Annotated in this window: 52 protein-coding genes (2 of these 52 only partly in view); 4 read left to right on the top strand and 48 right to left on the bottom strand. The window is 44.1% G+C overall.

The window, feature by feature from the left end; all coding sequences use genetic code 11:
• The 12 genes from HMPREF9429_RS06425 to ppk1 form a co-directional block, all read right to left on the bottom strand.
• Nucleotides 1-215: the beginning of a hypothetical protein gene (locus tag HMPREF9429_RS06425; RefSeq protein ID WP_006942513.1), read on the bottom strand. It extends 1,081 nt beyond the left edge of the window; 215 of the gene's 1,296 nt are visible here — the first part of the coding sequence; its start codon is at nucleotides 213-215; its stop codon lies off the left edge, out of view.
• A 101-nt stretch (nucleotides 216-316) separates the two neighbouring features.
• Nucleotides 317-1,375: a flavodoxin-dependent (E)-4-hydroxy-3-methylbut-2-enyl-diphosphate synthase gene (gene ispG / locus HMPREF9429_RS06420; RefSeq protein WP_006942512.1), complete on the bottom strand. Its 1,059-nt coding sequence runs from the start codon at nucleotides 1,373-1,375 to the stop codon at nucleotides 317-319.
• 8 nt (nucleotides 1,376-1,383) lie between these two features.
• Nucleotides 1,384-2,406, bottom strand: coding sequence for an RIP metalloprotease RseP (gene rseP, locus HMPREF9429_RS06415; RefSeq protein ID WP_006942511.1), 1,023 nt, complete (start codon nucleotides 2,404-2,406; stop codon nucleotides 1,384-1,386).
• A 20-nt stretch (nucleotides 2,407-2,426) separates the two neighbouring features.
• Nucleotides 2,427-3,254, bottom strand: a complete 828-nt coding sequence (locus HMPREF9429_RS06410; RefSeq protein ID WP_006942510.1) for a phosphatidate cytidylyltransferase — start codon at nucleotides 3,252-3,254, stop codon at nucleotides 2,427-2,429.
• A gap of 3 nt (nucleotides 3,255-3,257) precedes the next feature.
• Nucleotides 3,258-4,037, bottom strand: coding sequence for an isoprenyl transferase (locus tag HMPREF9429_RS06405; protein WP_006942509.1), 780 nt, complete (start codon nucleotides 4,035-4,037; stop codon nucleotides 3,258-3,260).
• A 12-nt stretch (nucleotides 4,038-4,049) separates the two neighbouring features.
• Complete coding sequence (locus tag HMPREF9429_RS06400; protein WP_006942508.1) at nucleotides 4,050-4,283, bottom strand: hypothetical protein; 234 nt, start codon at nucleotides 4,281-4,283, stop codon at nucleotides 4,050-4,052.
• Nucleotides 4,283-4,843, bottom strand: a complete 561-nt coding sequence (gene frr, locus HMPREF9429_RS06395; RefSeq protein WP_006942507.1) for a ribosome recycling factor — start codon at nucleotides 4,841-4,843, stop codon at nucleotides 4,283-4,285. The genes HMPREF9429_RS06400 and frr overlap by 1 nt, the downstream gene beginning before the upstream one ends.
• Nucleotides 4,844-4,890: 47 nt before the next feature.
• Complete coding sequence (pyrH, locus tag HMPREF9429_RS06390) at nucleotides 4,891-5,613, bottom strand: UMP kinase (RefSeq protein ID WP_040774025.1); 723 nt, start codon at nucleotides 5,611-5,613, stop codon at nucleotides 4,891-4,893.
• A gap of 73 nt (nucleotides 5,614-5,686) precedes the next feature.
• Nucleotides 5,687-6,334, bottom strand: coding sequence for a translation elongation factor Ts (tsf, locus tag HMPREF9429_RS06385; protein ID WP_006942505.1), 648 nt, complete (start codon nucleotides 6,332-6,334; stop codon nucleotides 5,687-5,689).
• 40 nt (nucleotides 6,335-6,374) lie between these two features.
• On the bottom strand, nucleotides 6,375-7,193 hold the full coding sequence (gene rpsB, locus HMPREF9429_RS06380; RefSeq protein ID WP_232216654.1) for a 30S ribosomal protein S2: 819 nt from the start codon (nucleotides 7,191-7,193) through the stop codon (nucleotides 6,375-6,377).
• 171 nt (nucleotides 7,194-7,364) lie between these two features.
• Nucleotides 7,365-8,339: a 3D domain-containing protein gene (locus HMPREF9429_RS06375; RefSeq protein ID WP_006942503.1), complete on the bottom strand. Its 975-nt coding sequence runs from the start codon at nucleotides 8,337-8,339 to the stop codon at nucleotides 7,365-7,367.
• A 53-nt stretch (nucleotides 8,340-8,392) separates the two neighbouring features.
• Entirely contained in the window at nucleotides 8,393-10,468 is a 2,076-nt protein-coding gene (ppk1, locus tag HMPREF9429_RS06370; RefSeq protein ID WP_006942501.1) for a polyphosphate kinase 1, read from the bottom strand.
• A 187-nt stretch (nucleotides 10,469-10,655) separates the two neighbouring features.
• On the opposite strand from ppk1, the gene HMPREF9429_RS06365 reads away from it, so the two are divergent.
• Nucleotides 10,656-12,185, top strand: a complete 1,530-nt coding sequence (locus HMPREF9429_RS06365) for a Ppx/GppA phosphatase family protein (protein ID WP_006942499.1) — start codon at nucleotides 10,656-10,658, stop codon at nucleotides 12,183-12,185.
• 180 nt (nucleotides 12,186-12,365) lie between these two features.
• The gene (locus HMPREF9429_RS06360) at nucleotides 12,366-13,448 is read left to right on the top strand and encodes an inverse autotransporter beta domain-containing protein (protein WP_040774021.1); all 1,083 of its coding nucleotides are present in this window, start codon (nucleotides 12,366-12,368) and stop codon (nucleotides 13,446-13,448) included.
• A 55-nt stretch (nucleotides 13,449-13,503) separates the two neighbouring features.
• Here the strand turns inward: HMPREF9429_RS06360 and HMPREF9429_RS06355 are convergent, their stop codons facing one another.
• The 4 genes from HMPREF9429_RS06355 to HMPREF9429_RS06340 form a co-directional block, all read right to left on the bottom strand.
• The gene (locus tag HMPREF9429_RS06355; RefSeq protein WP_006942495.1) at nucleotides 13,504-14,682 is read right to left on the bottom strand and encodes a M20 metallopeptidase family protein; all 1,179 of its coding nucleotides are present in this window, start codon (nucleotides 14,680-14,682) and stop codon (nucleotides 13,504-13,506) included.
• A 25-nt stretch (nucleotides 14,683-14,707) separates the two neighbouring features.
• Nucleotides 14,708-15,964: a hypothetical protein gene (locus HMPREF9429_RS06350; protein WP_006942493.1), complete on the bottom strand. Its 1,257-nt coding sequence runs from the start codon at nucleotides 15,962-15,964 to the stop codon at nucleotides 14,708-14,710.
• A gap of 78 nt (nucleotides 15,965-16,042) precedes the next feature.
• Nucleotides 16,043-17,245 (bottom strand): alanine racemase, encoded by a 1,203-nt coding sequence (alr, locus tag HMPREF9429_RS06345; protein ID WP_040774319.1) that lies wholly within the window; start codon nucleotides 17,243-17,245, stop codon nucleotides 16,043-16,045.
• A 340-nt stretch (nucleotides 17,246-17,585) separates the two neighbouring features.
• Nucleotides 17,586-18,854, bottom strand: coding sequence for a glycosyltransferase family 4 protein (locus HMPREF9429_RS06340; protein ID WP_040774018.1), 1,269 nt, complete (start codon nucleotides 18,852-18,854; stop codon nucleotides 17,586-17,588).
• 180 nt (nucleotides 18,855-19,034) lie between these two features.
• On the opposite strand from HMPREF9429_RS06340, the gene HMPREF9429_RS06335 reads away from it, so the two are divergent.
• Nucleotides 19,035-20,636 carry a peptide chain release factor 3 gene (locus tag HMPREF9429_RS06335; RefSeq protein WP_006942488.1) on the top strand — a complete coding sequence of 534 codons (1,602 nt, stop codon included), beginning with the start codon at nucleotides 19,035-19,037 and terminating at the stop codon, nucleotides 20,634-20,636.
• A 56-nt stretch (nucleotides 20,637-20,692) separates the two neighbouring features.
• On the opposite strand, the gene HMPREF9429_RS06330 is transcribed toward HMPREF9429_RS06335, so the two are convergent.
• From HMPREF9429_RS06330 to secA, 18 genes are all read right to left on the bottom strand, one after another.
• Nucleotides 20,693-21,556 (bottom strand): DMT family transporter, encoded by an 864-nt coding sequence (locus HMPREF9429_RS06330; protein ID WP_006942487.1) that lies wholly within the window; start codon nucleotides 21,554-21,556, stop codon nucleotides 20,693-20,695.
• Between the two features lie 14 nt (nucleotides 21,557-21,570).
• Entirely contained in the window at nucleotides 21,571-23,067 is a 1,497-nt protein-coding gene (gene thrC / locus HMPREF9429_RS06325) for a threonine synthase (protein WP_006942486.1), read from the bottom strand.
• Between the two features lie 18 nt (nucleotides 23,068-23,085).
• Nucleotides 23,086-23,952 carry a CvfB family protein gene (locus HMPREF9429_RS06320; RefSeq protein WP_006942485.1) on the bottom strand — a complete coding sequence of 289 codons (867 nt, stop codon included), beginning with the start codon at nucleotides 23,950-23,952 and terminating at the stop codon, nucleotides 23,086-23,088.
• 1 nt (nucleotide 23,953) lies between these two features.
• Nucleotides 23,954-24,304 carry a ribosome silencing factor gene (rsfS, locus tag HMPREF9429_RS06315; RefSeq protein WP_006942484.1) on the bottom strand — a complete coding sequence of 117 codons (351 nt, stop codon included), beginning with the start codon at nucleotides 24,302-24,304 and terminating at the stop codon, nucleotides 23,954-23,956.
• Nucleotides 24,305-24,315: 11 nt separating this feature from the next.
• Nucleotides 24,316-25,437, bottom strand: coding sequence for an LCP family protein (locus tag HMPREF9429_RS06310; RefSeq protein WP_006942483.1), 1,122 nt, complete (start codon nucleotides 25,435-25,437; stop codon nucleotides 24,316-24,318).
• 2 nt (nucleotides 25,438-25,439) lie between these two features.
• On the bottom strand, nucleotides 25,440-26,033 hold the full coding sequence (gene yqeK, locus HMPREF9429_RS06305; protein ID WP_006942482.1) for a bis(5'-nucleosyl)-tetraphosphatase (symmetrical) YqeK: 594 nt from the start codon (nucleotides 26,031-26,033) through the stop codon (nucleotides 25,440-25,442).
• Nucleotides 26,026-26,634: a nicotinate-nucleotide adenylyltransferase gene (gene nadD / locus HMPREF9429_RS06300; protein ID WP_006942481.1), complete on the bottom strand. Its 609-nt coding sequence runs from the start codon at nucleotides 26,632-26,634 to the stop codon at nucleotides 26,026-26,028. The genes yqeK and nadD overlap by 8 nt, the downstream gene beginning before the upstream one ends.
• Before the next feature lie 157 nt (nucleotides 26,635-26,791).
• A complete protein-coding gene (locus HMPREF9429_RS06295; RefSeq protein WP_040774313.1) occupies nucleotides 26,792-27,085 on the bottom strand; it encodes a YhbY family RNA-binding protein in 294 nt (97 codons plus the stop codon).
• 13 nt (nucleotides 27,086-27,098) lie between these two features.
• Nucleotides 27,099-28,373, bottom strand: a complete 1,275-nt coding sequence (obgE, locus tag HMPREF9429_RS06290) for a GTPase ObgE (protein WP_006942479.1) — start codon at nucleotides 28,371-28,373, stop codon at nucleotides 27,099-27,101.
• Nucleotides 28,374-28,423: 50 nt separating this feature from the next.
• Nucleotides 28,424-29,575, bottom strand: coding sequence for a S41 family peptidase (locus tag HMPREF9429_RS06285; RefSeq protein ID WP_006942478.1), 1,152 nt, complete (start codon nucleotides 29,573-29,575; stop codon nucleotides 28,424-28,426).
• Nucleotides 29,576-29,587: 12 nt separating this feature from the next.
• Complete coding sequence (locus HMPREF9429_RS06280) at nucleotides 29,588-30,766, bottom strand: murein hydrolase activator EnvC family protein (protein ID WP_006942477.1); 1,179 nt, start codon at nucleotides 30,764-30,766, stop codon at nucleotides 29,588-29,590.
• Between the two features lie 4 nt (nucleotides 30,767-30,770).
• Entirely contained in the window at nucleotides 30,771-31,658 is an 888-nt protein-coding gene (gene ftsX, locus HMPREF9429_RS06275) for a permease-like cell division protein FtsX (protein WP_006942476.1), read from the bottom strand.
• The gene (gene ftsE, locus HMPREF9429_RS06270; RefSeq protein ID WP_006942475.1) at nucleotides 31,648-32,334 is read right to left on the bottom strand and encodes a cell division ATP-binding protein FtsE; all 687 of its coding nucleotides are present in this window, start codon (nucleotides 32,332-32,334) and stop codon (nucleotides 31,648-31,650) included. Before ftsE ends, ftsX begins: the two co-directional genes overlap by 11 nt.
• A gap of 36 nt (nucleotides 32,335-32,370) precedes the next feature.
• On the bottom strand, nucleotides 32,371-33,471 hold the full coding sequence (gene csaB / locus HMPREF9429_RS06265; protein WP_006942474.1) for a polysaccharide pyruvyl transferase CsaB: 1,101 nt from the start codon (nucleotides 33,469-33,471) through the stop codon (nucleotides 32,371-32,373).
• On the bottom strand, nucleotides 33,461-35,518 hold the full coding sequence (locus HMPREF9429_RS06260; protein WP_232216653.1) for a DUF5693 family protein: 2,058 nt from the start codon (nucleotides 35,516-35,518) through the stop codon (nucleotides 33,461-33,463). The genes csaB and HMPREF9429_RS06260 overlap by 11 nt, the downstream gene beginning before the upstream one ends.
• A gap of 6 nt (nucleotides 35,519-35,524) precedes the next feature.
• The gene (locus HMPREF9429_RS06255) at nucleotides 35,525-36,205 is read right to left on the bottom strand and encodes an LmeA family phospholipid-binding protein (RefSeq protein WP_006942472.1); all 681 of its coding nucleotides are present in this window, start codon (nucleotides 36,203-36,205) and stop codon (nucleotides 35,525-35,527) included.
• Nucleotides 36,205-37,318, bottom strand: a protein-coding gene (prfB, locus tag HMPREF9429_RS06250; RefSeq protein ID WP_407080990.1) for a peptide chain release factor 2 whose coding sequence is annotated in 2 segments (ribosomal slippage) — nucleotides 36,205-37,260 and nucleotides 37,262-37,318 — 1,113 coding nt in all. Because the reading frame shifts where the segments join, the coding sequence is not laid out codon by codon here. The genes HMPREF9429_RS06255 and prfB overlap by 1 nt, the downstream gene beginning before the upstream one ends.
• Before the next feature lie 65 nt (nucleotides 37,319-37,383).
• A complete protein-coding gene (gene secA, locus HMPREF9429_RS06245; RefSeq protein WP_040774011.1) occupies nucleotides 37,384-39,879 on the bottom strand; it encodes a preprotein translocase subunit SecA in 2,496 nt (831 codons plus the stop codon).
• A gap of 379 nt (nucleotides 39,880-40,258) precedes the next feature.
• On the opposite strand from secA, the gene HMPREF9429_RS06240 reads away from it, so the two are divergent.
• Nucleotides 40,259-41,815, top strand: a complete 1,557-nt coding sequence (locus tag HMPREF9429_RS06240; protein WP_040774008.1) for a DEAD/DEAH box helicase — start codon at nucleotides 40,259-40,261, stop codon at nucleotides 41,813-41,815.
• Nucleotides 41,816-41,872: 57 nt separating this feature from the next.
• On the opposite strand, the gene HMPREF9429_RS06235 is transcribed toward HMPREF9429_RS06240, so the two are convergent.
• The 14 genes from HMPREF9429_RS06235 to HMPREF9429_RS06170 all read right to left on the bottom strand — a co-directional run.
• Nucleotides 41,873-42,841: a P1 family peptidase gene (locus HMPREF9429_RS06235; RefSeq protein ID WP_006942468.1), complete on the bottom strand. Its 969-nt coding sequence runs from the start codon at nucleotides 42,839-42,841 to the stop codon at nucleotides 41,873-41,875.
• The gene (dcd, locus tag HMPREF9429_RS06230) at nucleotides 42,841-43,362 is read right to left on the bottom strand and encodes a dCTP deaminase (protein ID WP_006942467.1); all 522 of its coding nucleotides are present in this window, start codon (nucleotides 43,360-43,362) and stop codon (nucleotides 42,841-42,843) included. Before dcd ends, HMPREF9429_RS06235 begins: the two co-directional genes overlap by 1 nt.
• A 180-nt stretch (nucleotides 43,363-43,542) precedes the next feature.
• Nucleotides 43,543-43,878: a helix-turn-helix domain-containing protein gene (locus HMPREF9429_RS06225; protein ID WP_006942466.1), complete on the bottom strand. Its 336-nt coding sequence runs from the start codon at nucleotides 43,876-43,878 to the stop codon at nucleotides 43,543-43,545.
• A gap of 85 nt (nucleotides 43,879-43,963) precedes the next feature.
• Nucleotides 43,964-44,821, bottom strand: a complete 858-nt coding sequence (locus HMPREF9429_RS06220; protein WP_040774005.1) for a 3-hydroxybutyryl-CoA dehydrogenase — start codon at nucleotides 44,819-44,821, stop codon at nucleotides 43,964-43,966.
• 284 nt (nucleotides 44,822-45,105) lie between these two features.
• Nucleotides 45,106-45,669 (bottom strand): hypothetical protein, encoded by a 564-nt coding sequence (locus HMPREF9429_RS06215; RefSeq protein ID WP_006942464.1) that lies wholly within the window; start codon nucleotides 45,667-45,669, stop codon nucleotides 45,106-45,108.
• The gene (mscL, locus tag HMPREF9429_RS06210; protein ID WP_006942463.1) at nucleotides 45,670-46,107 is read right to left on the bottom strand and encodes a large-conductance mechanosensitive channel protein MscL; all 438 of its coding nucleotides are present in this window, start codon (nucleotides 46,105-46,107) and stop codon (nucleotides 45,670-45,672) included.
• 26 nt (nucleotides 46,108-46,133) lie between these two features.
• On the bottom strand, nucleotides 46,134-46,448 hold the full coding sequence (locus tag HMPREF9429_RS06205; protein ID WP_006942462.1) for a YerC/YecD family TrpR-related protein: 315 nt from the start codon (nucleotides 46,446-46,448) through the stop codon (nucleotides 46,134-46,136).
• A gap of 31 nt (nucleotides 46,449-46,479) precedes the next feature.
• Nucleotides 46,480-50,088, bottom strand: a complete 3,609-nt coding sequence (locus HMPREF9429_RS06200) for a PolC-type DNA polymerase III (protein ID WP_006942461.1) — start codon at nucleotides 50,086-50,088, stop codon at nucleotides 46,480-46,482.
• A 72-nt stretch (nucleotides 50,089-50,160) separates the two neighbouring features.
• On the bottom strand, nucleotides 50,161-51,186 hold the full coding sequence (holA, locus tag HMPREF9429_RS06195) for a DNA polymerase III subunit delta (RefSeq protein WP_006942460.1): 1,026 nt from the start codon (nucleotides 51,184-51,186) through the stop codon (nucleotides 50,161-50,163).
• Nucleotides 51,173-53,110 (bottom strand): ComEC/Rec2 family competence protein, encoded by a 1,938-nt coding sequence (locus HMPREF9429_RS08900; RefSeq protein ID WP_050777772.1) that lies wholly within the window; start codon nucleotides 53,108-53,110, stop codon nucleotides 51,173-51,175. The genes holA and HMPREF9429_RS08900 overlap by 14 nt, the downstream gene beginning before the upstream one ends.
• A complete protein-coding gene (locus tag HMPREF9429_RS06185) occupies nucleotides 53,107-53,643 on the bottom strand; it encodes a ComEA family DNA-binding protein (protein WP_040774002.1) in 537 nt (178 codons plus the stop codon). The genes HMPREF9429_RS08900 and HMPREF9429_RS06185 overlap by 4 nt, the downstream gene beginning before the upstream one ends.
• Nucleotides 53,644-53,759: 116 nt before the next feature.
• Nucleotides 53,760-55,211: a TrkH family potassium uptake protein gene (locus HMPREF9429_RS06180; RefSeq protein WP_006942456.1), complete on the bottom strand. Its 1,452-nt coding sequence runs from the start codon at nucleotides 55,209-55,211 to the stop codon at nucleotides 53,760-53,762.
• A gap of 23 nt (nucleotides 55,212-55,234) precedes the next feature.
• On the bottom strand, nucleotides 55,235-56,689 hold the full coding sequence (locus HMPREF9429_RS06175; protein WP_006942454.1) for a TrkH family potassium uptake protein: 1,455 nt from the start codon (nucleotides 56,687-56,689) through the stop codon (nucleotides 55,235-55,237).
• An 11-nt stretch (nucleotides 56,690-56,700) separates the two neighbouring features.
• A protein-coding gene (locus HMPREF9429_RS06170) for a TrkH family potassium uptake protein (protein WP_006942453.1) crosses the window boundary here: on the bottom strand, nucleotides 56,701-57,671 show its 3' portion. It continues 460 nt past the right edge of the window; 971 of the gene's 1,431 nt are visible here — the last part of the coding sequence; its start codon lies beyond the right edge, outside the window; it ends in the stop codon at nucleotides 56,701-56,703.

Raw genomic sequence — 57,671 nt, 5'->3', positions numbered from 1 at the left:
ATGATATAACGGCTTTCCCCTTTTTCTTTAAGTCTTAAAAACAGAGATTCACTCAAGACAAGATATTTCTTTCGTTCTGAACTCTTTTTTAACGCATGTACATAGGCCTTACTGAGCGTATACAAATCTTTATCCGCTAAAGTCTCAGGAATTTTTTCTTCCGCGCCTAAACGACGTACGGCTTCTTCCCAACAAAATTCATGTTCGCCAGCCACAGCATATCGCCTCCTTTAACCTCAGTATGAAGTAGTATTATTAAAACAGGCGAATATAATGAATTAAATTTACATAAGAAAAGACGCCCTACAAAGGGCGTCTATGAAAGTGATTTATTAATTTCTTCCAATAAGCCTGTAACGAGATCTTTCTCCGAAACCGTGCGTAAAATCTCGCCGTGCGAAAAAATAATACCGCTACCGGCACCTCCGGCTATGCCGAAATCCGCTTCACGAGCCTCTCCGGGACCGTTCACTACACACCCCATAACTGCAACTTTTAAGGGTGCATCAATATCGGCCAAAGCCGTCTCCACCTCTTTAGCCAAATGAATCAGTTCTACCTGAGTACGTCCGCACGTAGGACATGAGATGATTGTCGGTCCGAAATGCCTTAGTCCCAATGCGGATAAGATGCTTCTACCGGTCTTTACTTCCTCAGCCGGATCATCTGTAAGAGAAACGCGAATAGTATCCCCTATACCGGCATACAATAAACTGCCGATACCGATAGCCGACTTCACCGTTCCGTCTCGCAAAAGACCGGCTTCAGTAACCCCTAAATGAAAGGGGTAATCCACTTTTTCAGCTAACAGGCTATAAGCCTCTATCATTAAAGGTACATCCGAGGCCTTTAATGATATGACCAAATTTTTATAATCCAGGTGCTCACAAATCCGAATATGGCGTAATGCCCCTTCAACCATACCTTCAGCTGTAGGATGACCATTGTAAGTCGCTAAAATATCAGATGGTAAGGACCCGGCATTGATACCGATGCGAATAGGTATGTTACGTTTTTTAACAGCATCTACTACGGCGCCTACACGGTCATCGGAACCGATGTTTCCCGGATTGATTCGTAATGCGTCTACCCCACTTGAAACGGACTCCAACGCCAGTCTATAGTCAAAATGTATATCCGCTACAATGGGCACGGGAGAGTCCTTCACAATATGTGATAACCCCTTGGCCGCTCTCATATCGGGAACGGCAAAACGAATGATTTCAGCTCCGTATGCCGCCAATCGTCCGGCATCTGCACTGCCCTTCACATAGTCGGCAGGATTGACGGTTGACATAGTCTGGACCGAAATAGGGGCCGAGCCGCCGATAACAGTTTGTCGAAGCTTAACTTCACGACACTTTCTTCTCTTCATAAAGTCCTCTAAAATCTGCTGATGTCCTGCACAAGAGCAAAAATAAACATGGCTCCTAAAATGATGACACCTGCCATTTGAATATAGTACAAGGCCTTCTTCGGCATTTTCCTACGCGTAATGCCTTCTAATAAGATCAATATAATATATCCGCCATCCAACATGGGAATAGGTAAGAGATTTAAAATCCCCAAATTAAGACTTAAAAAAGCCGTAAAGGTTAACAAGTTTACGAAACCCACAGATGCCGCCTGACCGGCTAATTGAGCAACACCGATGGGGCCGGCTAACTCCGCTTTTTCCGTACCGGAAACCATCCTATATAATCCGGTAAGCATCATTCCGCCTAAGTCGACAAGGCGATTTACTGCAAAACCTGCCGCCTCGCCTACCCCAACATATTTCGTTTGGATAGAAGGCATAACTCCCAGCAGAGTTCGTCCTGTCTTTTCGTCTGTCTTAGGAATGGTGTCGACCGTAATTCTACTGCCGTCTCGTTCGTACACGACAGGCACTACTTCTCTTTGATGAGCCTCGATGGCTTCGGGTATATCTATCCAGCGATTGACGGGCGTATTCCCGACGGATATAATTCGATCTCCCGGCTCAATCCCCGCCTCTGCCGCAGCGGAGTTCTTAATAATCCCGCCTACGATAGGGTCAGGCAACACACTGGAAATACCGGTACTGAAAACAATTCCCCATAAAAGCAAAAAAGCCAACAAAAAATTCATTAAAGCACCGGCGCTGATAACAAGCAGTCTGGAGCGAACGGGCTTGTTTAAAAACGATCTCTCGTTAAGCTCTTCCTCATCCGACATACCGGCAATTTTATTAAATCCGCCTAAGGGAATAATTCGCAATGAATATACGGTCTCACCATACTTACGGCTGTATAATTTCGGCCCGAAGCCGATAGCAAATTCATCGACTTGCATGCCCGTTAATTTGGCTGTAATAAAATGCCCCGCCTCATGAACAAAAACAATTAAGCTGAACACAAAGACGGTAGCTGCCAAGGTAATACCCACGCTAAACTCCTTTCCCGAACCTAAGCCGCCAATACAAGGTAGGCATATACCAACGGTGCCGCAAGCAACAAGCTGTCAAAGCGATCTAAAATTCCGCCGTGACCGGGTATAACATGTCCCGAATCCTTAATTCCGTAGGTTCTCTTCAACACAGATTCCACCAAATCTCCCAAGGGTGCCGCGATACCGATGACAACTCCTATGATCAAGGCATGGAGAACGGAAAAATGAAAACATAAGGAAAAGATAATAGAGGTAATAATCGTACCGATAAATCCGCCTAAAGCCCCTTCAACGGTCTTACCGGGACTGATAGTAGGACAAAGTTTATTTTTTCCCAAGGCCCGTCCCGTAAAATAAGCAAATGTATCGCTTGCCCATGTACAAAAAAGGAGGAGAAACATAAAAAAGCGTCCCGGCTCAAGCATTACCGCTGCAAAATCATTGACATAGTAGGACCCGATAGTACCGCTACGCAATGCTAAAACCGAAAAAAATCCGAGAGCAATATAAGCGGCTCCGTAAAGAGTCCGTGCGCTATCTGCCAAGGATATGTTTTTATGACGAATAACCGTACGTACCCAAATGCCGACAGGCAACAGAACAGCGGCTAAAGTCATCAACTTTACACTGTCAAAGGCAAAGGCGGCCAACAAAAACAGAAGCCAACATGTAACGGCTCTTTCGGGTATACCCTTACCTTCAGTTCCCGTCATCTTTACATACTCAAACCAACCGCCTACGGCGAGTAAAGCAATAAGGGCGAAAAAAGGCCAACCGCCTTCATAAATTATAAAAATTACGGCTGCACCGCCAATCAGGCCGGACGCCACACGTGTACTCAACATTTCTTACTCCTCATGCAAACCGCCAAAGCGACGATCTCTTCCCTGATAAGATTTGATAGCTTCTATAAGCGTGTCTTTTGTGAAATCGGGCCAACACAGGTCGGTGTACCAAAATTCGGCATAAGCGATTTGCCATAATAAATAATTACTGATACGTAAATCCGCCCCCGGGCGAATTAATAAATCCACTTCATTTTCAGGTGCTGTATACAAATAAGTGCTTATCAACTCTTCCGAAATCTGTGAAGCATCTATTTTTTTATTCTCCACATCTTTTACAATCGACTTTACAGCTGTCGCAATTTCCCCGCGACCACCGTAGTTGACAGCCACATTGACAATAAGCCCCGAATTCTTGTGCATAGAAGTTTCCGCCGTATTAAACAGCTCTTGCAGATCTTTTGACAAGCGGGTTCTGTCCCCGATAAATCTCAATTGTACGTTTTTAGCATCCAAATCGGCAAGATTTTTCTTTAAATACGTAAGCATGAGATTCATAATATACGAAACTTCTTCTTCCGGTCTCTTCCAGTTTTCCGTGGAAAAGGCATAGACCGTAAGCACCTTGACTCCCAGTTCATCAGCAGCTACAATAATCTGCTTCAAGGTATCCGCTCCGGCTTTATGCCCCGCACGCCGAGGCATGCCGCGGCGTTTGGCCCAACGGCCGTTACCGTCCATAATAATGGCTACATGGTGAGGAACTCGTGTCATATCTAAGGTCAAATCATCATGTTGAACCTCTATATTCGATTTCTCTTTGGAAAATAAATTTCCGAGCATACCCTAATTCTCCTATTTATGCAGTAGCTTCTTTACAGTTTCGCCGGCTTCCATTCGGGGATTGGCTACCAATTCGACGGTACCATTTGCCTCTTGCCGGACTCTTACTACATATAAGCGATCCAAATCAGCATGAAAGAAACGGCTTGTCGACTCTGTCAGGACAACTGTATAATTTATATTCTCTCGCTCTAATGAAGATTTGGCATACCCTAAGGGCATGCCAAATAAACTGTATATATCCATTATACTTCCATTACTTCTTTTTCTTTTTTATCTTTAATTTCATCTATTTGCTTTATCTTCGCATCCGTAATCTTTTGGATTTTCGTCTGTGCTTCCTTGCTGTCATCTTCCGTAATTTCTTTCTTCTTTTCACTCTTCTTTACGGCATCGTTCGAATCACGTCGGATATTGCGTACGGCAACTTTAGCATCTTCCGCCTCTTTGCCGACTTTTTTGCTTAATTCCTTACGACGCTCTTCCGTAAGTTGAGGAATTTCAAGACGAATAATCGTACCGTCGTTATTGGGATTTAAACCCAGGTCGGACTTCAAAATAGCCTTTTCAATTTCACCGAGCATAGTACGTTCCCACGGAGAAATAGTAATTAAACGAGGTTCCGGAGCCGATACGTTAGCCACTTGATTAACCGGTGTCGGTGTTCCGTAATAGTCGACGGATACACGATCTAACAAGGAGGTGCTTGCCCGACCGGTCCGAATGGAAGATAAGTTACGTTTAAAATTCTCAATCGTTTTATCCGCTTTAGCCTCACACTCATTTAATAATTCTTGAATTTCCATTGCCGTCACTTCCTTATCGCAAATATATTAACTATATGATACCGTTTTTATTCCCCTTTGTCGACTATCGTACCTACTTCTTTCCCTGATGCGGCGTCTACAATGTTACCGGGAATATCAATGGAAAATACGAGGATGGGAATATCGTTGGTCATACATAATGTCGTAGCCGTGGCATCCATAACTCCCAGTTCTTTTTTGATAACATCCAAATACGTCAATCTGTCAAATTTCTTAGCGTCGGGATTCAGTTTCGGATCGCTGTCATAAACTCCGTCAACGAACTTTTTAGCCATTAAGATAGCATCGGCTTCAATTTCGGCGGCACGCAATGCTGCCGTTGTATCCGTCGAGAAGTAAGGATTGCCCGTGCCGGCTCCGAAGATAACAACGCGACCTTTTTCCATATGACGAATAGCACGACGACGAATATAAGGTTCCGCCACCTGTTGCATATTAATAGCTGTCTGAACGCGTGTAGCTACACCGAGCTTTTCCAAAGCATCCTGAAGGGCCAGAGAATTCATAACTGTTGCCAACATGCCCATATAATCGGCCGAGACTCGATCCATACCTTCGGCACTGCCTGAAAGACCGCGCCAAATATTACCTCCGCCCACAACAATGGCCACTTGAATTCCCTGCTTCGTTACCGTTGCAATATCACGGGCAATGAGGTCAACCGTCTTGGGGTCAATACCGTATCCCTGTTTTCCCGCCAAGGCTTCACCGCTTAATTTCAAGACGATTCGTTTAAAGTTTCTGTCCATCTCTGTTCCTCCCGAAAGCATTTGATTAGAAAATAAGAGAACACGGTTGGGTGTTCTCTTATGGGTATCTCTTTTATTTAGCTTGTGCCATTACTTCCGCTACGAAATCATCGTTACGTTTTTCAAGACCTTCGCCCAATTCATAACGAACATAACGGCGAACATCGATTTTTTCACCGATCTTAGCAACAGCTTCCGTAATAACCTGTCCTACAGACTTGTCGGAATCTTTAATAAATTCCTGATCAAGCAGGCAGTTTTCTTTATAGTATTTTTCAATACGTCCGACAATCATCTTTTCAACGATCTTTTCAGGTTTTCCTTCATTCAAAGCTTGCTGACGAAGTACTTCTTTTTCATGTTCAATAACATCTTCGGGTACTTCTTCGCGCTTCAAATATGCCGGTTTGGCAGCTGCAATCTGCATGGCAACGTCTTTGCACAATTCTTTAAACCCTTCAGTTTGTGCAACGAAGTCCGTTTCGCAGTTTACTTCAACCAAAACACCGATACGGCCATTGCCGTGAATATATGAATATACGAGGCCTTCAGCAGCAACGCGGTCAGCTTTCTTAGCCGCTGCCGCCAACCCTTTTTCACGTAAGAAGTCGATAGCTTTTTCTTTATCTCCGTCTGTAGCCACAAGAGCTTTTTTGGCATCCATCATGCCGGCACCGGTAATTTCACGCAACTCTTTTACCAAAGCAGCTGTAATCTCCATGTCTTTACCTCCGATATTGTTATGTATATTTATCTGACAATTAGCCCGAATAACCGTCTTTTACTGCTTGATGAGCATCTTCCTGCCAAGATTCAAAATGTTCTTTCGCATCTTTACCGATCTGAGCATCATTATTATAATCACCCAATTCGGTTTGTTCTTCGCCATCCATCGATTCGCCCTGACGACCTTCCATAATAGCGTCGGCAATCTTTCCGGTTAACAATTTAACGGCACGAATAGCATCATCGTTTGCCGGAATGGGGTAATCGATAAGATCGGGATCGCAGTTCGTGTCTACCGTTGCGATAATGGGAATATTCAATTTACGAGCTTCGGCGATAGCGATTTCTTCTTTTTTCGGATCGATAACGAAGAGCGCATCGGGAACCTTCTTCATTTCTTTAATGCCGCCCAAATACTTTTGGAGTTTTTCCATTTCATGTTTGAGAAGCGTTACTTCTTTCTTGGGAAGAACGTCGAAAGTGCCGTCTTCAGCTTGTTTTTCAAGAGTTTTTAAGCGTTTTACGCGTTTTTCAATGGTCTGGAAGTTGGTCAACATGCCGCCGAGCCAACGTTCGTTGACAAAGAACATGCCGCAACGTTCAGCTTCGTTCTTAATGGATTCTTGAGCCTGCTTCTTCGTTCCTACAAAAAGGACCTTGCCGCCTTCGGATGCCAAGTCACGAGCAAAATTATACGCTTCGTCCAATTTCTTAACGGTTTTCTGCAAGTCGATAATATAGATACCGTTGCGTTCCGTAAAGATAAAGCGCGACATCTTAGGGTTCCAACGACGGGTCTGGTGACCGAAATGAACGCCTGCTTCCAATAATTGTTTCATTGATACTACTGCCATAATATGTTTCCTCCTGTTTCTCCTCCGCTCGGTCATCACTTGTCGCTACCGTAAAAACGGCACAGTAACAAGCTCGACGATGCGTGTGTATTTAAACCTTAATGATTATATCATAAAGAAAGTCGGGTAGCAAGGATTTGAAAAGCAATAAAAAAGGGCTTACGCCCCTTTTTACTCGAGAATATACACTTGTACGGTACGACGACCGAAAGCCATGCACGAATCATAACTTTCCATACATAAATCAATACGGTTGCCCAAAATATCACCGCCCGTATCTTCCGCTACGGCAATGCCGTAACCGGGAATAAAAACCTTAGTTCCCAGAGGAATGACACGCGGATCGACGGCAATTTCGCCGTATCGTGCACGAGTGCCCGTATAGGTAATACCGCGACCGTCTCCGTCAGTCGGCAAGTACGCTGTCGCCACCATGGTCAATACTTCCTTATATTTGGAAATATCACCCGTATTGATTTCTACTGTTTCCTTAGTACCTATTTTACGAATAAGGGGCTTCATTTCGGAGATGAGTTCCGTCTTTATGTGCTCCTTACCGACAACCTGTCCGTCCAGACTGACAATATTATTCGTTACTCGCTTACGCCCGTTAACACCTTCCTGGACAATTTCTTCACGTCCCTGACCGATAGATTCGTCGGGAATACTTTCAATAACATATTGAACTACATCGTCTTCCGATACGGTTTTCCGCGACAAATTACCGATTCGAACGGTCATGTCCTTTTCTACGGGAGCTTCCGGATTCCCGTACGGTCTGTAGTTTTCACGATCATACCCGTATTGAGCCGCTACCTCTCCTACCGTCTTTTTGCCTGACGAGACCGTAACGGTCTGTCCTTTATAATCCAGCGTTACGGGAACGGCCCGACGAACAGTGGCCACAGACCCGTCCGTAAGCTTCGGTGTCGAAAGATAGACTTCGTCCTTAGACGCCGGTGTAATCCCCAGCTCTCGCGTTAAGGCATCTTTATTTAAAGAGCGCGTGTATACTTCCCGGCTCTTACCGTCTTCAATAACAGTAACCGTTTTTCCCTTATCGATAAATCCTGTCAGAGACACGAGAATCAACAAAGCAACCAAAACGGAATAGGTCCGTGTAATCGATTCTTTCCATTTTCTCATGCAATCCCTCCAATTATGACCAATTGTAACAAAGGAGGTATGGCGTGTCAATTTCAGCCGTTTTCAGGCCCCGAAGCAGCTTGCTCCGCAAGTTGCTGAAAGGTCTCCTGAGCATTGACGGCAGGACCCGTTCTATTATCTGTCAGATAGGTATACTCTCCGTTTTGATCCATAATATGACCGTTTACATTATCTTCATAATTGAGTCGGAGAATTTCTTTGATTCTTTCTTTATGAGGCCCGTATTCTACAGGTACAAGCAGTTCGATACGTTCATTTAAATTTCGGGGCATCCAATCAGCGGAAGAAATAAATACATCCTCCGCACCGTCATTGTAAAAATAAAAGAGACGGCTATGTTCCAAAAACCTTCCGACAATGCTGTGTACACTGATATTCTCACTAAGTCCCGTCACTCCCGGACGGAGTACGCAGATACCGCGAACAATAAGACGTACAATCACTCCGGCCTGAGAGGCTTCATACAACCGGTCAATAACGTGTCGATCTAAAAGGGAGTTCATCTTGGCAATAATAACGGCCTTCTTACCCGCTTTAGCCACAGAGATTTCTCTGTCAATGGACGAATACAGTTGTTCTCGTAAGTCATAGGGAGCTACCGCCAGTTTTTTCCAAGCCGGACTTTCAAAATAGCCGGACAAAAGGTTGAAAAAAGCCGATGCATCTTCCCCCATAGCCCGATCCGCCGTCAGAATGCCGACATCCGTATAAATACGGGCCGTTTTTCCGTTATAATTTCCTGTAGCCAAGTGTACATAACGGCGAATACCGTCACTCTCCCGTCGTACGACGAGGGTAATCTTCGAATGGGTTTTTAACCCGGCTACCCCGTAAATGACATGACATCCCGCTTCTTCCAATTTGCGTGCCTTATGAATATTATTTTCTTCATCAAACCGCGCCTTTACTTCCATGAGGACCGTTACTTCTTTACCGTTTTCGGCAGCCGCCGCCAAAGCATCGATAATAGCCGATTGCGTACCGACACGATATAAGGTTTGTTTAATAGCTAAAACGTCCGGATCTTTGGCTGCCAAATAGATAAAATCGTCTACGGCTGCAAAGGTTTCATAAGGATGATGCATCATAATATTATGTTTTTTAACGACAGACCATAATTCTTCTTTCCTATACGGCAACAGTTCCCATACGGGTTGTGGAGAAGCCGCGGGAAATCTCAAACGATCATATTCGGGCAAGGCCGTGATTTCAAAGAGTCCCGTTAAATCCACAGGCCCGTCTATTTCATAAATATCAGCTTCTTCCACGTCTGCCACGGTCTTTAAAAAGCGTCGCATAGCCGGACTGATACGACAGTCCGTTTCCAAGCGAACAGGAGCCCCTTTTTTTCGTTTTTTCAGCGATTTTTTTACTTCCGCCAACAAGTCTGCGGCATCCTTACTGATTTCCAAGTCGGCATCGCGAGTCAATCTAAAGGGTCTGATCTCCGTAATTATATAACTCGGGAAAAACAGATGACCGTAAGCCGCCAGCAGGTCCTCGCAAAAGACGAAGGTATGGCCCCCCCTTTTCTGCGGTATTTCAATGAGTCTCGGCACGGTCTTTAACGGAACGGGAAGTACGGCCGCCTTCATCAGGCCGCCGCCTTCACGTTGCAAAAATACGGCTAAGTTTAAAGATAAGCTCGCCAAAAAAGGAACAAAGTGAGCCGTATCGACAGCCAAGGGTGTAACTACAGGGTAGATTTCTTCCTTTACGTATTTTTCCAAATAAAGTTTTTCTTCTTCATTGGCCTCATCAAAGGAAATAATATGAATCCCCTCTGCCGACAATCGCTTTTTAACGTCTCTATAAATTTTATATTGACGGCGACACTGAGAATGTTCCATCAATTGAATGGCTTCAAACTGCTCCTTTGGGGTCAAGCCGGCAATATCCTTACGAGTTATCTGTTCTGCCAATAAATGCTTAATACCGGCTACGCGAATCATAAAAAATTCGTCGTTGTTAGAGGCACTGATAGATAGAAAGTTAACTCGTTCCAATAAAGGAATAGATGAAATCGCAGCCTCGTTAACCACTCGCTCATTAAAGTTTATCCACGTACATTCACGGTTTAAATATCTGTTTTCCTTTGCATGAATCATCAATATTACCGTCCTTTACAGGTCAAAGCACCTTCATTTCATATATATTATAGTACACACATAAAAACTTTTCATATATTCATTAAAGAACTGATGACAAAAAGATTTGTTCTTCATCCCTTTATCTTTCGCCCTTTTATCTGTACAATAAATAAAAAGACACCGTCACTACGGAAATGAGGTTACTATGGAACATATAGCCATTATCGACATGGGATCAAACTCCATTCGCTTCGTCATTGCTCAAATTAAGGACAACAAAGCCTATTCTTTTGTCTATCAGGATAAGGAAACCATTCGTCTGGGTCAGGGCTTATCACGTACAGGTTCTCTTACGGAAGAAGGCATGGCTAAGGCTTTAAAAAGTCTTCATGTGTATAAACACATTATGGATATTAAGGGAATCAAAACTTGCCTTGCCGTCGCTACGGCGGCGGTTCGCAATGCCGATAACGGTATGCTCTTTCTGGAAAGAATCAAGAAAGAAACGGGTATTTCCATGTCCGTCATTGCCGGTGAACGCGAAGCTTATTTAGGTTACTTAGGCGCCATTAACACCATTGATATTCAAGATTTTATCCTATTCGACTTAGGGGGTGCCAGCGTCGAATTAACGCTGGTTAAAGATCGCAATATCGTTCATGCCGTATCCGTTCCCGTCGGTGCCGTTACTATTACGGAACGATTCGACACGTCCGGGGCCGTCTCGGAGGATCGCTTACACACATGTTTGAAGTTTTTACGCAAAACCTTAGCCGAGGTGTCGTGGCTAAAAGACGTGTCACTCCCCCTTGTCGGTATCGGCGGCACGGCCCGCAACTTTGCTAAAATGGATCAACGAGCTCGCAACTATGAGTTGCCGACCATTCATAATTACCTCTTATTACATGAAGAATTCGAAAAAATTTTCCGGACGCTTGTTGAAAAAACGCCGGCAGCCCGCAAGAAGGTGCCCGGTTTGTCAAGCGAACGGAGCGATGTTATTATTGCCGGCGGTGCCGTCATTAAAACCATATTTGATTTAGTGGGTGCCCACGAACTAATCGTCAGCGGGTGCGGTTTGCGTGAAGGCCTTTTCTTTGAGTATTATGCGAAAATGTATAAAATGAAAAGTCCCCGTCTCGACAATATTCTGGCCTTCAGTATTAATAACTACTTGGGAAATATTGCCGACTTGAATCGGCCGCACTTAAATCAAGTAGCCAAGGTATCGGCCATGCTCTTTGACGGACTGAAACCCTTACATAAATGCAACGACCGAATTCGCGAGTTACTTGTCACGGCAGCTCTCTTGCATGACATCGGTAAGCGCGTAAACTTTTACAATCATGCCCGTCACTCGGCCTTCATTATCGGCCATGCTCCCCTATACGGTATGACCCAAAGAGAACAAATGATGACGGCCTTTATTGCAGGCTTTCACCACGGCATCAGTCGAAAAATCCAAAGAGCCTATAAATATGCCAATATTCCCTCTGATGACGAGTGGGCCGTTATTCGCAAAATGTCCGTACTTCTGGCTTTGGCCGAAGCCTCGGACCATACGTATGAAAATATTGTGGAAAGAATGGATGTGGAAATTAAAGACGACGTAGTCATCATTATTCTCCATGCCAAAGACGGGGCTCCCTATGAAAGCGCCGATTACGCCATGCAGGAATTTACGAAATCTTTCAAAAAGGAATTCGGCTTTCCTCTCGTCCTTATTTGGAAATAATCAATATGTTATCTATCGAATCTTATTCATGCTTAAGTCGACACTCTTGTCGACTTAAGCATGAATATTTTATAAAGAACATATTTCTTTATAACAAAATATTATCAGTTACTTGTATTTTTCAGGATGCTTATATATAATTCAATATAAGCATAGAAAAAATTATAAGGAGTTTTATACGTGAATAATAAGTTTAATGTTAAAGGGGCCGTACTCTCCTGTCTTCTTATCTGTAGCGTAGGTTCATCCGCTTATGCGACAGGTACCGAAACACTTTCAACTGGAAAGGAAATGCCCTTAACCCACAATTGGCTCGATCGAACGGACATAAAAGCCAAATTTCAGACAAATCACGAGCCTCAGTATGCAGTAGAAACCTTACAACCTTTAAGCCACTACGATGAAAAAACGTCGAAAGACCTCGTGTTCATTCAAGGCAGTGTTTCTTCCAATTTCGGTGACGTCTTTACTTATGACGAATACCTAAACGAGCCCGTTCCGGGGTCCGGCACTGTCATCTATGAAGAGCGTCATGTCAACCGCTACGATCGCATCGGTACGACGGGCAGTATCGGCTTGGGCTATCGCCACTTAAGCCGCAGCGAAAACGCCTACGTAGGAGCCAATGCCTTCTACGACTATTCTTTTAAGGATAACTACAGACGTGCCGGTGTGGGAGCCGAATATGTAGTAGGCGAAAATAAGTTTTATGCCAATTTCTATAAACACTTAGGAAGCGGAGATTTCTTCTATTCGGAGAGCACAATAGATGAACCCTATCCGGCTCCTTACAATACACCTGATACGGGCGTATCCTTAGTCCACACAAGTCGCTCTATGACGGCTTCGGGATATGATATCGGTTATTCCCGAACTTTTAAAAACGCTCGTTATCTGCGTCCTTATATTAATCGATATCACTGGAATATCCACAGGGATGTCCGCGGTCTATACGGCATGTTGCTCCATACTTTCAATACCTATAAAGACGGCTATAAAGTAGGTACGGAAATTAATCTTACACCCCATATTGCCGTCGATACGGGCTATAACAAGCCCTCGGGGCACTCCGGCGAGTTCTATATTCAGGTTATGTACACCTTGGGTAAAACCGATTTTGCACTCTTTGGCGGTAAACACGGTAACTCGGATGATACAACAACGGCTCGTTCCCAAATGTTTGATAAAGTACGCCGTCATGATATGACAGCTACTAAATACAAGGGAGAGTTTCATATACATTATCCTCACGACCACTTATAGGATTACAGAAACCGACAAAAAAAAGAGGACTGCTATGCAGTCCTCTTTTTTTGTCTTACGAATGTTTTTCCAAGTATGAAGCGGCAATTTGTGCGTATACCGCTGCGCCTCCCGTAAGAACCTCTTCGTCGGATGTGAAATGATTACTGTGATTAGACCAAACGGTACCTTTTTCTTCATTATAGTTGCCTACAAAGAAATACGCACCAGGCTTCTTTTCCTGGAAGAAGGAAAAATCTTCACTGCCCATATTTTTTTCACATTCAAAGAGTGCGTCCCTGCCGAGTACATCCGTTACAGCCTCTTCAACAACGACAGTACATGCTTCGTCGTTAACCGTAGGAGGAACCGTCGAATGATATTCGAGTTCCGCCGTACCGCCATAAGCCCGGGCTGTAGATTCTGCAATCAGCCGAATAGAGTTCTCTACCTTTTTGCTGATTTCATTGTTGAAATGTCGAACCGTTCCTTCTAATACAGCCTCGCCGGCCACAATATTCCAACGGTCACCGCCATGAATCGTACCGACCGTCACGACTACCGAATCGAGAGGGCTGATCTGTCTTGCCACAATTCCTTGAAGGTTCATGACCGTAGCCGAGGCGATGAGAACCGCATCGACTCCGAGTTGGGGTTGGGATCCGTGAGACTGTTTTCCCTTAATGCGAATCGTGAACTGTTCCGTAGCCGCCATTTCTTCGCCTTTGCGAACACCGACTTTACCTGCCGGGAAGGTGCCCCAAATATGGGCTCCGAAGATAGCCCCGCTTTTTTCAAACCAATCGCCGAAGTTCATCATATACGGAGCTCCGACGCCGATTTCTTCAGCCGGCTGGAAAACAAGATATACCGTGCCGGGCAATTCGCTTTGTACGTCTTTAAGCATCTTAGCGGCGCCCAGCAACATAGCAATATGATTATCATGACCGCAAGCATGCATGACGCCTTCATGTTCCGACGCAAAGTCGAGACCCGTATCTTCCGTTACGGGCAAGGCATCGATATCAGCTCTTAAAGCTACTGCCGGACCGGGCTTATCACCCTTAATAACCCCGATAAGACCCGTGTTTTTTTCCGTATTGATTTCAAAGGGAATATTTAACTCCTGCAATTTTTCACCGATACGTTTCGTCGTTTCATGTTCGGCAAAACTCAGTTCGGGAATACGGTGAAACTCGCGTCTCATAGCAATGACATAGTCATGATAAGACGCCATTTTATCTTTAAAATTCATACCAAGTCCCCCTTATATATAACTCTTACGGTTGTAAGAGCGGAATGAAAAGAGATGCGATAATAACGGACGTAATCGTTACGGTAACGAAACCGCCGACAATCATTTGCGGCAACATTTCGTCCATTAGCATTTTCTTTTCTTCCTTTGTTTTGGCTAAAGCCGTCGTGCATTCATCGGTCAATACATAGTTAGGCGGAAATCCGTAAAGTGCCGTAAGGCTTGTAGCAATAGCCATATACGGGCTCATCTTCAAGAACTTCGATACAAAATAAGCCAAAATAACCATGCCGATTACACCGACTACAATAATAAGCACCATAGGTCCGAGAATTTCTGCCAACAATTCAGGTGTAGCACTGCTAAGTCCCCCGAAAATAAAGACCATCAAGATGAACATGATGAAATTAAAGCAACCGTTTTTAACGAGAATATTGGGACGAAGGAAACCCAATTCCGTGGCAATAATACCGAAAATAAGAGCCAATACTGCCGGATTGATTGCATAAGCCCCCATAAACGATTTGGTCCAACTGCCGACAACAAGGCATAAGGTACCTATAATGGCAAGGGTTGCTAAGGAGTAGCTGACTGAATAGTATTTATCCGGAACCTGCGGAAAGAGGGTTTTTCTCGGCGCTTCTTCGGCTGTAAATTTACCGTTTTCCGCGTCAATATCACCTACCGCCGCATCGTCTTTGCGCTTACCTTCGCGGTATTCTTTCAAAAGTTTGTTACCTTCCTTTTTCAGCATAATAGCCGTTAAAGGATACCCTGCAAAACCCTGACATACGTACATGCAAATAGCCAGAATAGCCACCTTTTCGAGACCCAGTTCGGCAGCTGCCGTCTGCATCATCGTCGCAGCAATGATACCGCCGGTCAAAGGAGGTAAGCCTGCAACAATGTAGTTGAAGTCGATGACATTAAAGAGTCCCAGAATCAGGCAAAATACAACCATGCCGAAAAGACCTGCCAAGCAAACAACAATGACCTTCCATTGTTTTGACAGCTCCTTAAGACTAATAGCCGTACCCATGTGAGTAATGGCCAACATGATTGCAATAATCCCGCCTAAAGGCGCTCCTAAACCGCCCATCTTAACGATGTCTTTCGGTAAGAATGTCCAGTATCCGACAAGAAACAAAATAGCAATAATGAATACGGACGGAATCCATGCCTTCGTATACGTACCGATAAATTCACCGATGGCATACAGAGCACATAAGATGAAAAAGGCAAATACGGGTGTGGACGCCAAAAAAGCTTGAAATTCCTGCATAACTTTCTCTCCTTTGTTTTATATTTGTTATATAAAACGGCAGCCTCTATGAAGAGACTGCCGATATAACCTGACATATTATGATTGAGTCAAGTATTCCAATCGTTGTACAATCTTTCCGTTTTGTACGTAAACACGCGGTACACGCCGATTAATGTTACACGTAATTTCATGAATAATCGTATGACACGTATCGGCAATTTCATCGGCACTTACGCATTCGCTTCCTTGTTCTCCGAAAAGAACGACTTCATCGCCGACTTTCACATCGGGAATATGACTTACGTCGATCATACATTGATCCATGCAAATATTCCCTACTTGGTGAGCTCTGACTCCGTGTACGATAACATCGATTTTCGATGAAAGAGCCCGATTGTATCCGTCGGCATAACCGATAGGAAGCGTTGCAATCTTCGTAGGCCCCTTTGCCGTAAAGTGGCGGCCGTAGCCCACGCAATCGCCTTCATATATAGTTTTGAGATGGGTAATACAACAGCGAAGAGACATGACGGGTTTAATCTTCGTACCCGTCACAAGTACCTCTTTGGAGGCATCATACCCGTATTGAATAATACCGGGTCGAATCATTTCTCTATGGAAATCGGGAAGTTCCAATGTTCCGGCACTATTACAACAATGATGAATATTAAAAGTAACGCCTGCCCCTTTCAATGCATCGATAAAAGCCGAAAAACGACTGTGTTGTTCGTGAGCCCATTCTTTGTCCGCAATATCGGCTTCACTAAAGTGTGTAAAAATTCCTTGCATGGTAATTCCCGGCAAGGCGGCAATTTTTTTGACTTCTTCTATCGCCTCGGGAGAGGGGACATACCCGATACGACACATTCCCGTATCGGCTGCAATATGAATTTTGACTTCACGCCCCGTTTCTACTGCTTTACGAGAAAACATTTCCGCATCGCGGTAAGAAAAAACAGCCGGTTCAATATCATTATCCAACAATTCTTCGGCCCGTTCTCCTGCCGTATGCCCTAAAATAAGGATAGGCGCCGTGATTTTTGCCCGCCGCAGTTCCGTTCCTTCATCAAGACTGGATACGGCTAAGCGATCCGCTCCGTTTTGTAAGAACACTTTGGACAACATGACGGCACCGTGTCCGTATGCATCCGCTTTAACAACGGCTGTCACTAAGCGGTCCTTCCCGGTAATACGGCGAATTTCACGCATATTTTCGGCGGCTCTGTCCAAGTCGATTTCCGCCCAAACGGGACGTTTCGTATAATTTTCCGTAATTTCCGTTACTGTCGGTCGAGCCATATCCATCATCCTCCTTAGGTTTATACTAACCCTGAATACATGAATAATAACCTCTTACTACGATAAATTATACGGTATTTAAATTCTCGTGTAAATCCTCAACATACATGTATACACATAAAACCACATAAATCCGAGTTAAGCCGTTATTTCTTTTTATCCTGCCAAAAGGAAACGGCAACCAAGGGTCTGAAACAAATAAATGGCTCATACGGCAAATCAATAAAATAAATTTACGAGCCCAAATGGATTCTTGATGAGCTACATCCTCACCTCACTACGTCTGAATATATGCTCCTATTGTATTATTGAATAGACGTAATGGAAATCAAATACCTACTTATGTTCGCTTATACTTATGAATTAATGCCATCAAACGTGCTTCCATTTCCGCTATAAGATGATGCCATGAGTGACTTTCCACGGCTTCTCGCACGTGAGGAGGCATTACCTCTCCTGTAGCCCACTTTTCAAATTGGCGTAATAAGGCCTCAGTCAATCTTTCTATATATGCCGGGATGTCTTCCTCAACCGGTTTGTCTACATCATATAAACGCGGCAGATCTACATACTCGATAAAGCCTGACTCATTTACGATAGGCCCCAATAATTCCATAAGACCGATGATCTTCGTCGTAATAACCGGCAAATTACAAGCCATGGCTTCGACAGCCGTTAAGGCTATGCCTTCATAATAAGACGGTAAGGTATAAAAATCGGCTTGCCTTAAAAGAGCCGCTAAATCGGGCTGTGCCATGGCCGGCAAAAATCGGATCCGCTCGTTATATCCACTGAGACGCTTCAACTCTTCAATTTGCTCGTCCGTACCGTTACCTATATATATTAATTCGGCCGGAGGAGAATTATGCCGTCTTTGAAATTCAACTTGAGCCTTTACAAAGGCTTGTATAAATTCAAAAATCCCTTTTGAACGGGAAATTTTTCCGGCATAGACCACTTGCGGTGACAATTGCCGACGACGTTCTTTTTTGGCTTCATCGGCATCTTCAGCATAAAAGATCGTATCCTTAAATCCGCCACCCGTCACTTCTATGCACTCCCGTTTCAAGCCGAAAAGATCGGTCAGGCAGTTTTTATCATTCTCCCCCAGAGCCCAATAGGCATCTAAATGTTTAGCCCCTTCCATAAAGGACAGAAATCGTTCGTGTTTGCGTACTTGGCGCAAATCCGTCCCGTGACTGATACCCACCACGGGAATATCCGAAAACACTTCACGTACAATGGCCGTCATCAAAAATATATGATGAGAAATGACAACTTGAGGTTTGAATATTCTTTTCGCCTCTTCCAACCGTTTACGAAAAACTTTTATGTACAACTGTAAGTCCTCATCACTCATAGCACCGAATACCGTAGAGTCGTACGGCATTTCATCACTCATACCGGCTATGGGAAAAGGTAAGACATCAGAATTAAACACGACAGGAAAGGTTTCCGTACAGGGAAGATCCGGATCAAAAGGGGCCTGTACACCGTATAAAGCCGCATTTTCATGACCTCTCTCGTCCATGTAACGCAGTACCGTATCAAAATATACACCGCTTCCCGTTTTCATAGGAAGTTGTGCTAAACAATGAAGAATTCTCATTTCACACCTCACACATTATAATACTCAGTATTATAGCATAGTATAAGGTCTTCTAATCCACTTATTTAAAAATTATATAAGCATGAGACAACAAGGAATAACTCGCCTTTTCTTGCCCGTCAAAGAAAAAACTTATATAATATTTATTACTGTTACTATACAAAACGAACGAGGTGTACCATGTCTTTACAAGAAGAAGTCAATAAGAGGAGAACCTTTGCCATCATCTCTCATCCCGATGCCGGAAAAACAACCTTAACGGAAAAACTCCTGCTCTACGGAGGAGCCATTCATTTAGCCGGATCTGTAAAAGCCCGGAAAACGTCAAAACATGCGGTTTCGGACTGGATGGAAATTGAAAAACAGCGCGGTATTTCCGTTACCAGCTCGGTTTTACAATTTGACTATGAAGGCCACCGCATTAATATTCTCGATACGCCGGGCCATCAAGATTTCAGTGAAGACACGTATCGGACCTTAATGGCTGCCGACAGTGCAGTCATGCTTATCGATGTAGCTAAAGGCGTCGAAGCGCAAACAAAAAAACTTTTTAAAGTTTGCCGTGAACGCGGCATCCCCATTTTTACATTCGTCAATAAAATCGACCACTTCGGTCGTAACCCTTTCGACATTATGGATGAAATAGAAACGGTCCTCGGTATCAGAGCTTACCCTATGAATTGGCCCTTAGGCGTTAACGGCAGTTATGAAGGTATCTATGACCGTACGGCCTCTTCTATAGAATTATTTGAAAAGGACACGAACCATGGCCAACGTAAATTGGCCTCTACTAAAGGTAGCGCCGATGATCCGGCATTTAAAGAACTCTTATCTGATGAAGTTCATCAATCGTTAATCGACGATATTGAACTCTTGGATGCTGCCGGTGATGCTTTTGACATGGAGAAAGTCAAAAACGGAACTTTGACACCCATGTTCTTCGGCTCGGCAATGACCAACTTCGGCGTCAAACCCTTCTTGGAAAAATTTCTTGAACTGGCTCCCAAGCCGCAACCGCGTAAAACTAAAGAAGGCTCCGTAGACCCCATGTCCGAGCAGTTTACGTCCTTTATTTTCAAAATTCAGGCCAACATGAATCCGCAGCACCATGACCGCATTGTCTTTATGAGAATTTGTTCGGGAAAATTCGAAAAAGGTATGACTGTCACACACAGACAATCGGGTAAACAAGTTCGGCTCATGCAACCCCAACAATTTCTCGCTACAGAACGAACTCTGGTAGAAGATGCGTGGCCCGGTGACATTATCGGCGTCTTTGACAGCTCATCCTTAGGCGTAGGCGATACGCTCTATAGCGGCAAACTCCCCGTCACCTTTGCCGATTTTCCCACCTTCCCGGCTGAACTCTTTGCCCGCATTCGTGCCAAAGATTCGATGAAGCGCAAGCAGTTCCTAAAAGGTATGACTCAGTTGGCTCAAGAAGGAGCTGTGCAGATTTATGAAAATCCCGGTTCTATGGAAAGTTATATTGTCGGAGCTGTCGGTCAATTACAGTTCGAAGTTCTCGAATACAGACTTCTTCACGAATACGGTGTAACCTTGGAAATGAATCGTCTCCCCTACTCCGTAGCCAAATGGATTTATTCGCAAGACCGCGATTATCGTGACTTAAAGAATATTGACAGCGCCATGATTGTAAAAGATCATAAACAACGAATTGTCCTGCTCATCACCAATGAGTGGCAAGCCGATTGGATTATAGAACGTAATCCCGATTTTCTTTTTTGTTCTACACCGGATGAATTGCCTCTTGATTCTTAATTGTACCGAATATGAAAAAGCACCTCTTTCAGAGATCTCTGAAAGAGGTGCTTTTTTTAGGCGGCCTTACTTTTTAAACGTTCATGTTTCATTTTTGTTAAATACATAGAACCGCCGATAATCAAAATTCCTCCAATCAAAGTCATGGACGTCATGACTTCGTCAAAGAAAACAAATCCCCAGAGGGAATTGAAAAATACGGCAATATACGCTACAAAACTTACAATGACAGCGTTTCCGTACATGTAAGAGCGGGTCATCCAGATTTGAGCCAACACAGAATTAATACCTAAAATAAGACAAAAAATCCATTCATGAAAATCGGGCCAATGAAAATCCGCCCCCATCAACACTGCACCTGCTACAGCCGCACAAACAAGAAAATACAAAACGATTTCATATTGATGATGTTTTCCCGAAGCGGTCAGCTTACTGACCGTCGTATAGGCAGCAGCTGCTAAAACCGCCTGTGCCAAGACAAAGAGCGAATAGACGTTAAAAGCATCAAAATGCCACGGTCTGACAACCAGCGATGCTCCTCCGATAATAAAAATAAGCGGCAGAACAGCTTTTTTAGGAATGACTTCTTTCAGAAAAATCGCTGCAAAGAGCATGACAAAAAACGCCGACAGTTGTGATAATATGGATGCATCGCCCAAGGGCACTCCCCTCAGTCCGTAAAACATACAAACCATGCCGACACCACCCAAAACGCCTCGTAGTGCCAGTGTGGGGCGGTCTTCATGGGAAAGATGAATTCCCTGTAGTTTCATAAGAGCCACAATAATAACGGCACTTACTGTTCCTCTGAAAAATGCAATTTCTCCGGTACCCATAGATACGGATAAATCTTTGACGATAACATTCTGAAAGCTAAATGCCAAGGCGGCTAAAACCGAATAAATAACTCCTTTGTTCATTATAACTACTCTTTCTACCTGGTAGCATCATCAATAAACTTCGTAACGGTCCTCTTCATCTCACTCTTATCTACGGTTTCCGTAAATCTTAAAGGTAAGTCTTGCAACCTTTTTAAGGAGTAAGGTATGCCAATTCCCGACAGTGCTGTCAACCGTTCCAAAGAATCAAAGGGATTTTCATCGACAGGTAACCCCAAAGCTCGACACATGGCAGGCGGGAATTTATAGGGGTGAGCCGTCGACATGATAACGGTATGACGACCTGACACAAGACCCTGACGTTTTCTTTTTAAATACACACCATAAGCTACGGCTGTATGAGGATCCATGAGGTACGTTTCATCATTATATGCATAATTAATGACGTTTTTTGTTTCTTCATCATCAATCCAATCGCCGGCAAAGGTCAGATCGATTTTTTTCAAAAGTGCTTCGGGTACGGACATTTTCCCGGTTTCCTGAAGCTCCTTTTCCCAGACTTTAACGGCATCTACATCACCGTTTGTCAAATAGTATAAAAAGCGTTCGAAATTACTGGATAATAAAATATCCATAGACGGGCTGGTCGTTACATAAAAGTCCCGATTCATATCATACACGCCTGTAGCAAAAAAGTCGGCCAAAACCTTGTTACGGTTGGAAGCACAAATTAGAGTGCCCACGGGAATACCCATTTTTTTTGCCAAATAAGCGGCCAAAATATTACCGAAATTACCTGTCGGTACGACAACATCAAAGGATTCTTTTTCACCGATGACGCCGTCATCAACCAAAGATGCATACGTAAACACGTAATAGATAATCTGCGGTAACAAGCGTCCTATATTAATAGAATTGGCACTGGAAAATACGGCACCCTTTTCGGCTACATAGTCATTAATTTCCTTATCCGTAAAAATCCGTTTCAACATCGACTGAGCGTCATCGAAATTGCCGTCAATAGCCGTAACGGAAATATTCTGTCCTTCTTGTGTCTGCATTTGCAGCTTTTGCATGGGGCTGACTCCGTCTTCAGGATAAAAAACGGCTATATTAGTACCTTCTACGTCTTTAAATCCTTCCAAGGCCGCTTTGCCCGTATCACCGCTCGTAGCCGTAAGGATTAAAATCTGGCCGACTTCCTTTTCTTTTTCCTTGGCGGCTGTCAATAAATACGGAAACAGGGAAAGGGCCAAGTCTTTAAACGCAGCTGTACGACCGTGGAAAAGCTCGGCTACAGATACGTCCGTATCCAAAGAACGCAAGGGCACAATCCGTTCGTCATCAAAGGTAGTCGAATTATATGCCTTTTCAACCATCTTACGAATATCGGAACGATTAAAGTCTGTAAAGAATTTTTCCAAAACAATGCATGCCGTATCAATATATGATTTACCTTTAATATCGTCATATACAAGCGTGTTTTCCGGAAAGGTTTCAGGCACATATAACCCCCCGTCGGCAGCTAACCCGTGCAATAGTGCATATGTTGATGTTACCCTTTCATCGGAACGTGTACTTCTGTATTTCATAACTTTTCCTCCCAAGGCCTACTCGTCATGAGAAACGACATAGGTCCATCCGTCGTCTTGGCGTACTCGGCCTTCTTTCATGAGTCTTCCCAACGCTCTTTTAAATGCGGCCTTACTAAGACCGAATTTACTTTTAATAACCAAAGGATCCGTTTTATCCCCATAGGGCATCTTACCGTTACGAGCGTCTAAAAGAGACATTATTTTTTCACTATCCTCGTCCATAGCCGCTTCTTTAACTTTACGCAAGGATATATTAATACGCCCGTCATCCCGTATAAATGCGATGCGTCCTTTAATCATCTGACCGATTAAGACAGGTGTAGTCCATTCGCTACGATGCAGAAAGGCAATCCAACGTTCACGGGTCATTAAATAGGCTCCGTTTTCCGTTATATTGTAAACAGCTCCTTCTACCCAGTCTCCGATTTTTGCATCTTTTGCCGCTACGGAAGCTCGGCGCATTTCATCTTCCACTTCCATCGTAACTGCTAAGCGATGCGACTTATCTTCATATAACTTAACCCATACGTATTCTCCTTCTTTCGGGCGACCCTTCATTTCCGCAAAGGGCATAAAAATGCCGCGTTCCGTACCTACGTCGACAAAGGCTCCGAAACGGGTCGTATTGATGACCGGAGCATATCCGATCTGTCCGATCTTGATTTTCGGCAGCCGCATACTGGCCGTCAATCGCCCCGACGGGTCATGATATAAAAAGACCCGCACCGTATCCCCCTGCTGAACCGGGTGAATCTGTTGATTCTTATGTAAGAGAATATCGTCATTTGTATTTCCCGTTTGCCCGTCTAAAAAAGCACCTACATCACTTATGCGAAGCACTTTTAATTCGACAACCGTATTTTCACATAACTTGACGCCCATGTTACTCTCCTGCAACCTTAAGTCGAGGAACATCTGCCCATACCTGTTCAAGACCGTAGTATTCACGATCGTCGGAGACGAAAATATGAACTATCGTTTCCCCGGCGTCCAATAAAATCCATCGTCCCGTTGTATAACCCTCACGATGATAAACCGTAAATCCTTCTTTTTTAAGGTTTTCTTCTACATTGTCGGCTATAGCCTGTGCCTGTTTTACATTATTAGCCGTGACAATGACAAACTGGTCAGCCATGAGTGATGTTTGCGACATGTCCAGAACTTCAATAGCCGATCCTTTTTTATCCGCGGCAGCTCGTACGGCTACCTCATATGCATTGTTTTGTTCAATCATTTTTATACTCCTTATTGATTACTACCTTTAGTCTTGGGTGTGTTCGGTAAAGCACCGGATCCACCCTTGTCACTATCCTTACCGTCGGATTTTTTGCTACCGTCTTTTGTCGACTTGTCTCTACCGTCCTTATTGTCCTTACTATCTTTTTCTCCGGAGCTGACAGGCCGTTCGGGTACGAATGTCACATCCGAAGCCAGAGAGTTATTGGTCATGCCTATAAGCTTTTGTGCTTCTATAGGATCATACACCCAATAATCCGCATTATCCAAGGCCTTGTCACTACGTATTGTCGACGACTCTCCCGGCAAGATATAAAAAGAAAAATCGGATACATTTGTACCGCCGAAAGCGTATACCAACTTAGCCATATCCTTAGTAGAAATATCGGAATCGACACTCGTCCAGAAGCGATAAATCTCCACTGCATTGGTCAATCCGTAATGTTTTAATTGTTCCGTCAAAAACAGCTTAATAAACCGCAGCTGTCTGCGTGCACGCGCCAAATCCCCATCACTGTCAAGATAGCGCATATAACCTAAGGCCTCGTCGCTGCTTAAATGTTGATATCCTTGAAATAAGTTAATGTCGGTCTGTCCCGCATTATCGGCATGATACATATTCTTTTCAACATACATATCCATACCGCCGTTCATATCCATGAGCTTACGAAACGATTCTTGTGTAAAAACAATGTGATTCTTAACAGATACATGAAACATATCTTCCACTACGGCCTGTAAAAGCGTCAACCCGCCTTCGCCATAGACGGAAGCCAAAGTCTGCGGTCCCTTTTCCTTTCGTCCTTCTATTTTCGTATTATCGGGAAGAACAATAAGATCTACATGGTGCTTATCTTTATTTACGGCTGCCAAGGCGACAAAATTGCATTGTTGAGGTTGTTCATCATCTACGCCTACAATAAGCGTATAGACGGGAATATCCGCTTCCGTTTGGGAGAAGGCATCCTTACCTGCCAAATTCTGTCCATTCGTACGCCAGGCAAATGCCAGACCCGCTACGACAAAAAAAAGGATAATCAAACCTAGGGCTTTACGTAAGAAAGTACTCTTCCTGCCTGCCGCTTTTCTTCTGCGCCTCGGCGAGTGGTCGCTTCGTTCTTTTTTTGTCATGTTTATACTCCGTCCGCTTTTTTCACTTCCGCCAACAAAGCGTTTCTGTTGGCAACCGTTCCCGTATAAATAGCTTTTTCCTGTTTAATTAAATAGTCCAGAGTCGTATCATATCCCTTTAAAACTGCCCGATCCAAGTCTATAAAGGCTATTTTTCTAAGCTCTTCCGCTTCGGGGAAATCACGATTCACTTCAATATAATCGGCAAGAAAAATAATTTTTTCCAAAGGGGACATTTCAATATGCCCCGTCGTATGGTAAGCAATGGCTCGAAGTACGTCATTGTCAAATATATTATACGTTAGTGAGGCGTAAGCTGCCGCCGCATATCCGTGCAACAATTCGGGACGTTGCATGACCTCGTCATCCAACGTGGAACCGTACAAGATACGTGCCGAATCCTGCATGCATTTCAAGCTTTCTTCCTTAGCGGCATCATGCAAAAGTCCCGCCAACTCCGCCTTCTCTTCATTCTGTCCGTAGTGATGTGCCAGCTTGACCGCCGCATCGGCAACGGCCAACACGTGCTTAAAGCGTTTAGCCGATAACCTTTGTTTCATATCTTCTACAATCTTTTCACGCAGCTTTTTATTCACTGTACATCCTCTTCTCTTTTATATAAGTATATACTTTTTCAGGCACCATATAACGTACGGATTTGCCGTTTCGAATGCGATTGCGTATATCCGTAGACGATATGTCTATTGCCGGGACAGGTAAGAGTTCAATATTCTTTCCCCTCTTTTTAAACGAAGCGACAACTTCTTCGGCCTTTTGTATTCCTCCGGGTCTGACAGCCCCTATGAAGCGGCATAAGGTTAAAATCTGTTCCGGTTGATACCACAGGGGAAGACTCGCTACTGCGTCGGTTCCTGAAATAAAATACAGCTCCCAATCATCTCCGTACAGCTCTTTTAAGGCCCTTAAAGTGCTTACCGTATACGACATGCCCTTTTGCCGTATTTCCATATCACTTACCGAAAAATAAGGATTGGACTCTACGGCCAATTCTACCATACGCAATCGCTCCTCAGCCGGAGCTGCTTCCACTTCTTTGTTGGGCGTAATATATGAAGGAATGAAAACCACCTTTTCCAAGGCAAATTTTTCTCTCGCTTCTTCCGCTATGATCAGATGTCCCATATGTATGGGATTAAACGTACCTCCCATAAGGCCTATACGTCTTTTAACCGTCATACAAATAGATGCCTCCCCAGAGAAAGAATACGACTATCCCCATCATGAGCAGGAATAGAGCATAATGCTTGTATTCATATTGCGTTTTCGGTGATGACGCGTACTGTCTTAATGTTCTTAGATATCCGCAAATAACCCGTATACCCATAATGACGGACTATGCCTTAATAAAATCGAACTTCGATTTTTCTTTTTTCTTTTTAAACAGCACTCCATAATGGCCGATAGTTTGTACCGTTTCCGCTCCCAGCATATCCGCCAAATCCGCCGTTACGTCCTTTATATCCAAGTCCGCATTGTTTAAAACATGAATTTTAATTAACTCTCTGGCGGTAAGAACGGCACGCGTACTATCAATAACCGGATCGGAAAGTCCGTCTTTACCGATTTGTACGACTGACGGCAAATGAGTCGCCATGGCCTTTAACGTACGTTTATCTTTTCCTGTCAGCATAGTATCTCCTTTATTGATGATATTCGAATTCTGTGGAATAAATACGAACCGTGTCGCCGTCTTCTATGCCGGCTTCCTTCAGCATTTTATCCAATTCCATATAACGCCAAATCCGTTGGAAACGACGAACGGATTGGTCATCATCGAAATTTGTCATGGCTACAAGGCGTTCAATACGCATACCCGTAATTACGAAGGCTCCGTCGTCATCACGCGAAACTTCAAAGTCAGCCTTCACTTCCGGCTTGTACAATACTTCTTCATCCGAATCGTCGGCTTCAGGCTCGTATTCACCGATTAAAGTCCAAACCCTTTCCAGCAATTCATGCAAGCCTTCACCGCTGACGGCACAAACGGGATATACCTCTATATCTTGTTCATTCATATATTTTTTTAAGCGTTTTAATTTTTCATCATCTTCTGTCAAAAGATCGATTTTATTAGCTGCTACAATTTGCTTTTTCTTCGCCAACTTTTCACTATACTTGGCCAATTCGGCATTAATCGTTTCAAAGTCTTCAACAGCGTCACGGCCTTCCGTTTCCGCTATATCCAATACATGAACCAGGACCTTCGTTCGTTCAACGTGCCGTAAGAAGTCATGTCCTAAACCGACACCTTCTCCGGCCCCTTCAATAAGCCCCGGAATGTCGGCCATAACAAAGGAGCGCTGATCTTCTAAATCGACAACGCCAAGGATAGGGTGTAAGGTTGTGAAATGATAGGCCGCCACTTCCGGTTGGGCTGCCGAAACCTTCCTTAAAATACTGGACTTACCTACGCTGGGATAACCTAAAAGGCCTACATCCGCCAATACTTTTAATTCCAAACGCAGCCACCGTTCTACACCGGGTTCTCCTTTTTCGGCAAAGGTCGGCGTTCTATTGGCACTGGTTCTAAAATGATAGTTACCTCTGCCGCCTCTACCTCCGGCCGCCACAATGACCTCTTGGCCGTCAAAGCTTAAGTCGGCCATCACTTTATCCGATGCTTCATCTTTAACGATAGTGCCGACAGGAACAGGAATAATCAAATCATCCGCATTGGCACCGTACTTATTACTGCCCGCCCCTTTACCGCCGGGTTTAGCCTTAAAAAGTCGACGATAGCGAAAATCGACAAGCGTATTTATATTGCGGTCCGCCACGAGGACAACATTGCCGCCTCGACCGCCATCACCGCCGTTAGGTCCGCCCTTGGGAACATACTTTTCATGACGAAAGCTGCTCATACCGTCGCCGCCCTTACCGGACTGGACAAAAATTCTTGCTCTGTCTATAAACATGGTACTCTCCTTATAAAAAAACGCGGTATACAGATATACCGCGTCCGAGTCTATCTGTTCTCCTGCATGGATTGAATCGTTTCCAGTGCTTTTTGCAACTGGTAATCCGTATTATCATTTGCCTCTAAGGGCACTACAACATCAGGTTCAATACCTGTTCCGTCTACTTCTCTTCCCGATGCCGTCTTGTACTTGGCAATAGTTACTTTAACGGCACTGTCATCATCTACGGGATATACAGCCTGTACCGTTCCTTTCCCGTACGTCTTCGTGCCGATAATCACGCCGGCATGAAGGTCTTGTACATCACCGGCCAAAATTTCCGAAGCACTGGCGGAATTTTCATTCACCAGTACGACTAAAGGTATTTTAACACCTGCAGCCTTTGTCGTAAACACTTGATCCTCATCGTTTCGTTGTGAAAAGGTTACAACCGTACTGCCTTCAGGCAATAAATAGTCGGCGACGCCGGCAGCCTGATCTACCAAACCGCCGGGATTATTGCGCACATCAACGATCAATCCCGTCATCCCATCTTCTTTCAAAGCCTTATAGGCTTCGGCAAACTCTTCCGCCGTCCCCGAACTGAAAGACGCTATGCGAATGTATCCTACTTTATTCTCCATCATGCGAGATGCTACGGTCTTAATGGTAATTTCTTTGCGAACAACGTCGAAATCTCGTTCTTCACCGTTACGCGAAACGGTTAAAGTGACATTCGTGCCTACGGGACCGCGAATCCGCTTGGAAATATCTTCAAGCTTCATACTGTCGACAGACTCACCGTTTACGGCTGTAATGATATCGCCCCGTTCCAAGCCGGCTGCCTCTGCGGGCATGCCTTCCATCAATCCGGCTACAAAGGGTTTCTTCTCATCCGTTTGAGAAAGATAGATGCCGATACCGCCGTAAGCCGCATTGGTAGATTCCGTAAACTCACGGAAATCATCGCCCCCCAAATAAAGCGTGTGTCTGTCATCCAAAGTGGCAACCAATCCTTCTAAAGCCCCGCTTAAAAGGCTCTTACCGTCCACGCCCGACACATAGTGGTTGTTAACAATCTGCGCAACTCTGATAATTTTAAACAGCCCTAAAGGATCACCGAGATAGGCATATGAGAGACTGCAGATAAGGACATTGGCCGTAAAAAACAGTGCCAATACAGAGGCAATAATTCTTAAAAGTACCTTTCTTACTTTCATTCCCCGTACCTCTTATAAATATCCCATGGGGTCAACCGGTTCCCCGCCCGAACGCACTTCAAAGTGTACATGAGGACCCGTCGAATTACCGGTAGAACCTGAATAAGCAATAATCTGCCCCTTGGACACACTCTGTCCGGGCGATACATTCAGCGATGAATTATGACCGTATACGGTAGATAATCCGTTACCGTGGTCAATAATGACGGCATAACCGTAACCGCCGAGCCAATCGGCGTCGACAACAACCCCTGAATCGGCCGCCGCTACGGGCGTACCTTCATCAACACCGATATCGATACCGGCATGTAGAATCTGTCTGCCGAAAATAGGATGATCTCTATAGCCGAAGGGCGATGTAATAGGGCCGCTTACAGGCCACATGAATACACCTGAACCGCTGACTGCCTGATAAGAGACGGCTCCGCCTCCACCCCCGCCCGCCGAGGATGCGGCAGCTCGTGCGGCCGCACGTTGTTGCAACATAGCCGTAATGGCATTGGAAGACGCTTGTAATTCAGCCAGAGCCGCTTCAGCCGTAGCCTTGTCATTTTGGGCCTGAGCCAATAAGACCTGTTGCTCCGCCTTGCGCTTTTCAATTTCATCCTTTTTGGCTGCCGATTGCGCCTGCAACTGTGCCTGACGTTCATGTTCTTTTTCCAATGTCGCCTTGGCTTCCGAGATTCGACTCTGTTCATCTCGGATGTTGGAAATTAAATCCATATCGGCCGCTATAATACGGCGCAACAATTCAACACGGTTGGCAAAGTCATTAAAGTCCTTGGCTCCGATAACTACATCCAGATAATTCAACTGACCGTGCATATAAATATCGCGAATACGCTTGCTGAGTACTCCCTGTCTGGATTCCAATTCTTTCTGCGCCTTATCCAACTCTTTTTGTGTATCGGCAATTTTCTTTTCCGTTGCCGTAATTGCCTGAGTAATGGATTTATATTCTTTCATAGCCGTATCAAGAGCGTCCTGAATGGCCCGCAGTCTTTCGGACACACTACCGATCGTAACTTCGGCAGCCCCTTTTTTCTGCTGTTGTTGTTCCATTTGACTCTGTACGTCAGAAAGCTGTCCTTGTAAGTCTTCATCTTCCGCAAAGGTCATAAAACAAGGCATGAGCAGGACAGCGGCAGCCAAGGCGGCCAATCTTTTTTTCGTAATAAGCGTATCTTTCATATAGTTACACCTTCATATACCGTTTTAATGAAATCGTACTGCCGATAGCACCGATAATCATACTGATGACGAGAAGCCCGCCTGCCAACTGATACATGAACGGGAAAAAGCTTACTAAGGGCAAGAACGCCAAGGATTCGTGAATTGATACGGTCACGAACTCATAGAATTGAAACAGGGCTATATCGGCAATGAGTCCGCCTATGAACCCGAGTAACAGACCCTCCAAGAGAAAAGGCCAACGAATAAACCAGTTCGTAGCACCCACATACTTCATAATACCGATTTCTTTACGGCGAGCAAATACGGTTAACCGAATGGTATTGGAAATAATAAACAAAGTCGCAAAAGCCAGGAACACGATGAGGACAACCCCGCCCCAACGGATGACATTGGCAATCTTAAATAACTGTTCAATAATGTCCTGACCGTAGTGAGTACTTTCTACACCCTTAATATCCTTCACTGAAACAGCTGCTGACTTAACCGACTCCGGATTGTTAAAGGTGATTTCGTACGATGTGGGTAACGGATTCTTACCTCCCAAGGCATCCAAAATACCCGGCTGGTCCTTCATACGTTCTTTCATTTTGTCCATGGCTTGGTCTTTGTTAGTAAAGGCAATTTCCTTTACATCCGGCAATTCCTTTAATTGTCGGCCTACAGCCATGACTTGATCCGTCGTCAAATCATCTTTCAAATATACGCTGAGTTCCACCTGATTTTCCAAGTTGTCCGCAAAATAATCGAGATTGGCAGCCAGCATAGAAAAGAGGCCTAAAATAAACAGTGCCAAAGCAACCGTTGCAATGGAAGCAATGGACATGAAGCTGTTTCTTCTAAAGGAAGTAAAGGCTTCGGCCATATAATAGTTCATGGTCCTAATTTTCATTACCGTAGCCCCCCTTCAATTCGTCACGTACAATACGACCGTTATCAATTTCAATAACGCGTTTATTCATTAAGTCAACCATTTGTTTGTCATGCGTTACCATAAGTACTGTCGTCCCCATATGATTGATTTTAGTGAATATATCCATAATTCCCTTGGATGTATCCGGGTCAAGATTTCCCGTCGGTTCATCGGCAATCAATAAGAGGGGTCTATTTACAATAGCCCGTGCAATAGCAACACGTTGCTGTTCACCGCCACTCAGGTTTTGCGGCAATTCATCGGCTTTACCCGATAAACCTACCAGATCGAGAACAGTCCTAACCCGTTCCTTCATAATACGGCGCGGTGTCTCAATAACTTCCATAGCAAAGGATACATTTTCCGCTGCCGTTTTATTCGGTAACAACCTGAAGTCCTGGAATACGATACCCATACTGCGTCGCAAATAAGGAACACGGCTCTTCTTAATGCGGTTCACTTCCGTTCCGTCAACAATAACGCTTCCCTTTGTAGGCAATTCTTCATGAGACAGCAACTTGATAAATGTCGATTTACCGGCGCCGCTGGCTCCGACAAGAAAAACAAATTCTCCCTTGTCGATGTGAATATTAATCTTATCCAAGGCAACCGATCCGTTGTCGTATACTTTCGATACTTCTTTAAAATCTATCATACATATACTCCTTTATGTGGCATTCTTCCATTGCCATTATACTCGGCAGGTCCGTAAAATACGAGAAACAAGGGAATTATTTTTATCTGAAAGAGTTCTCAGTTCCTGAATCCGCCGGCAAACGTCTTCGGAAAAACCGCCCTGTTCCAACATACATCCGGCGGCCTGTGTCAGTATTTCCGTCGTTAAAGATTCCATGGTGCAGCACACCTTAGCCCCTATATGAGCCATAAAACCGTCGATCTTAGGATCGTACGAAACAGCCGTTACGGGAACACCCGTTACGGCTGCAAATACTAATGCATGCAAGCGATTGGCAATAACCAGATTCGCACAGGCAATAAGACTCATGAACTCCTCAGTCCTATATTCGTCTGTCAAAACGACGGGCGAAGAATGCATAATCTTTGCAATACTCTCGGCAGTATAAACATCAGCCGCATATTGCATAGGGATGAAGACAACACGACATCCGTATTTATCTGCCAATCTATCGGCCCCTTCAGCCAGACTGCGTTTCCAGTCCTTGTCACCTTCCCAGTCACGAAAGGCTAAGGCTATAATCTTTTCGCCTTTTTGTACGCCATAAGATGCCAAAATCCGTTCACCTGCCCGAGTATCCGGAACAGGAACGGATAAAACCGCATCGGCAGTTACCTCGATATCTTCGGCATTAACACCCAATTCCGTCAAGGTATGCTTCGATTCTTCATCCCTTACGGTTATGGATGTCGCACGTGATACGGTAGAAGCCACGGCTCGGCGTGCCGCCTCTCCGTTTATAGGACCGATTCCTTGTCCGTACAACATAAGCGGCTTATGGAAATATAAGGCTATTTCCATAATTGCCAAGTAATAATACAGGCTACGAGAGCTTGTAACATTCTGTAATAAACTGCCACCGCCGCTTATAACCATAGTACAGTGCTTAATGGCCCTAATAACGGCATACGGGTTAAATCGATGAACGGCATACACTCCGTGATTACGCCTCGTACGGGCAGGATTTCCCGATATAACCGTAATCTCAACTTGCGGAGATGTCCTTTTAAGTGAGGCTATTAATGACGATAACATCGCTTCATCTCCGGCATTGGAAAAACCGTAATAACCGGAAATAACAATCTTATCGCTCATGACGAACCTGCTTTCCCAACCATGATGTTAAATATCCTATAAGGGCAATGCCTACAATAAGGCCTATACCGATAAGCGTCCCCGTTAACCAGCCGTTAACTCCGCGAATAAAGGACAGTATAAAGGGCGTACGAATATGGGCAAATGTTTCAACCATAGAGCCCACTCCGATGACGGAAGCAATAACCAGGAAAAAATGTAACAATTGCGGCCATTTCCTATAAATAGATGCCACCATGAGGAAAAATGCGGGGTGACCGATAAGAAATTCTTTTTCCCTAGGACGTGCAAACATGACATTTTCCAAGAAGCGGCGCATAGCCACTTCTATTCCCGGCACGGGAACTCCCGCCGTATGACCGCTACGACCGACAAAGATGTAAGCACACATAGCCAAAGCCCCGATAATAATCAAGGTCCCCATTCGTACAGGTACATCCAAAAACTTTCGTACAAACTCCTTACACGAATTTCCGTCAGCTACCTCTATCCCCAATAAGGGAAAGCGACGTAAATAAGCAAGAGCTGTCAACACTAAGGGCAAAACAAAAGTAAGTTTAACGCCTCTATAAAAATCGAATTCCATAAAGAAACGAATATCCCCCAATAAAGCGGCTATAAAGATGCCTCCTATAGCGGCAATCACAACAGCACAAGCCAAGCCGATTGTTCCGTCACGAATGACAGCCAAGTATGAAAGCTTCTTCTTTATTTCCCGCTTACTATATATATCCAAAAGTATCAATACGGCCGCTACGGGAGCACTGACGGCACAGCCGATTGCCAAAACTTGCAAAAAGAGAGGCCCTGATACGGCGTATTCACCTACAAAACCGGCGATAACCGCCAAAAGCGATAATATTCGATTTACTCTATCCGATAAAGGCACGATGAGATTCAACGTAAAAAGAATCCCCAATAAAGCACCGACAGAAATGATGGCGGATAAAAGTCGCTGCGGATAATACACGTCCATAATAGATGCCTTACCCAGCTTATATCCTCGTTCGGTTAACTTGGAGGAACTCAAGCCTACATAAGCAAAGGTTCTCGTCGTTCGGTCAGTGCCGTGTAAAGGTCGTTTATATACGGGATAAAGATTAACACGACAGTTGCGCTCCAAATCACTGATATAAAACCGCATGGCTCCTTCTTCTTCATCCAGTTTATCCAATTCATCTTTACTCATAGCATAAACACGCACTGTATCGTAATCAACGGCATCGGCAAGAGAGTACATTCCTTCCTGCTGATCATACTGGAGTTGATTGGCCGCTTCAATCATATAAAAGGGTAAATGTCGTTCCTTTAATTTATCGGCCGTATACTTCAACAAATCAGCCCGTATTTGAGTATCTGCCGTGTACCCCAGCACTTCTTTACCTACAAACATAATGCCCGTCACACCGTGAATCTTATCAACACGCTTAAAAAAGCGATCAATATCCGATTTATCGGGATTCATATAATTTGTAGGCCGTAAGATGACCCCGAACCCCTGTTGCGAAATGCGATTGGCATCAGCCGACAATATGCCCAGATTCACATCGCCTAAATCAGGCATTGCTCCCCGAAGACCCAAAATACGATAGGTCCCGTCGGAAAAATCACGAACTCGCGAATTTCCTAATCGGACCTGTAAATCTTCCTTCACTTCATCAAAATACGGATCAACTTCCGTCTTCTTTTTACCTACGACGTAATAATCAAAAGATGTATCCGTGGGAAGTTGCGGATAGTACAATTGTGCCGCTAAAGCCGTAAGCAGCGAAACATCGCCTCTTTGAGCCAACTTGTTCAATGTCGTATCGTATACGGCGAAACTGTTGATACCCGCATCCTTTGCCATTTGCATGACAGTCGCTTCATCATATCCGTCGTTCTTCGCCATACTGATTAACGATTCATAATCCATGGCCTGTTCGATAGTCATGTTCCGTTGCTCCACATCTATGCGAACCGCACATAAGCGAATAGCACAGATAAGTGCAATAACAACGGCTATTACCATATATATTTTGCCTTTTTTTCTCACTGCTTCCATCATGTCCACCTACTGCACCTGACCGTGAATAATTAAGAGGTTGTTTTTAATTTCCACTTTTTGAGGAACAATCCCGAAAGGGAAATTATCGAAGTCGAAAATATCAACAGCACCTATATTGTCCGTTCCGTAAGACTTCCCTGCACCTTCAATACCGATATGAGAAGGTGCAAACTTTAATCGTGTGCCGTCAATTACGAAATTGCCCGTAATATCCGTTGTTGCCGTAAAAATATTACCTAAACGAACTTTACCTTTGATATGAACGCTGTCATCTTCAAAGGTAACGACGGCATCTGAAATTTTATCCGTTCGTGATTGTAAATATGATTGTAAGTCGGATGATGAAATAACGGCTTGTACACTGCCCGTTTCGGCACTACCGATATATAACCGTTGCCCTGCTAAGGAATCCAGAGGATTAAAGCGAATGCCTGAAAGGGAACAATCAAAGGACTCAAACTTTAATTTACCCATGGCAAAAGGGCCGCTGTGAACATACACGGAATCCAAACGTCCGAGCATCATTTTAATACCCGGATCGACTTTGACGACTACGTCTTGCCTCGTTACATTCATCCGCCCGTTCAACGAACGATAAAGCCCTTCCTCCGCCGCCTCTTGCCCTTTAAGTTGCAAAGCGGTACATAATCCGGCCACTATGACAAGAAAGACAATCAGTTTTCTCATTATATCTCTTCCTTATGACCCGTCCGCCTGTTTTTCAAAAACTGCAAGTATCCCTCAATAAACATGTCTATGTTTCCGTCCATAACGGACTGGATATTGCTCGTTTCCACGCCGGTACGATGGTCTTTGACCAAGTTATACGGATGGAATACGTACGAACGAATCTGGCTGCCCCATTCAATAGACTGTTGGGTTCCCGTCAATTCGGCACGCAACTTTTCTTTTTTTTCTTCTTCCAATTCAAAGAGTTTGGCACGTAAATACTTCATGCACATTTCTCTATTTTGAATTTGAGAGCGTTCATTCTGACATTGAACGACTATCCCCGTAGGAATATGGGTCATGCGTACAGCCGAGCTCGTTTTGTTAACATGCTGCCCGCCGGCACCTGAAGCACGGAAATAGTCGACACGTACATCGTCCATATTTATTTCCACTTCCGCATCGTCCGGCAACTCGGGCATGACATCTACAGCCGTAAAAGACGTATGGCGACGGCCGTTTGTATCGAAAGGTGAAATGCGTACCAATCTGTGTACGCCTTTTTCAGATTTCAAATAACCGTATGCATTTTCACCTTCGACCGTAAAAGCACAACTCTTCGTACCCGCTTCATCACCCGGCTGATAATCTATCATACGAATAGTGTACCCGTGTTGTTCTGCCCATCGACTGTACATACGCACAATCATTTGCGTCCAATCCTGGGCTTCCGTTCCGCCTGCACCGGCATGAAAAGCCATGATGGCGTTACAAGAATCGTATTCTCCTGAAAGGAGCAAAAGAACTTCTCTTTTTTCCAATTCTTTGACCAATCGATAATATTGTCGCTCTATCTCGCCTGTAAATGAAGTATCTTCATCTTCAGCAGCCAAGTCGTATAATTCCGACAAATCGGCGGCCTCATTAACCAAGTCGTCATGTCCCTGCACCTCTTCTTTCAGCTTCGTAGCCTCTTGAGATACAGCCTTGGCCGTATCGGGGGAATTCCAAAAATCGGGATCACTCATACGCATATCCAAATCCTGAATGCGCTCCCGCTTTTTATCTAAGTTAAAGTGAATCCCCGATTTCCTGTATTCTGTTCTGTAAGTCTTCTATGGGCTTTCTCATTTCTTCCAATAACACAAGAATCACCGTCCTTAAAAGTGCGTAATAACATATAGAAAACGGAAGAATTACTCTTCCGTTTCCCCTTCTTTTCTTCCGATTGTCGGCACATCACGCGACTCGGCTTCTTCTACCACTTCGCCGGGCGAATCGATATCGGCATAAGATTCTTTGGCCCCCTGTAAATGGTCTTCTGCAGGCGGCACGGGACGGTTATAAGTTACTTGTACGTGATATAAGAAAGTAATGACTGTCCGTTTAATAGATTCAACCATTTCTTCAAACATTTCGTACGCTTCAAACTTATATTCCACAATAGGATTCTTTTGACCGTACGCACGCAGATTAATCCCCTCTTTAAGGGCATCCATAGCATCGAGGTGGTCCATCCATTTACTGTCTACGACACGCAGCATAATAGCTTTTTCCAGCTCACGCATCGTTTCACTGCCGATTTCCTTTTCTCTTTCGTCATACAGCTTAACGGCAATTTCCGTCAAACGTTCCTGCACTTCCTGTCTGCTGAGATTTTCCAATTCACTCGTTTTCACGGTTCCCTTAGGCAGGAAATATTGCTCCATTTGAGAAATGAGACCGCCGAAATCCCATTCTTCAGGATATAATTTTTCATTGGCATACGTTGACAAACCGTCCAAAATAATATCATCGAGCATGGACAGAACGGTTTCGCGCAGAGATTCCGTCGTCAACACCTTACGTCTTTGTGCGTAAAGGACTTCACGTTGCTGATTCATAACATCGTCATATTCGAGCACGTATTTACGGATTTCGAAGTTATGAGCTTCTACCTTCTTTTGTGCCTTCTCAATAGAACGTGTAATCATAGAGTGTTCAATAGGATCGTCTTCTTCCATGCCGAGGCGGTCCATAAATTTTGAAATATTTTCGGAACCGAAAATACGCATTAAGTCGTCTTCAAGAGACAGATAGAATTGAGTGGCCCCCGGGTCCCCTTGACGACCGGCACGACCGCGCAACTGATTGTCGATACGACGGCTTTCATGACGTTCCGTACCGATAATCATCAAACCGCCCAGTTCGGGAACGCCTTCACCCAGCTTAATATCCGTGCCGCGACCGGCCATATTGGTGGCAATGGTAACCATGTTTTTTTGGCCCGCATCTTTAATAATTTCGGCTTCTTTTTCATGATATTTAGCATTTAATACATTATGGACAATATTAACTTCCTTTAAGAGCCGACTAATGACTTCCGACTGCTGTATAGATGTCGTACCTACCAAAATAGGCTGCCCCGTTGCGTGACGTTCTTGGACTTGACGCACAACAGCTCTATACTTGGCATTTTTCGTCTTATAAATAACATCGGGTAAGTCTTTACGAATAGCCGGTTTATTAGTAGGAATAACATATACGTCAAGCTTATAAATCTTATTGAATTCGTCTTCTTCCGTCTTTGCCGTGCCGGTCATGCCGGCTAATTTTTCGTACATACGGAAATAGTTCTGGAAGGTAATCGTCGCCAAAGTTTTACTTTCACCCTGAACTTTTACACCTTCTTTAGCTTCAATGGACTGATGCAGGCCGTCACTGAAGCGGCGACCGAACATAAGCCGGCCCGTAAATTCATCGACAATAACTATTTCTCCGTCTTTTACAACATAGTCCTTATCGCGATGCATCATGAAATTAGCCCGCAATGCCTGAATGACCAGATGATTCAAATCCAAGTGTTCATTGTCGAACATATTTTCAATGCCCAACATTTTTTCAACCTTTGCAACACCCGCCTCCGTAGGAGCAATGGTCTTTTGTTTTTCATCCATCGTATAATCTTCAGGAGTCAATCTCTTGACAATAGCCGCCAGAGTTTTATACAAGTCCGTCGAGTCTTCTCCGGGACCTGAAATAATCAAAGGCGTACGGGCTTCGTCGATTAAGATACTGTCCACTTCGTCGACAATACAATAGTTCAACGGTCGCTGTACCATTTGTTCTTTACTGATAACCATGTTATCGCGCAAGTAGTCGAAACCGAACTCATTATTCGTTCCGTACGTAATATCGGCCGCATAGGCACGACGACGTTGTTCATAGTTAAGATTGTGTACAATAAGTCCTACAGACAAACCGAGGAACTTATATATTTGTCCCATTTCTTCGCTGTCACGCGTTGCCAAATAATCATTGACGGTAACGACATGAGCACCCTTTCCCGACAGTGCATTCAAATATACGGGTAAAGTGGCAACCAAAGTTTTGCCTTCACCTGTACGCATTTCCGCAATATCACCGCGATGCAAAACAATACCGCCCAACAACTGCACGTCAAAATGTCTCATGCCCAACACGCGTCGTGAAGCTTCACGAACGACGGCAAATGCTTCGGGCAAAATATCGTCCAGCGTTTCGCCTTCGGCAAGACGCTTCTTAAATTCAAATGTTTTTTCCTGTAACGATGTATCGCTCAATGCCGCCATCTGCGGTTCCAAGCTGTTAATCTGCTGAACAATCGGTCTCATTTTTTTCAATTCACGTTCCGTATTATTGCCGAGCAGTCTTTGCATTACTTTATTAAACACGTTCCGACCTCCAATTAGTACGACTCAAAGCTCTATTTTTTATCAATTATACAGTATACATTAATTACCTCGTAAAATGCAAGGTAATATGCCGTTTTACCATTGTTTAAAGCCTTCTTCGCTTCCCTTTCCATATCATGAAACAGGGTCTGTATAAACCTGATTTTCTGAAAACCGTTGCCAAATTACACTTCGGATTTTTCCGGTTCCCTTTTCCGCATCATTCATTTATACATTAAACACATATCACCTGTCTCTATAGCCGATCTGTATATAAAATATAGAAAGTTCGAATTCAAAGAAGATTGGCTTGGCAATATAGTTTTTCATACAGCACCTATGATATAATGATAGAGTTTATATTAGTATGGAGGTATACATGTTAGAAAAATTCAAAAACCTACAGATCAGCGACGTTATTATTAACGCTTTAAATGATATGGGATTCGAAGAACCCACTCCCATTCAGGAAGGTTCTATTCCCGTAGCCTTGGAAGGTCATGACATGATCGGTCAGGCACAGACGGGTACGGGCAAAACAGCGGCTTACGGCATCCCTGTTCTCGAAAAAATTCTCGCAGCCGGGGCTCCCAAAGAATTGCAATCCGTCATCCTGTCACCTACTCGCGAACTGGCTATCCAGGTTGCCGAGGAGATAAATCATCTTGCTCAATATACGCCGGTGCAGGCATTGCCTATTTACGGCGGTCAAGATATGGAACGCCAATTACGTCGTTTACGTAAATCGCCGCAAATTATCGTAGCAACACCGGGTCGATTGATTGATCACATGAAACGCGGTACCGTAAAATTATCATCCATTTCTACCATTGTCTTGGACGAAGCGGATGAAATGTTGAATATGGGATTTATTGACGACATTAATTTAATCATGTCGGCTACCCCGGAAACGAGACAAACCCTTCTCTTCTCCGCAACTATGCCGGCACCCATTCAAAAGTTGGCCGAAACCTTTCTGAAAGACCCGCAAATTATTCGCATGAAAGCTAAAGAAGTAACCATCGACTTGGTGGAACAGTCTTACATTGAAGTTGCCGACCGCCAGAAGTTCGATGTTCTCTGCCGACTGCTGGACTTGCAGGAACCGGACTTGGCTATTATTTTCGTTCGCACGAAACGCCGCGTCGACGAATTGTCGGAAGGCCTGAAAAAACGCGGTTATTCGGCAGAAGGTATTCACGGCGACCTGACACAGGCTAAGCGAGATTCCGTCATTCGCCAGTTCCGTGAAAAAACAATTGATATACTCGTCGCTACGGACGTCGCAGCCCGCGGACTCGACATTAGCGGTGTAACTCACGTATACAACTATGATTTGCCGCAAGATCCGGAAAGCTATGTACACCGAGTAGGCCGCACAGGCCGTGCCGGTCAAAGCGGTGAAGCTACTACCTTTGTTATTCCCCGCGAAATCGATCACTTGCGTACTATTGAAAAGCTCATCAAACATCGTATTTCCCGTCGCAAGGCACCGTCATTCTCAGAAGCGTTGGAAGGTGCTCAGCAAACGGCACTGCGCAATCTTTCAACAGCTGCCGAAGAAGGCGATGTGACAGCTTATCGTGCCAGTGCGGAAGAATTACTGGAAACCTATGACTCCGTTACCCTCGTAGCCGCTGCCGTCAAGCTGTTAATTAAAGAACCCGATACGACACCGGTAAAGATTACGGAAGAGGCTCCTCTGCGAATTCGCCGTAGCCACGGCAATCGTAACGGCAACAGCCGTAATAGTAAACGCCGTCCCTCCGGGGACTCTCACCGTCGTTTAGACGGGCGTCGACCTGCCGGCAGGAGCAAAGACGGCAACTTCCGTCACCGCTCAACAGAACGTAAATCCGGCAATGAAAGTCGCCGCGAAGTCAAGGAAAGAAAAGAACCGAACCGTTCTGTTTTTAAGCCTTACTTTAAATCTTAAGCTTCATAGATATATTAAAATCCCTCGTCATGCAGAACGTGACGAGGGATTTTATTTCTATATATTTTGTAAGGCCGGAAATCCGTGCAATCCCGTTGCCGCTTTAACGGCTCGGCGCACGGCCTCTTCAACAGCCATAGCTCCGAGTGCTCCCATTTGATTTAAATCCGCTTCTACTTCTCCTGTAGCCAAAGCGTAAAGGCTATCTCCGTCAGCTGTTGTGTTAACAGGACGAATAGAGCGTACAAGTCCGTTGGAACAAAGAGCCGCCGCCTTATTCATTTGCGTCTTATTAAACTTCCCGTTCGTGACAACAAAGCCGATCGTCGTGTTGACCGTTCCCGGTTCACTTGTCCAGGGCAAAAAACCCTGCGTGGCCAAAATCCTTTGCGAATCCGCAAAGGATCCGTCTTCTGTTCTCATACCCGCTAAAATGCTGCCGTTTTTATCGACTACATCACCTAATGCATTTACGACAATACAGGCACCTACCGATAAATCTCCCACCTTATAGGCGCAAAATCCCTGGCCGCTCTTCATAGCGGTACGGGGCCCGCCTATTTTTCCGATAGTCGCCCCCGTACCGGCACCGTAATTACCGGAAAGAGCTTCGTTTTTTTCAACAGCATTGACTGCCGCCGCATAACCGCTGTCTCTCTGCGGATAAGCGTCTTTATCGCCGCAAGGCAGGTCATATATGGATGATGCGACAACTAAAGGAACAGGCCCGTAAGGTGTGTCAAATCCGATTTTCCGTTCTTTTAAATAAGACATAACCCCGTCAGCCGCCGCCAATCCGAAGGCACTGCCGCCGCACAAAAGAACGGCATGTATTTTTTCTACTGCAGCCGTCGGTTTAAGAAGTTCGGTTTCCCGTGATGCAGGGCCGCCTCCTCGCACGTCAACACCGCAAGCCGCCCCTTTTTCCGCAAGACAAATCGTACATCCCGTCCCGCCCTTCGCGTCTTCCCAGTGACCGATGCATATTTGTTGAATTGAACTAAAAGGAATTTCCGAAATATTCATTATTTTATAAAGTCCTTCCACAACATAGACGGTTGAATTCCGTTATTATGTTGATACTTTCCGCTCTTATACGTGTCATATTCTCCGTCAATATCATGATAATAGATCTGGCATATTTCCACATTCGGATAAATACGAATCGGTTGGACGCAAAAGATTTCCAAGGTCCAGTAGCCGGCAAAGCCTACATCGCCGAATCCGGCTGTAACGTGAATAAATACGCCCAGTCTCCCTACGGAAGAACGCCCTTCCAACATGGGAATATAATTTTCCGTCTTCGTATATTCGTTCGTACGCCCCAAGTACAACACATTGGGTTGAAGCACGAAACCTTCTTCAGGAATTTTTATGACCGAAGCCGAGTTGGGTTTTGCCATGTCCAATTCTTTCGAGTCGTATACCATTAATTCATTATACAGAGATAAATTGTAACTATTCGGGTTTACACGACTTTTATCAAAGGGTTCGATAACTATTTCCTTCCCCATGTGTTTAACAATTTCTTTTCCTGACAGAATCATATACTCACCTTCCGCATTAAATTCCTATAATACGCACCGGTAACCATAGCGCGTTATTTAAAAAGCAATTTTTTTCAGTATATACGCTCACTCTCCGTTTGGCAATAAAATAGCCCCAAGGAAATGAATCTTTCGCATTTCCCTGTGGCTATCTTTCATACAGTCGTTTCTTCATTTTTTCTAACTACGCTCTTTCTTCATTTCACGAATTCGCTCTTCAGCGATTTCCCGATAATAAAATTGTATAATTTTTTCCATGTTTTTCGGACGGTGTAACCAGTCTTCGACTTCAGGCGGCAATACATCACCGTGTAATCCCGTTTTTATGTAGTATTTCGTAACACCCAAAATAGGTGCCAGACGCTCTAAAATCGATTCTTTAATGTTGGCAACGTTCCCGTGCTCCCACCGATAAACGGTCTGAGCCGATACGCGGGCCTGCTCGGCCAACTGGTAGACTCCTATGTCTTGGGCCTTTCTCAATCTGCTGATACGACACCCTATATTTTCCTCCATTTTAACGGTCCCCCTCCTTTCTTTTTATTTTTAAAGAGATAACAAAACGCCTTCTTGCGAAGGCGTTTTGTCACGAATAACTTAATTATTCATAATCATAGAAACCTTTGCCAGTTTTACGACCTAAATAACCTGCATTTACATACTGACGTAATAATGCGCTGGGACGATATTTCGGATCACCGAAGCCTTCATAAAGAACTTCCATAATATGGAGAACAATATCGTTACCGATTAAGTCGGACAATGCCAAGGGTCCCATAGGATGGTTAAAGCCCAATTGGCAAACGGCATCAATATCTTCTTTGGACGCTACACCTTCCATCAAAGCCTGAATAGCTTCGTTAATCATAGGAATAACTACACGGTTGCCTACGAAGCCCGGGAAGTCGTTAACTTTAACGGGGCTCTTGCCGAGAGCTTTAGATGCTTCGAATACTTTATTGAATGTATCTTCCGACGTAGCAATGCCGTTGATCAATTCAATCAACTTCATAACCGGTGCGGGATTAAAGAAATGCATGCCGATTACTTTGTCCGGACGATTGGTTGCTGCTGCAATCTTCGTAATAGGTAAGGAAGACGTGTTGGAAGCTAAAATCGTTTCAGGCGGGCAAACTTCACCTAAGTTTTTGAAGATCTGACCTTTAATCTTCATGTCTTCAATAGCCGCTTCTACGACAAGATCCACATCTTTCATGTTGTCTTTCGTAATTTCAACAAAGCCGGTAAGACGACCCATAGCGGCATCTTTATCAGCTTGTGTCATCTTTTCTTTAGCTACGAGTTTCGTCAGGCTTTTGTCGATTTTCTTAACACCGCCGTCGATAAATTCTTGTTTAATGTCATTCAAGATTACGTCGCAACCGTGTGTTAAAAATACCTGCGCAATACCCGAACCCATTGTACCTGCACCGATGACCATTACTTTTTTACAAAACATGTTGAACTCCTCCTTTAAAGTGATTTCTTTCACAAATTTTACTAAAAAAAAGAGAACCAAACCTGAAAACTATCCCTTTACAGTTATAAGTATACCACTTCCAATGAAAAAATCTATACTATTTATTAGAAAAAATCGCTTTTTTCACTACTTTTATATACCATTCTTGAAAGGGTTTTATGAAATCTATGACTCCGCCTCATGATTCTATATACGATAATATTCGTTATTTTTTTCACACTTATAAATTAAAGAAAGAGGACGACGCGGATCGTCCTCTTTCTTTAATCGCGCCTTCTAAGAAGGCCGCTCAATCGTTCAATAATAGACTTCGTCTGTTCACTCCACGGCGTAAATCGCCGAAAAGAGGTTCGACTTTCCACCCTTGTCAGAAAGTCATCCATCTTTTCTTCCGTTTCACTTAAATGGTCACCGGTCATTACTTCCCATACCGAGCCGTCGTGGCGACAATACCGTTCCAGCAAAGAGTACAATCCGGAAAATTCCGAATCTTTTACATTCCTTCCAGCTACTCCCAAGGCAGTTGAAGAAAAGGCACGAAAAACAAAGAGTATATCTTCACCCGTACCTGTCGGAAAGCATCCCTTTTCTTGCCCTTGATTGTACCAACTGCCAAGAACTTGGCAAAAAAACTCGCACAAAGCAAAGACTGCCGCACGTTCGTAACGCCGGGCCGAAAGTTCGGCGTCTTTTTTATTCATTTTACGGTATTTTGCGGCCCTATGAGCAAAATCTTTATAGTCGTACCACAGTTCTTCCGCCAACGAACGATTATATACATTCATCGTTCCGTCTGAAAATACGGTTATATCACCTTTGGTGCGCATTTAAACAGTCAGCTCACTCGTACAATGGGGGCAACGAGTAGCTTCATCAGCCACTGTTTCTTTACAAAAGGGGCAAGTTCTGGAAGGTGCCGGTGCCGCCGGCTTTTTGAAACGGTTTATTTGCTTAATAACCAGGAATATGGCAAAGGCAATAATAAGAAAATCTACGACCGTATTAATAAAAAGGCCGTAAGCAATAACAGGTACCCCTTGTGCCTGAGCTTCCGCCAAGGTTTGAGCCGACGTATTTGCCAAGGGAATGAAAAAATCCGTAAAATCGACACCGCCCAATAAAATGCCGATAGGAGGCATAATGATATTGGTAACGAGGGATGTCGTAATTTTACCGAAGGCTCCACCGATTACTACACCGACAGCCACGTCGATTACATTACCTTGAACTGCAAAATTTTTAAATTCTTGAAAAAACGCTTTCATCTTCTTTACTCCTTTTTACTAAAAAACTACTTCTTTTTAATGCCTCGGCCCATGCCCAAGCGTTCCAGAACGGTATCATATCCTCCCGTCCCGTAATTGAGACACCTTTTGACCCGACTGATAGTAGCCGTGCTGGCTCCCGTTTTTTTGACAATATCTTCGTAAATATCTCCGGCTCTCAACATCCTGGCAACTTCCAAACGAGCCGCAATGGACTTCATTTCCTGAATCGTACAAATATCTTCAAAGAATTCATAGCACTCTTCCATGCTCTTTAATTCCAAGATGGCCTTGAATAATTGATCGTGGAGATCGTCACGCAACTTTTCATTGATACTCATAGCCTTCACCCCGTTCTTACTGTCCTGTATCTTACATGGCGAATAAATCTATTTGTTCATCTTCGGGGAGTTCTCCCAAACACCCCATCTCAGCCAGAGAATCAATTAAGGTCTGACCGACTTTACCACGATACTTCAAATCTTCTTTTGACGTATACGCCTGCGACTTTCTGCCTTCTACTATTTGTTCGGCTACATTTTTGCCCAAGCCGTCCAGAGCCGTAAACGGCAACAGTATCTTACCGTCATGAATAGTAAACTTAGTCGCTTCCGACTTATTTATATCGATATTCATAAAAGAAATACCGCGCAAATTCATCTCTACGACCAACTCCAGCGTGGAGTACAGGTCTTTTTCGATTTTGGAAGCACCGTCTCCCTTGGCCGTAATCATCTTCATAGCCTGCCGCGCCGTATCCAACCCGTGAATCATCATGGGAATGCTGAATGCTTTGGCTCGAATTGTAAAATAAGCGGCATAATAGGCTAAGGGATAATTAATCTTGTACCAAGCTATTCTAAATGCCATCATAACATAAGCAACGGCATGAGCGCGAGGGAAAAGATAGCCTATTTTCAAGCACGATTGAATAAACCATTCGGGAATATGACCCTTACGCAATTCTCCTTCATAATCCGTCGTTTTCTTTCCTGTCGCCTTATCCGGTTTATCAATTCCCTTGCCCTTACGGACATTTTCCATAACCTTAAAACTCGTTTTCGGTTTAATACCGTGATTGATGAGATAATTCATTATATCATCACGTGTCGATACGGCTTCATTCAACTGTACCTTACCGGACGTAATTAATTCCTGAGCATTATTCAACCATACATCCGTACCGTGTGAAAAGCCGGATATACGGACAAGACCTGAAAAGGTCTTCGGCATCGTATCTACAAGCATCTTCCGCACAAAAGATGTACCGAATTCGGGAATACCCAGGCTACCTACAGGAGAGCCCAGTTCTTCTGGCGTGAGTCCCAGGGCTTCGGTAGATGAAAAGAGACTCATTGTTTTTTGATCATCAAAAGGAATGGTAGTCGCCTTAACTCCCGTCATGTCTTCAAGCATGCGTATAACAGTCGGATCATCATGGCCCAGTATATCAAGTTTTACAAGACGGCCTTCAATGGAATGATAGTCGAAATGGGTCGTTATAATACCGCAGTCTTTTTTATTAGCCGGATATTGGACGGGCGTAAAATGATGGACATCTATATCGCGAGGAATAACCATTACTCCTCCGGGATGTTGTCCCGTAGTATTTTTAATTCCCGTACAACCGTTAACAAGACTGTTGATATACGCATCGTTCGCCGTAATGCCGCGAGCCTCCGCCCATTTCTTAACATAGCCGTAAGCCGTCTTATCCTGTACGGCACCGATAGTCCCGGCACGAAATACATTATCTTTACCGAAAAGTTCTTCCGTATACTTATGAGCCTTCGGATGATATTCCCCCGAAAAGTTCAAATCGATATCGGGTACCTTATCGCCCTCAAAACCCAAGAAAATAGCAAAAGGAATATTATGTCCGTCCTTTTTCATAGGCGTGCCGCATTCGGGACAATTTTTGTCAGGCAAGTCAAACCCGCCGGCAACGGATCCGTCCGTAAAGAACTCACTGTGGCAACACGAAGGGCATACATAATGAGGCGGCAAAGGGTTTACTTCCGTAATATCCGACATGGTTGCTACAAAGGACGAACCTACGGATCCTCGTGATCCCACAAGATAACCGTCATCATTCGAATGTTTAACCAACTTGTGAGCAATGTAATACAGAACGCCGAACCCGTTGCCGAAGATAGAGGTAAATTCTTCATCCAGACGCTCTTCAACAACAGTCGGTAAGGGCGTACCGTATATCTTATGAGCCTTACGCAGACACATTTCCTTCAGAGCTTCCGACGAGCCTTCGATTCTCGGAAAATAAAGATTTTCTTTAGGTACGGGCGTTACCTCTTCAACCCAGTCATTAACCTTATTGGGGTTGGTAATAACAACTTCTTCCGCCCGGTCTGTGCCCAAGTAAGCAAATTCTTCCAACATTTCGTCCGTAGTACGTAAATAGAGATCAGGCTGAAATTGAGCATCTCTAAAGCCTTTTCCCGTCATAAGGATTTCTCGATAAATCTTATCTTCCTTATTCATAAAATGAGCATCACAAGTAGCGACAGTCATTTTCCCTAATTCATCGCCGATTTTTAAAATCGTTCGATTAATATCTCTAAGCCCCTCTTCATCATCAACAAAGCCTTCTCGAACGAGGAAGCCGTTATTGGATATGGGCTGAATTTCCAAATAATCGTAATACTCGGCAATCTTTTTCAGTTCGTCATAAGGCAGTCGTTTTTGCACCATCGAACGAACTAATTCCCCCGCTTCACAGGCCGAACCTAAAATAAGTCCTTCTCTGTATTCGTTCAAAATTTTACGAGGAATACGCGGCCGTCCGCGGTAAATATACTTCAAATGGGATATGCTGACAAGTTTATACAAATTGCGTATGCCCACCTGGTTTTTCGCTAAAATAATAATATGATATGATTTATCGATTTCTTCATCGAACAAATACCCTTCCATACCGTATATAACCTTAACGCCGTTCGCCTTGGCTACGGACTGTAACATAGGAAAGGATTGCACGACACCGTGGTCCGTTACGGCAATAGCAGGATGATTCCACTTCTTAACGGTCTTAATCAGGTCCTTAACCGTAATCAATGCATCCATATCACTCATCGTAGTATGTAAATGAAGTTCTACTCGAGGATTTTCATGGGTATCCATACGTTCATTCGATTCTTCATGAGCTTTCATAATAGAGTCGACATTGAGAACATAATTATTTTGATACGTATCGAAGCGAACATTCCCGCCAACGAGAACGGATGTATTAACAGTAAGGTTTTGCTTTAATAGGCCTATTTCTTCTTCCGTCATTCCCTTGCGGCCATACTTACCGCTATTTCCCGTATCAATAAACTTCATTGCCGAAATGCCGTTCGTCTTATCGGCAATTTGAAACTTCAACAAGATTCGTTTTGATTTAAGTTCCTTAAATTCGACCTGAACAACCTTACCGTACAAGATGACTTTATTGCGTTCCTCTCCGAGTACATCGTCAATAGGCGTTACCTCCTGATCCGATATGGCTCGGCCCAGCAATACATTTCCTTGCACATCGCCGGCTTGGCTTCTTGTTGCCCCTTTACTCGAAGACGATCTCGATTCGGGCCTGGAAACGACAGCACAAGCCTTCAGATAGTCTTCGTCATATAAGTCTTCGCCGTCGTCATATATATCTTCATGAATAATGGCATAATCTTCACCGGTCCCCGCATCCGCCCCGTTGTCATCCACCAGAGATTCAATGGTTTCAGGCATCCACAATTCTCCATCTCTGTCGGCTTCGGATGTAGGTAAACATTCAATAGCAATGTCTCCTTCCAAGGACAAGCCTTTACGACATAAATCGGAAAAAAAGGCCATATCCGCACCGTTCGGCAAGTCGGCTGTAATATGCCAGGACTTCTTATCAAGACATACACTGAGGCGCTGTATATTCAAATAACACTTATCCCCATAAGGCAGCTTTAATTCTTTTTGAGGTACAATATGATAGTATTTCATAATATTCCTTTAAATCAACGGCTATATAACACAAGTAATTTCGCTTTTATGTATAAAATAAGACATAATCATTTATCGATTCTTCTTCACCGATTTGCTGCAGTACAGACAAATAAGTGCCTCCGCATCTTCCTGTACAGCCGTTCCCCGACGCATACGCAATTGTAAGGTAAAGAGGTCACATATCAGTGTATCCAACTCTTTTATTGTCCAATATTTAAGATACTTTTGCAAGTAATACAAACTACCGCGAACCGGTCGTCCGTTATTGATTTTAGTCATTAATAGCTCGACTGTCGCCTTGTCCTTATGGCTGGCGACAAGCTCCGCATAGGAGCGTAACATGCGTAAGCGCGACATCAAATAGGCCGTACTTTTCATAAACCCTTCAGTTTTGGCAAAGAGACTCTTCATTAAGGGAATACAGCCTTCTCCGTTCCGAAACAGAAAATATTCCCCGAAGGTGAAGAGATTTTTTTCTGCCGTTCCGGCAAATAATCCTTCCAGGTCATCTGCACTGATACGCTTTCTAGTCGGGTCAATCGCTAACTTATCAAGTTCTGAAAAAACGTAAAGAAGAGAAAGGGTACTCCACGTATGAAACATCTCCGTCATCAGACCCCGAGCCTCGGCGGTCAGCGTAAAGCCGTATTTTTTTAAATATGTATCTACATGAAACATAATATTTTTCTCAGTCACGGCTTCGCATGCACTTACATCTGCCAAAGGGACCAAAGCTTTATAAAAGGCACTGCCCGTATCAACAGGGCCCTCGACTATGAAAAGAACATAGCAACCTTTTCTCGTATTTGCCAGTCGCTCCAACAACAGGTCCTCACTCTTGTCGGTTTTGCTTCTCGACCTGCCGCTTTTTTTTAAAGGTAGGACGGGAGGATTTTTCCATACCGTTAAGGTAGCTGCGGAAAATAAGGACTCTCCATCTATATTTTCCGCTACGGTAAAGACCGTATCATCCTTGTGAAAAGTCGTAATTTCAGGCTTTTCTCCACAATCACTTTCACAGGCTTTTATAAAACTTTTTCTTTCTTCTTCCATCATGTACGTTTCCGTACCGTATATAATCTTAATATGTTTCATATGTTTCTCCACTATATGTTTCGAAATGCCATCTTCCTTTATGTTCGTATGCCCTTATTTCACCGCATTCTTTTACATTAAGCTTTTTTCCGGTCTTTATAAATTCAATGCCGTCTCCGCATATACGAAACTCTTCGTTCGTAAAATCGGGACATCCTCCTGAAACAACATTTATTTTAAAGGATTTTTGTATGTCAGTCTTTATTTTCTCCGTCGCCTGCCCTGACAAAAATACTTCTCCTACCGAAAAAATTGCTTCATGATGTAGGGCCGGAGCTACTACAGACATAATGCAGGAAGCTCCGAACTTTTGCTTCTTATTATACCACATCTTGGACATTCCGTTATCTTCTTTAATATATACAGTATAATCAGGCAACGTATCGAGAACCATCAATTGACGATCTTGTCGATGAGAAAAATTCGTGTAAACAGCTGCACTAAAAATAAAAACGGAACAAAAAGCCGCTACTTTTCTTTTACAGGTTCCATAAACGGCAAAAACCGCAAGAATATAGGCCACTGTCAATAAATCCCCCATACTTCCCGTCGGGATAAAACTATACGGTAACGCAGCTAAAAAAGCGTTGGTCTTAAGGGCAGCCCACAAAAAAGGCTTCAAAACATGTAAGATAATTCCGCCGAAAAAAGGCATAATATATACGGCCAGAGCCGCTACAAGTCCCGCTACAATAAGCCCGTCCAATACGGAGCCCACTAAAAGGTTAGCCGGCAATGTATATAAAGGCAGGCCTGCAAAAGTTCCGGTTAACAAGGGTACTGCAGGAATCTGTGCACCTATGCAAACGGCTGTACAACGACGTAAAAAAACGGGTAAAAAGGACAAGGCCGCCTCCGTCTTGGGCGTAAACAAAATAATACCTGCAGCGGCGCAAAAAGACAGCCGAAAAGACAGATCGTAAAAGACAAAGGGATTCTCCGCTAAAAAAAACAGGGCAACTAATGACAATATATGTAAAGGGGAATGTTCGCAATTTCCTTCCGCCGCATAAGCAGCTGCCATCCCCGTAAGAGTTGATCGTATGACAGGTACTGTAAATCCGGCCAGTGCACAATACAAAAAAAGTACCACCGAAGCCCCTGACAGTTTCACCCGACGACTTAGCGACAAGCCTCCGGCTAAGGCCCAAATAACACTCAAAAGAATTGTTATGTGTGAACCGGACACGGAAAGAATATGAATCATTCCCGTAAGGGAAAAGTTGCGAATAATATCTTCATCTATTTCATCGTAATGACCGCCAAACAAAAGAGAGGTGAAAACGTATGCCAGGCGTGTTCCCATCACCTCCGTAAAAGAGTCCGTTATCCTTAGGCGTATACTGTGTAAGGACGCATCATACATTGACGGCGGCTCGACAAGCTCTAAGGGCGTGTCCTTATGCTCCTTACATTTCATAAAAATACTCCTGTAGCGATAGGCATGATAAAAGTCATAAGTCCCGTAATTTTTCTTAAATACGGGAGCCGTACAGGATACACGACCTTTAACTACACACCCCTCTTCAAAGGGATTCTCTCCATGAATATATAAAAGTACACTCCCTTTACCGCCGTGACTTTTTAAATCGGCTCGATAAACGGTTACACTCTGATTTTTTTCCTTATAAACACGCTTTTTATCGCAGATTCGAAAAACGGCCTCCGTCTCGGTTCCGCTTAAATAGTGAGACAAGGCGTTAAATCTTGTCTCACTGTGTACCGTCCCTGCCCAAGCGAAGAAAAAAACGGCACCGCACATGAAGATACAAAACAGCCTCCTTCGTTTACGCACGAAGAAGGCTATACAAATACAGATAAAACCCGTAACGACTGACAACAGAATCGACAACTGCACGTATTCATGTAAAAAAATCGCCGTACAAACACAAATAACGAGACTGCAAGACAAATACTTATTCATAGATCTACGACATCTTTCAGCTTTTCATACTTGGCAGCGCCAATTCCCTTTACTTGCTTTAACTCCTCTACGGATGTAAAGGATCCGTGTTCATTACGATAAGCGATAATGGCGGCTGCCATTGCAGGACCGATACCGTTTAAGCTTGTCAACGTTTTTTCATCAGCCTCGTTTAGGTGAATTTTGTGATCGTCTTTAACCGCAACCCCGATTCCGTCCGTTTTATAAGGAATATGAATATGTAATCCGTCTTCTATAGGAGCCGCCGCATTTATGGCCTCACTGTCTGCATAGGAATTAAAACCGCCTGCATCCTTAATAACCTCACCTACTAAAAGCGGACGCTTATAAGAATATACACCGGGGCTTTTGACGGCTCCGCTTATGTAAACATATAAAAGTCTGTCATTTTCTACCTGAATTTCCGGAACGGCTGTCATTTCTTCCGGAAGCGTAGCCTCTACCAACGAATTTCCGTATACGGCCAATCCCAATGCCGTTAGTAACGGAAAAAGCAAGAAGATTCTTTTCATACTCATCCCTCCGAATAGGTTTTACACCATTTTCGGCTAAAGAATCTGAAAAGTCTGTCCTTTCTTCTTGTTTCTAATGTAATTATAATGCCGCCCTTATTATGAGAGGTTAATTATTACCATGTATTCTTGCCCTTCCACAAACCGGGACGCAACATGACAAGGATCGTAAAAATTTCCAGACGTCCTAAAAGCATGGAAAAACATATGACGGTTTTAGAGAACCAAGATAAATCCGCATATGTACAAGTCGCCCCCGTAACGCCGAAGGCCGGACCGATGCACCCTATAGTGGAAACACTGATTCCCAAGGCATCAAAACCGCCTACTCCGTCAAATGCTAAAAGAAGTGCAAAAAAGAGGATGAAGAAAATATACATAAAAAAATATTGGCCTACACGCAATACCGTACTATCGTGTAAGGTCGTTCCGTTCATCATAACCTCAACTACATGCTTAGGATAGAGTAAGTGAAGAACGGTAGACCTTACGGAACGAAAAAGAATGACTACACGGGAAATTTTCAATCCTGCTGCCGTAGATCCCGCACAGCCGCCGCAAATCATTAGACCCATGAGAACGAATTTCGACAAAACCGGCCATCTGTCATAGTCGGCAGAGACAAAACCCGTCGTGGCTATAGAGGCTGTCTGAAATGCCGCATATCGTAGAGCTGTAAAAAAATCTGAATCAAGTTCCACCATTAAATCACCGATAATAATAATGGTGGCTACCACTAAAATAGATAAATAGGCTTTAAATTCCGTATCTTTAAGTAAGACGGCAGCTCCTTTATGATAGGCACGATAATAAAGGCCGAAGTTGCCTCCTGCCAGAACCATAAAAAAAGTCATCCACCCTTCAACATATACATCATCAAAATAAGCCGCACTCTCATTATATGTAGAGAAACCTCCGGCTGATACGGTTGATAAGGCATGGTTGACGGCTCCTGTAAAATCCATCCCGCAAATTAAAAATATAATAAATGCACATACTGTAAATGCCATATAGATTTTAAAAAGAACCTTTGTCATATCCTGCAGACGAGGTAAAATGCGGTCTTTTGTCGGACCGGCCGCTTCAGCGTTATACATATATGATGAGGTTTTACCCGATTCCGGTAAGAGAGCAATAAAGATGACGACAATTCCCAAACCTCCTAACCAGTGCGTCATACTACGCCATAACAAAAGACTGGGAGGCATAATATACAGGTCTTCAATAACTGTCGCGCCCGTACCGGTAAAGCCCGAAATGCTTTCAAACAGACCATCCAGATATCCCAAATAACCGCCCGAAATATACGGAATCATACCGACCGCAGTAGCCAATAACCAGCCGCATCCTGTGATGGCGATACTTTCCTGAATGGTTAACTTTTCCTTCTTACTTTCACCGCTCGAAAAAAACAGAGCCGATATGCCGAAACATATAACCATAGAAAAAACAAACGCAGAAGTCGCCCCGTCTCGATGAATAAGGGAAGACACCAGGGGAATAGCGAGAACACACGTTTCAGCCAAGGCTATATGTCCGAGAAACTGCCCGACAATTCTGAAGTTCATACTTCCTCCGATGATTAGTGAGATTACCAGCCCTGACGCCTATGCCAAAAAGACGGCAAGAATAAGACGAGAACGCTGAATGATTCCAGTCGGCCCATGAGCATGGATATGGATACGACAACCTTACTGAACGGCGGTAAAGCCGAATAAGTGCATGTAGCCCCGAAGAGGCCGAAAGACGGTCCGCAACTGCCCATGGTCGAAATACTGACTCCTAAGGCCTCGAATACAGGAACCCCGTCCCAGACCAGCAATACGGTCCACAACAGGTCCAGCATAACATAGACAAAGAAAAATCTTACGACACGAAACAATACTTCTTCCGAGTATTCACTGCCGTTAGAACTGACCGCTATTACTTCGCGAGGATATATTTTCTGACGCAATAAGGCACGAGCCGTTTTAAATAACAACATCAATCGAGTAACTTTCAGTCCCCCGGCCGTCGAACCTGCACAGCCGCCTAAAAACATGAGAAAGATTAGAATATATTTGGAAAAGGTCGGCCATGTATCAAAATCATACGATATAAACCCGGTCGAAGATGATATGGATGCGGACTGAAAAAAGGCTTCCCGCAATGCATATCCGTAAGTCCACCCTTGTGTCAAAATCAGATTGCCGGCCATTAGCATAGTGGTTACCAGTACGACTAAGCAGTAAGTGCGAAACTCCGTATCCTTAAAAATACATTCCATCCCTTTTCGCCATGCCGCCACATACATACCGAAGTTAGCGCTGGATATAATCATGAAAAAAGCCAATACGCCTTCAATAAGAGGACTGTTAAAATGGGCTACACTATTGTTATACGGGGAAAATCCGCCGGTAGCAATAGTGGAAAAGGCATGATCCGCAGCGATTAAAAGATCCAGACCGCACGCATAAAGAACCAATGTACAGATAATTGTAAAAACTACATAAACTGTAAAAAGAGCCTTTGCCATTTCTTTAACTTGCGGTAAAAACCGTGAATCCGTAGGTCCCGTGCTTTCGGCATTGAACATACGTACAGCCCCTCTACCGAAGCGAGGAAACAGTGCAATAAAAATAACGATAATTCCCAAACCGCCGAACCAGTGTGTCAAAGACCGCCATAAAATAAGGCTCTGCGGTAAGGACTCTATATCATCAATAACCGTAGCTCCCGTGCCGGAAAGGCCTGAAATAGTCTCCACAATACCGTCCAAAACGGATAAATAGCCGCCTGCCACATAAGGAATCATGCCCAGAAAGGTTATTAAAACCCACCCCAAGGTAGTAACGGCTATACCTTCTCGGACCGTCAGCGTATCCTTCACTCTTTGTCCCCCGATCACGAAAAGTACTCCCGTTCCTGCCGACCATGCTATGGCCCACAAAAATGCGGAAATATTTTCTTCTTCGTACAACACGGATATAGCCAAAGGAATACATAATGCCATGGCACAAGCAACGGCCAATTTACCCAGCAAGTAGGCCGTAATTCTAAAATTCATACAAAAAACTCCTACCAACGATGCTTAAAAAAGTGCATCGTCGTCTGTACGACTAACAAAAAGGCGACGACTTCAACGCGCCCCCAAATCATGAGTATGCAACAATAGGCCTTGGCCCAAACGGGCAAAGAACCTACATCACCCAAGCCGAATAAGGCCGCCGTCGCCCCCGTCCCCGTCAACCCTGCCCCTGCCAACCCAAGTGCCTCTAAAGGAGATAGCCCGGAAGGTGCCAAAATTAAAACGGACAGAAAAAACAACCCGATAAAAAGGAAAAATACATTTAATACACGATTAATGACGGGCAAAGATACGAATACCCCGTTGGCTTTAACACTGATAACCATCTGGGGGTGCAAGGTTCGCAGCAATTCTTGAGACGACATTTTAAACAAAATAAGAAAACGAATAATTTTCATTCCCCCCGTAACCGATCCGACACATCCGCCTACAAAGGTGAGAATAAAAAGAAGCATTTTATCAAAGTCGGGAAATAATGTCAAATTAGCCCCTGTAAATCCCGTCGTTGTCAAAAAGGACAACACATAAAATACGGATAAACGCAAACTTTCATTCCATTCAAATCCGGCTCGATCATGAATATTCATACTGAGTAGCAAGGAAGCACCGAGAAGAACTGCCAAAAACACTCGGATTTCCGTATTACGCCATAACGGTCGTAAAGTTCTCTCCGACGTCACTCTGTATAACAATAAAAAATTGCATCCTGCTAAGAACATTGAAAAAACACAGGCCCAAACAACGGGGCGGTTTCCCAAGTGTTCAACTGTCGTACCGCCTGTAGAAACAGTCGTCAAAGCCTGTAATACGGCTGTGTGTAAAGGTAATCCCGCCATAATAAAGGCCGTGATCGACAACAATGTAATGACGACAAAGGTAACCGATACGGGTTTTAAGTACGAATTCATACGCCGAATACCGGGTGTGAAAGCAAAGGGATTATCATCGGACAGGCCGATAC

This window comes from Megasphaera micronuciformis F0359 (assembly GCF_000165735.1).
Taxonomy (GTDB): Bacteria; Bacillota; Negativicutes; order Veillonellales; family Megasphaeraceae; genus Megasphaera; species Megasphaera micronuciformis.
This window is presented reverse-complemented; position numbering and strand designations above follow the sequence as displayed.

What these genes read in the sequence shown, in the direction of transcription:
- ispG (WP_006942512.1), bottom strand. Translation starts at nt 1,375, where the DNA reads ATGAAGAGAAGAAAGTGTCGTGAAGTTAAGCTTCGACAAACTGTTATC.
- HMPREF9429_RS06410 (WP_006942510.1), bottom strand. Translation starts at nt 3,254, where the DNA reads ATGTTGAGTACACGTGTGGCGTCCGGCCTGATTGGCGGTGCAGCCGTA.
- HMPREF9429_RS06405 (WP_006942509.1), bottom strand. Translation starts at nt 4,037, where the DNA reads ATGCTCGGAAATTTATTTTCCAAAGAGAAATCGAATATAGAGGTTCAA.
- HMPREF9429_RS06400 (WP_006942508.1), bottom strand. Translation starts at nt 4,283, where the DNA reads ATGGATATATACAGTTTATTTGGCATGCCCTTAGGGTATGCCAAATCT.
- frr (WP_006942507.1), bottom strand. Translation starts at nt 4,843, where the DNA reads ATGGAAATTCAAGAATTATTAAATGAGTGTGAGGCTAAAGCGGATAAA.
- pyrH (WP_040774025.1), bottom strand. Translation starts at nt 5,613, where the DNA reads ATGGACAGAAACTTTAAACGAATCGTCTTGAAATTAAGCGGTGAAGCC.
- tsf (WP_006942505.1), bottom strand. Translation starts at nt 6,334, where the DNA reads ATGGAGATTACAGCTGCTTTGGTAAAAGAGTTGCGTGAAATTACCGGT.
- rpsB (WP_232216654.1), bottom strand. Translation starts at nt 7,193, where the DNA reads ATGGCAGTAGTATCAATGAAACAATTATTGGAAGCAGGCGTTCATTTC.
- HMPREF9429_RS06375 (WP_006942503.1), bottom strand. Translation starts at nt 8,339, where the DNA reads ATGAGAAAATGGAAAGAATCGATTACACGGACCTATTCCGTTTTGGTT.
- ppk1 (WP_006942501.1), bottom strand. Translation starts at nt 10,468, where the DNA reads ATGATTCATGCAAAGGAAAACAGATATTTAAACCGTGAATGTACGTGG.
- HMPREF9429_RS06365 (WP_006942499.1), top strand. Translation starts at nt 10,656, where the DNA reads ATGGAACATATAGCCATTATCGACATGGGATCAAACTCCATTCGCTTC.
- HMPREF9429_RS06355 (WP_006942495.1), bottom strand. Translation starts at nt 14,682, where the DNA reads ATGAATTTTAAAGATAAAATGGCGTCTTATCATGACTATGTCATTGCT.
- HMPREF9429_RS06350 (WP_006942493.1), bottom strand. Translation starts at nt 15,964, where the DNA reads ATGCAGGAATTTCAAGCTTTTTTGGCGTCCACACCCGTATTTGCCTTT.
- alr (WP_040774319.1), bottom strand. Translation starts at nt 17,245, where the DNA reads ATGGCTCGACCGACAGTAACGGAAATTACGGAAAATTATACGAAACGT.
- HMPREF9429_RS06340 (WP_040774018.1), bottom strand. Translation starts at nt 18,854, where the DNA reads ATGAGAATTCTTCATTGTTTAGCACAACTTCCTATGAAAACGGGAAGC.
- HMPREF9429_RS06335 (WP_006942488.1), top strand. Translation starts at nt 19,035, where the DNA reads ATGTCTTTACAAGAAGAAGTCAATAAGAGGAGAACCTTTGCCATCATC.
- HMPREF9429_RS06330 (WP_006942487.1), bottom strand. Translation starts at nt 21,556, where the DNA reads ATGAACAAAGGAGTTATTTATTCGGTTTTAGCCGCCTTGGCATTTAGC.
- thrC (WP_006942486.1), bottom strand. Translation starts at nt 23,067, where the DNA reads ATGAAATACAGAAGTACACGTTCCGATGAAAGGGTAACATCAACATAT.
- HMPREF9429_RS06320 (WP_006942485.1), bottom strand. Translation starts at nt 23,952, where the DNA reads ATGGGCGTCAAGTTATGTGAAAATACGGTTGTCGAATTAAAAGTGCTT.
- rsfS (WP_006942484.1), bottom strand. Translation starts at nt 24,304, where the DNA reads ATGATTGAACAAAACAATGCATATGAGGTAGCCGTACGAGCTGCCGCG.
- HMPREF9429_RS06310 (WP_006942483.1), bottom strand. Translation starts at nt 25,437, where the DNA reads ATGACAAAAAAAGAACGAAGCGACCACTCGCCGAGGCGCAGAAGAAAA.
- nadD (WP_006942481.1), bottom strand. Translation starts at nt 26,634, where the DNA reads ATGACGGTTAAAAGACGTATAGGCCTTATGGGAGGTACGTTTAATCCC.
- obgE (WP_006942479.1), bottom strand. Translation starts at nt 28,373, where the DNA reads ATGTTTATAGACAGAGCAAGAATTTTTGTCCAGTCCGGTAAGGGCGGC.
- HMPREF9429_RS06285 (WP_006942478.1), bottom strand. Translation starts at nt 29,575, where the DNA reads ATGAAAGTAAGAAAGGTACTTTTAAGAATTATTGCCTCTGTATTGGCA.
- HMPREF9429_RS06280 (WP_006942477.1), bottom strand. Translation starts at nt 30,766, where the DNA reads ATGAAAGATACGCTTATTACGAAAAAAAGATTGGCCGCCTTGGCTGCC.
- ftsX (WP_006942476.1), bottom strand. Translation starts at nt 31,658, where the DNA reads ATGAAAATTAGGACCATGAACTATTATATGGCCGAAGCCTTTACTTCC.
- ftsE (WP_006942475.1), bottom strand. Translation starts at nt 32,334, where the DNA reads ATGATAGATTTTAAAGAAGTATCGAAAGTATACGACAACGGATCGGTT.
- csaB (WP_006942474.1), bottom strand. Translation starts at nt 33,471, where the DNA reads ATGAGCGATAAGATTGTTATTTCCGGTTATTACGGTTTTTCCAATGCC.
- HMPREF9429_RS06260 (WP_232216653.1), bottom strand. Translation starts at nt 35,518, where the DNA reads ATGATGGAAGCAGTGAGAAAAAAAGGCAAAATATATATGGTAATAGCC.
- HMPREF9429_RS06255 (WP_006942472.1), bottom strand. Translation starts at nt 36,205, where the DNA reads ATGAGAAAACTGATTGTCTTTCTTGTCATAGTGGCCGGATTATGTACC.
- HMPREF9429_RS06240 (WP_040774008.1), top strand. Translation starts at nt 40,259, where the DNA reads ATGTTAGAAAAATTCAAAAACCTACAGATCAGCGACGTTATTATTAAC.
- HMPREF9429_RS06235 (WP_006942468.1), bottom strand. Translation starts at nt 42,841, where the DNA reads ATGAATATTTCGGAAATTCCTTTTAGTTCAATTCAACAAATATGCATC.
- dcd (WP_006942467.1), bottom strand. Translation starts at nt 43,362, where the DNA reads ATGATTCTGTCAGGAAAAGAAATTGTTAAACACATGGGGAAGGAAATA.
- HMPREF9429_RS06225 (WP_006942466.1), bottom strand. Translation starts at nt 43,878, where the DNA reads ATGGAGGAAAATATAGGGTGTCGTATCAGCAGATTGAGAAAGGCCCAA.
- HMPREF9429_RS06220 (WP_040774005.1), bottom strand. Translation starts at nt 44,821, where the DNA reads ATGTTTTGTAAAAAAGTAATGGTCATCGGTGCAGGTACAATGGGTTCG.
- HMPREF9429_RS06215 (WP_006942464.1), bottom strand. Translation starts at nt 45,669, where the DNA reads ATGCGCACCAAAGGTGATATAACCGTATTTTCAGACGGAACGATGAAT.
- mscL (WP_006942463.1), bottom strand. Translation starts at nt 46,107, where the DNA reads ATGAAAGCGTTTTTTCAAGAATTTAAAAATTTTGCAGTTCAAGGTAAT.
- HMPREF9429_RS06205 (WP_006942462.1), bottom strand. Translation starts at nt 46,448, where the DNA reads ATGAGTATCAATGAAAAGTTGCGTGACGATCTCCACGATCAATTATTC.
- HMPREF9429_RS06200 (WP_006942461.1), bottom strand. Translation starts at nt 50,088, where the DNA reads ATGAAATACTATCATATTGTACCTCAAAAAGAATTAAAGCTGCCTTAT.
- holA (WP_006942460.1), bottom strand. Translation starts at nt 51,186, where the DNA reads ATGAAACATATTAAGATTATATACGGTACGGAAACGTACATGATGGAA.
- HMPREF9429_RS08900 (WP_050777772.1), bottom strand. Translation starts at nt 53,110, where the DNA reads ATGAATAAGTATTTGTCTTGCAGTCTCGTTATTTGTGTTTGTACGGCG.
- HMPREF9429_RS06185 (WP_040774002.1), bottom strand. Translation starts at nt 53,643, where the DNA reads ATGAAAAGAATCTTCTTGCTTTTTCCGTTACTAACGGCATTGGGATTG.
- HMPREF9429_RS06180 (WP_006942456.1), bottom strand. Translation starts at nt 55,211, where the DNA reads ATGAACTTCAGAATTGTCGGGCAGTTTCTCGGACATATAGCCTTGGCT.
- HMPREF9429_RS06175 (WP_006942454.1), bottom strand. Translation starts at nt 56,689, where the DNA reads ATGAATTTTAGAATTACGGCCTACTTGCTGGGTAAATTGGCCGTTGCT.